54 protein-coding genes and 1 tRNA gene are annotated in these 49,888 nt (G+C 75.1%); 23 read left to right on the plus strand and 32 right to left on the minus strand.

Features of this window, described 5'->3' with window-relative positions; all coding sequences use genetic code 11:
• Window positions 1-153 precede the first annotated feature (153 nt).
• The 3 genes from fahA to ACI78Z_RS17860 all read left to right on the plus strand — a co-directional run bounded on the left by fahA (window position 154) and on the right by ACI78Z_RS17860 (window position 3,415).
• Window positions 154-1,071, plus strand: coding sequence for a fumarylacetoacetase (gene fahA, locus ACI78Z_RS17850; RefSeq protein WP_457037939.1), 918 nt, complete (start codon window positions 154-156; stop codon window positions 1,069-1,071).
• Between the two features lie 58 nt (window positions 1,072-1,129).
• Complete coding sequence (locus tag ACI78Z_RS17855) at window positions 1,130-2,578, plus strand: aldehyde dehydrogenase family protein (protein ID WP_457037887.1); 1,449 nt, start codon at window positions 1,130-1,132, stop codon at window positions 2,576-2,578.
• Between the two features lie 132 nt (window positions 2,579-2,710).
• On the plus strand, window positions 2,711-3,415 hold the full coding sequence (locus ACI78Z_RS17860) for an IclR family transcriptional regulator (RefSeq protein WP_457037888.1): 705 nt from the start codon (window positions 2,711-2,713) through the stop codon (window positions 3,413-3,415).
• A 121-nt stretch (window positions 3,416-3,536) separates the two neighbouring features.
• Here ACI78Z_RS17860 and hppD read toward each other — a convergent pair whose 3' ends face one another.
• Entirely contained in the window at window positions 3,537-4,742 is a 1,206-nt protein-coding gene (hppD, locus tag ACI78Z_RS17865) for a 4-hydroxyphenylpyruvate dioxygenase (protein WP_457037889.1), read from the minus strand.
• Between the two features lie 173 nt (window positions 4,743-4,915).
• Between hppD and ACI78Z_RS17870 the strand changes: the two genes are divergently transcribed.
• From ACI78Z_RS17870 to ACI78Z_RS17895, 6 genes are all read left to right on the plus strand, one after another.
• Window positions 4,916-5,452 (plus strand): Lrp/AsnC family transcriptional regulator, encoded by a 537-nt coding sequence (locus tag ACI78Z_RS17870; protein ID WP_457037890.1) that lies wholly within the window; start codon window positions 4,916-4,918, stop codon window positions 5,450-5,452.
• A 163-nt stretch (window positions 5,453-5,615) separates the two neighbouring features.
• Window positions 5,616-5,801 carry a hypothetical protein gene (locus tag ACI78Z_RS17875; protein WP_457037891.1) on the plus strand — a complete coding sequence of 62 codons (186 nt, stop codon included), beginning with the start codon at window positions 5,616-5,618 and terminating at the stop codon, window positions 5,799-5,801.
• 44 nt (window positions 5,802-5,845) lie between these two features.
• On the plus strand, window positions 5,846-7,183 hold the full coding sequence (locus ACI78Z_RS17880) for an MFS transporter (protein ID WP_457037892.1): 1,338 nt from the start codon (window positions 5,846-5,848) through the stop codon (window positions 7,181-7,183).
• Between the two features lie 74 nt (window positions 7,184-7,257).
• Window positions 7,258-7,830, plus strand: a complete 573-nt coding sequence (locus ACI78Z_RS17885) for a helix-turn-helix domain-containing protein (RefSeq protein ID WP_457037893.1) — start codon at window positions 7,258-7,260, stop codon at window positions 7,828-7,830.
• Window positions 7,827-9,116 carry an MFS transporter gene (locus ACI78Z_RS17890; RefSeq protein WP_457037894.1) on the plus strand — a complete coding sequence of 430 codons (1,290 nt, stop codon included), beginning with the start codon at window positions 7,827-7,829 and terminating at the stop codon, window positions 9,114-9,116. Before ACI78Z_RS17885 ends, ACI78Z_RS17890 begins: the two co-directional genes overlap by 4 nt.
• The gene (locus ACI78Z_RS17895) at window positions 9,109-10,221 is read left to right on the plus strand and encodes an NAD-dependent epimerase/dehydratase family protein (RefSeq protein ID WP_457037895.1); all 1,113 of its coding nucleotides are present in this window, start codon (window positions 9,109-9,111) and stop codon (window positions 10,219-10,221) included. The genes ACI78Z_RS17890 and ACI78Z_RS17895 overlap by 8 nt, the downstream gene beginning before the upstream one ends.
• A 43-nt stretch (window positions 10,222-10,264) precedes the next feature.
• On the opposite strand, the gene ACI78Z_RS17900 is transcribed toward ACI78Z_RS17895, so the two are convergent.
• On the minus strand, window positions 10,265-11,419 hold the full coding sequence (locus ACI78Z_RS17900; protein ID WP_457037896.1) for an acyl-CoA dehydrogenase family protein: 1,155 nt from the start codon (window positions 11,417-11,419) through the stop codon (window positions 10,265-10,267).
• Between the two features lie 172 nt (window positions 11,420-11,591).
• Between ACI78Z_RS17900 and ACI78Z_RS17905 the strand changes: the two genes are divergently transcribed.
• Complete coding sequence (locus ACI78Z_RS17905) at window positions 11,592-12,071, plus strand: STAS domain-containing protein (RefSeq protein ID WP_457037897.1); 480 nt, start codon at window positions 11,592-11,594, stop codon at window positions 12,069-12,071.
• 85 nt (window positions 12,072-12,156) lie between these two features.
• Here ACI78Z_RS17905 and ACI78Z_RS17910 read toward each other — a convergent pair whose 3' ends face one another.
• Window positions 12,157-13,011: an aldo/keto reductase gene (locus ACI78Z_RS17910; protein ID WP_457037898.1), complete on the minus strand. Its 855-nt coding sequence runs from the start codon at window positions 13,009-13,011 to the stop codon at window positions 12,157-12,159.
• 117 nt (window positions 13,012-13,128) lie between these two features.
• On the opposite strand from ACI78Z_RS17910, the gene ACI78Z_RS17915 reads away from it, so the two are divergent.
• Window positions 13,129-13,710 (plus strand): histidine phosphatase family protein, encoded by a 582-nt coding sequence (locus tag ACI78Z_RS17915; RefSeq protein ID WP_457037899.1) that lies wholly within the window; start codon window positions 13,129-13,131, stop codon window positions 13,708-13,710.
• Here ACI78Z_RS17915 and ACI78Z_RS17920 read toward each other — a convergent pair.
• Entirely contained in the window at window positions 13,688-14,767 is a 1,080-nt protein-coding gene (locus tag ACI78Z_RS17920; RefSeq protein WP_457037900.1) for an EAL domain-containing protein, read from the minus strand. The two genes, ACI78Z_RS17915 and ACI78Z_RS17920, sit on opposite strands and share 23 nt — an antisense overlap.
• Before the next feature lie 137 nt (window positions 14,768-14,904).
• Between ACI78Z_RS17920 and ACI78Z_RS17925 the strand changes: the two genes are divergently transcribed.
• Complete coding sequence (locus ACI78Z_RS17925; RefSeq protein ID WP_457037901.1) at window positions 14,905-15,531, plus strand: TetR/AcrR family transcriptional regulator; 627 nt, start codon at window positions 14,905-14,907, stop codon at window positions 15,529-15,531.
• Window position 15,532: 1 nt separating this feature from the next.
• On the opposite strand, the gene ACI78Z_RS17930 is transcribed toward ACI78Z_RS17925, so the two are convergent.
• Window positions 15,533-16,030 carry a DUF427 domain-containing protein gene (locus ACI78Z_RS17930; RefSeq protein WP_457037902.1) on the minus strand — a complete coding sequence of 166 codons (498 nt, stop codon included), beginning with the start codon at window positions 16,028-16,030 and terminating at the stop codon, window positions 15,533-15,535.
• Between the two features lies 1 nt (window position 16,031).
• Window positions 16,032-16,262, minus strand: coding sequence for a DUF3618 domain-containing protein (locus ACI78Z_RS17935; RefSeq protein ID WP_091383068.1), 231 nt, complete (start codon window positions 16,260-16,262; stop codon window positions 16,032-16,034).
• Window positions 16,263-16,351: 89 nt separating this feature from the next.
• Between ACI78Z_RS17935 and ACI78Z_RS17940 the strand changes: the two genes are divergently transcribed.
• Window positions 16,352-16,432 (plus strand) — tRNA-Leu (locus ACI78Z_RS17940).
• A 6-nt stretch (window positions 16,433-16,438) separates the two neighbouring features.
• On the opposite strand, the gene ACI78Z_RS17945 is transcribed toward ACI78Z_RS17940, so the two are convergent.
• Window positions 16,439-17,359: a DUF6910 family protein gene (locus ACI78Z_RS17945; RefSeq protein ID WP_457037903.1), complete on the minus strand. Its 921-nt coding sequence runs from the start codon at window positions 17,357-17,359 to the stop codon at window positions 16,439-16,441.
• Between the two features lie 240 nt (window positions 17,360-17,599).
• Here ACI78Z_RS17945 and ACI78Z_RS17950 point away from each other — a divergent pair, with 240 nt between their 5' ends.
• Both ACI78Z_RS17950 and ACI78Z_RS17955 read left to right on the plus strand, forming a co-directional pair.
• On the plus strand, window positions 17,600-18,475 hold the full coding sequence (locus tag ACI78Z_RS17950; RefSeq protein WP_457037904.1) for a DUF222 domain-containing protein: 876 nt from the start codon (window positions 17,600-17,602) through the stop codon (window positions 18,473-18,475).
• Window positions 18,476-18,789: 314 nt separating this feature from the next.
• A complete protein-coding gene (locus tag ACI78Z_RS17955) occupies window positions 18,790-19,644 on the plus strand; it encodes a hypothetical protein (protein WP_457037905.1) in 855 nt (284 codons plus the stop codon).
• A 64-nt stretch (window positions 19,645-19,708) separates the two neighbouring features.
• On the opposite strand, the gene ACI78Z_RS17960 is transcribed toward ACI78Z_RS17955, so the two are convergent.
• From ACI78Z_RS17960 to rph, 3 genes are all read right to left on the minus strand, one after another.
• A complete protein-coding gene (locus ACI78Z_RS17960; RefSeq protein ID WP_457037906.1) occupies window positions 19,709-21,706 on the minus strand; it encodes a putative bifunctional diguanylate cyclase/phosphodiesterase in 1,998 nt (665 codons plus the stop codon).
• Window positions 21,707-21,823: 117 nt separating this feature from the next.
• Complete coding sequence (gene rdgB / locus ACI78Z_RS17965) at window positions 21,824-22,435, minus strand: RdgB/HAM1 family non-canonical purine NTP pyrophosphatase (protein WP_457037907.1); 612 nt, start codon at window positions 22,433-22,435, stop codon at window positions 21,824-21,826.
• A complete protein-coding gene (rph, locus tag ACI78Z_RS17970) occupies window positions 22,432-23,181 on the minus strand; it encodes a ribonuclease PH (protein WP_457037908.1) in 750 nt (249 codons plus the stop codon). The genes rdgB and rph overlap by 4 nt, the downstream gene beginning before the upstream one ends.
• A 162-nt stretch (window positions 23,182-23,343) precedes the next feature.
• Here rph and ACI78Z_RS17975 point away from each other — a divergent pair, with 162 nt between their 5' ends.
• Together ACI78Z_RS17975 and bcp are read left to right on the plus strand one after the other, a co-directional pair.
• Entirely contained in the window at window positions 23,344-23,712 is a 369-nt protein-coding gene (locus ACI78Z_RS17975) for a YjbQ family protein (RefSeq protein ID WP_457037909.1), read from the plus strand.
• Window positions 23,713-23,752: 40 nt separating this feature from the next.
• Entirely contained in the window at window positions 23,753-24,250 is a 498-nt protein-coding gene (gene bcp, locus ACI78Z_RS17980; protein WP_457037910.1) for a thioredoxin-dependent thiol peroxidase, read from the plus strand.
• Window positions 24,251-24,345: 95 nt separating this feature from the next.
• On the opposite strand, the gene ACI78Z_RS17985 is transcribed toward bcp, so the two are convergent.
• From ACI78Z_RS17985 to ACI78Z_RS18010, 6 genes are all read right to left on the minus strand, one after another.
• Complete coding sequence (locus ACI78Z_RS17985; protein ID WP_457037911.1) at window positions 24,346-24,831, minus strand: DUF4262 domain-containing protein; 486 nt, start codon at window positions 24,829-24,831, stop codon at window positions 24,346-24,348.
• Between the two features lie 82 nt (window positions 24,832-24,913).
• Window positions 24,914-25,870, minus strand: coding sequence for a DNA polymerase domain-containing protein (locus tag ACI78Z_RS17990; RefSeq protein WP_457037912.1), 957 nt, complete (start codon window positions 25,868-25,870; stop codon window positions 24,914-24,916).
• Window positions 25,871-25,909: 39 nt separating this feature from the next.
• Window positions 25,910-26,650, minus strand: a complete 741-nt coding sequence (locus ACI78Z_RS17995; RefSeq protein ID WP_457037913.1) for an MBL fold metallo-hydrolase — start codon at window positions 26,648-26,650, stop codon at window positions 25,910-25,912.
• 112 nt (window positions 26,651-26,762) lie between these two features.
• Window positions 26,763-27,713, minus strand: coding sequence for a PLP-dependent cysteine synthase family protein (locus tag ACI78Z_RS18000; protein WP_457037914.1), 951 nt, complete (start codon window positions 27,711-27,713; stop codon window positions 26,763-26,765).
• A gap of 48 nt (window positions 27,714-27,761) precedes the next feature.
• On the minus strand, window positions 27,762-28,040 hold the full coding sequence (locus ACI78Z_RS18005) for a ubiquitin-like small modifier protein 1 (protein WP_457037915.1): 279 nt from the start codon (window positions 28,038-28,040) through the stop codon (window positions 27,762-27,764).
• Window positions 28,041-28,172: 132 nt separating this feature from the next.
• The gene (locus ACI78Z_RS18010) at window positions 28,173-28,646 is read right to left on the minus strand and encodes a Mov34/MPN/PAD-1 family protein (RefSeq protein ID WP_457037916.1); all 474 of its coding nucleotides are present in this window, start codon (window positions 28,644-28,646) and stop codon (window positions 28,173-28,175) included.
• A 103-nt stretch (window positions 28,647-28,749) separates the two neighbouring features.
• Between ACI78Z_RS18010 and ACI78Z_RS18015 the strand changes: the two genes are divergently transcribed.
• A complete protein-coding gene (locus ACI78Z_RS18015) occupies window positions 28,750-29,106 on the plus strand; it encodes a hypothetical protein (protein ID WP_457037917.1) in 357 nt (118 codons plus the stop codon).
• On the opposite strand, the gene ACI78Z_RS18020 is transcribed toward ACI78Z_RS18015, so the two are convergent.
• Both ACI78Z_RS18020 and clpS read right to left on the minus strand, forming a co-directional pair.
• Window positions 29,045-29,542, minus strand: a complete 498-nt coding sequence (locus ACI78Z_RS18020; RefSeq protein WP_457037918.1) for a DUF2017 family protein — start codon at window positions 29,540-29,542, stop codon at window positions 29,045-29,047. The genes ACI78Z_RS18015 and ACI78Z_RS18020 overlap by 62 nt on opposite strands.
• On the minus strand, window positions 29,539-29,835 hold the full coding sequence (gene clpS / locus ACI78Z_RS18025) for an ATP-dependent Clp protease adapter ClpS (protein WP_457037919.1): 297 nt from the start codon (window positions 29,833-29,835) through the stop codon (window positions 29,539-29,541). Before clpS ends, ACI78Z_RS18020 begins: the two co-directional genes overlap by 4 nt.
• A gap of 64 nt (window positions 29,836-29,899) precedes the next feature.
• On the opposite strand from clpS, the gene ACI78Z_RS18030 reads away from it, so the two are divergent.
• A complete protein-coding gene (locus ACI78Z_RS18030; protein ID WP_457037920.1) occupies window positions 29,900-31,183 on the plus strand; it encodes a nicotinate phosphoribosyltransferase in 1,284 nt (427 codons plus the stop codon).
• A 10-nt stretch (window positions 31,184-31,193) separates the two neighbouring features.
• A complete protein-coding gene (locus tag ACI78Z_RS18035; protein ID WP_457037921.1) occupies window positions 31,194-31,769 on the plus strand; it encodes an isochorismatase family protein in 576 nt (191 codons plus the stop codon).
• Between the two features lie 271 nt (window positions 31,770-32,040).
• Here the strand turns inward: ACI78Z_RS18035 and serB are convergent, their stop codons facing one another.
• The 8 genes from serB to ACI78Z_RS18075 form a co-directional block, all read right to left on the minus strand.
• Window positions 32,041-33,318 carry a phosphoserine phosphatase SerB gene (gene serB, locus ACI78Z_RS18040; protein WP_457037922.1) on the minus strand — a complete coding sequence of 426 codons (1,278 nt, stop codon included), beginning with the start codon at window positions 33,316-33,318 and terminating at the stop codon, window positions 32,041-32,043.
• A gap of 226 nt (window positions 33,319-33,544) precedes the next feature.
• On the minus strand, window positions 33,545-35,302 hold the full coding sequence (gene ctaD / locus ACI78Z_RS18045; protein WP_457037923.1) for an aa3-type cytochrome oxidase subunit I: 1,758 nt from the start codon (window positions 35,300-35,302) through the stop codon (window positions 33,545-33,547).
• A 116-nt stretch (window positions 35,303-35,418) separates the two neighbouring features.
• Window positions 35,419-36,285, minus strand: a complete 867-nt coding sequence (locus tag ACI78Z_RS18050; protein ID WP_457037924.1) for a putative RNA methyltransferase — start codon at window positions 36,283-36,285, stop codon at window positions 35,419-35,421.
• Entirely contained in the window at window positions 36,282-37,511 is a 1,230-nt protein-coding gene (locus tag ACI78Z_RS18055) for an MFS transporter (RefSeq protein ID WP_457037925.1), read from the minus strand. Before ACI78Z_RS18055 ends, ACI78Z_RS18050 begins: the two co-directional genes overlap by 4 nt.
• Window positions 37,508-38,026 (minus strand): metallophosphoesterase family protein, encoded by a 519-nt coding sequence (locus ACI78Z_RS18060; RefSeq protein WP_457037926.1) that lies wholly within the window; start codon window positions 38,024-38,026, stop codon window positions 37,508-37,510. The genes ACI78Z_RS18055 and ACI78Z_RS18060 overlap by 4 nt, the downstream gene beginning before the upstream one ends.
• Before the next feature lie 70 nt (window positions 38,027-38,096).
• Window positions 38,097-39,053, minus strand: a complete 957-nt coding sequence (locus tag ACI78Z_RS18065) for a cytochrome c oxidase assembly protein (RefSeq protein WP_457037927.1) — start codon at window positions 39,051-39,053, stop codon at window positions 38,097-38,099.
• Between the two features lie 146 nt (window positions 39,054-39,199).
• On the minus strand, window positions 39,200-40,123 hold the full coding sequence (locus tag ACI78Z_RS18070) for a cation diffusion facilitator family transporter (protein ID WP_457037928.1): 924 nt from the start codon (window positions 40,121-40,123) through the stop codon (window positions 39,200-39,202).
• 270 nt (window positions 40,124-40,393) lie between these two features.
• Window positions 40,394-41,377: a M23 family metallopeptidase gene (locus ACI78Z_RS18075; protein ID WP_457037929.1), complete on the minus strand. Its 984-nt coding sequence runs from the start codon at window positions 41,375-41,377 to the stop codon at window positions 40,394-40,396.
• A gap of 293 nt (window positions 41,378-41,670) precedes the next feature.
• Here ACI78Z_RS18075 and ACI78Z_RS18080 point away from each other — a divergent pair, with 293 nt between their 5' ends.
• A complete protein-coding gene (locus ACI78Z_RS18080; RefSeq protein WP_457037930.1) occupies window positions 41,671-42,852 on the plus strand; it encodes an alcohol dehydrogenase catalytic domain-containing protein in 1,182 nt (393 codons plus the stop codon).
• Window positions 42,853-43,001: 149 nt separating this feature from the next.
• Window positions 43,002-44,204, plus strand: coding sequence for an MFS transporter (locus tag ACI78Z_RS18085; protein WP_457037931.1), 1,203 nt, complete (start codon window positions 43,002-43,004; stop codon window positions 44,202-44,204).
• Window positions 44,205-44,307: 103 nt separating this feature from the next.
• Here the strand turns inward: ACI78Z_RS18085 and ACI78Z_RS18090 are convergent, their stop codons facing one another.
• The 3 genes from ACI78Z_RS18090 to ACI78Z_RS18100 all read right to left on the minus strand — a co-directional run bounded on the left by ACI78Z_RS18090 (window position 44,308) and on the right by ACI78Z_RS18100 (window position 46,655).
• Window positions 44,308-44,700: a hypothetical protein gene (locus ACI78Z_RS18090; RefSeq protein ID WP_457037932.1), complete on the minus strand. Its 393-nt coding sequence runs from the start codon at window positions 44,698-44,700 to the stop codon at window positions 44,308-44,310.
• 68 nt (window positions 44,701-44,768) lie between these two features.
• Window positions 44,769-46,388 (minus strand): ABC-F family ATP-binding cassette domain-containing protein, encoded by a 1,620-nt coding sequence (locus ACI78Z_RS18095; protein WP_457037933.1) that lies wholly within the window; start codon window positions 46,386-46,388, stop codon window positions 44,769-44,771.
• Between the two features lie 72 nt (window positions 46,389-46,460).
• Window positions 46,461-46,655, minus strand: coding sequence for a three-helix bundle dimerization domain-containing protein (locus tag ACI78Z_RS18100; RefSeq protein WP_457037934.1), 195 nt, complete (start codon window positions 46,653-46,655; stop codon window positions 46,461-46,463).
• A 178-nt stretch (window positions 46,656-46,833) separates the two neighbouring features.
• Here ACI78Z_RS18100 and ACI78Z_RS18105 point away from each other — a divergent pair, with 178 nt between their 5' ends.
• Complete coding sequence (locus ACI78Z_RS18105; RefSeq protein WP_457037935.1) at window positions 46,834-48,174, plus strand: phosphoribosyltransferase family protein; 1,341 nt, start codon at window positions 46,834-46,836, stop codon at window positions 48,172-48,174.
• On the opposite strand, the gene ACI78Z_RS18110 is transcribed toward ACI78Z_RS18105, so the two are convergent.
• The 3 genes from ACI78Z_RS18110 to ACI78Z_RS18120 are packed head-to-tail and all read right to left on the minus strand — an operon-like array spanning window position 48,159 to window position 49,322.
• Window positions 48,159-48,584, minus strand: a complete 426-nt coding sequence (locus ACI78Z_RS18110) for a DUF1801 domain-containing protein (RefSeq protein ID WP_457037936.1) — start codon at window positions 48,582-48,584, stop codon at window positions 48,159-48,161. The two genes, ACI78Z_RS18105 and ACI78Z_RS18110, sit on opposite strands and share 16 nt — an antisense overlap.
• An 11-nt stretch (window positions 48,585-48,595) precedes the next feature.
• Entirely contained in the window at window positions 48,596-48,721 is a 126-nt protein-coding gene (locus ACI78Z_RS18115) for a hypothetical protein (protein WP_457037937.1), read from the minus strand.
• Between the two features lie 10 nt (window positions 48,722-48,731).
• Complete coding sequence (locus tag ACI78Z_RS18120) at window positions 48,732-49,322, minus strand: class I SAM-dependent methyltransferase (protein WP_457037938.1); 591 nt, start codon at window positions 49,320-49,322, stop codon at window positions 48,732-48,734.
• Window positions 49,323-49,888: the final 566 nt, after the last annotated feature.

Here is a 49,888-nt window from a genome sequence, read left to right on the forward strand (position 1 = left end):
GTGGACGGGGCGGGGTTCTGGGGGCTCGAGCGGCACGCCCCCGGCAGTATCTTGGGGTAGGGGGCCGGGGGGCCGGGGGGGGGGGCGGCCCGCCCCCCCCCCCACACCGCCTGGTTCACCGAGGCGGCCCACCGGGGCGCCGTCGAGCCGCACCTGGTCCCGCGCTCGGAGGTGACGCTGCACCTGCCGGTCGAGGTCGCCGACTACGTGGACTTCTACAGCTCACGGCACCACGCGGAGAACCTCGGCCGGATGTTCCGCCCGGACTCCGAGCCGCTGACGCCGAACTGGAAGCACCTGCCGATCGGCTACCACGGCCGCGCGGGCACGGTGCAAGTCTCCGGGACGCCGGTGGTCCGCCCGAGCGGCCAGCGCAAGGCACCGACGGACGACGCCCCGACCTTCGGCCCCTCGCAGCGGCTGGACATCGAGGCCGAGGTCGGCTTCGTCGTCGGGGTGGGCTCCGACCTGGGCACCCGCGTGCCGCTCGCCGCGTTCCCGGAGCACGTCTTCGGCGTGTGCCTGGTCAACGACTGGTCCGCCCGGGACCTGCAGGCCTGGGAGTACGTGCCGCTGGGCCCCTTCCTCGGCAAGTCCTTCCTCACCTCGGTGTCGCCGTGGGTCGTGCCGCTGGCCGCGCTGGAGGCCGCCCGCGTCGCCCCGGAGCGCGACGTGCCGCTGCTGCCCTACCTGGACGACACCGGCCAGCCGTGGGGTCTCGACCTCGCCCTCGAGGTGCGCCTCAACGGCGAGCTCGTCAGCTGCCCGCCGTTCGGCCTCATGTACTGGACGCCGGCGCAGCAGCTGGCGCACATGACCGTCAACGGGGCCAGCCTCCGTACCGGCGACCTGTTCGCCTCCGGCACCGTCTCCGGCCCCGCCAAGGACCAGCGCGGCTCGTTCATCGAGCTCTCCTGGGGCGGCCAGGAGCCGCTGACGCTGCCGGACGGGTCGACGCGCACGTTCCTCGAGGACGGCGACGTCGTCACGATCACCGCGACCGCGCCGGGCGCGCACGGCGGCCGGATCGTCCTCGGCGAGGTCACCGGCCGGATCGAGCCGGCCCCGTGAGCGCGCCCTCCCGCACTGCAGTTCCGCACTCCCCCGTCCCCCTCACCGAAGGACCGCGATGACCACGCCCACCGTGACCGAGCCCGTGACCACCACGCCGGAGACGCCCACGTACGAGAGCCTGCTGGCGGGCGTCACCGCCCCCGACGGCCGCGAGGTGCTCGACCCGGCGACGGGCGAGGTCGTCGGCCGCGTCGCCTTCGGGACCCCCGAGGACCTGGACCGCGCCGTGGCGGCCGCCCGCGCCGCGCAGCCGGCCTGGGCCGCCCGCACCGACGCCGAGCGCATCGACCTGCTGCTGCGCGCCGCCGAGGCGGTCGAGGCGGCGGCCGAGCCGCTCGCCGAGCTGCTCTCCCGGGAGCAGGGCAAGCCGCTCAACGGCCCCAACGCCCGCTTCGAGGTCGGCGCCTGCGCCGCCTGGCTGCGCGCAACCGCCGCCACCGAGCTCCCGGGCGGCCCCGTGTTCGACGACGGCGACACCCGCGCCGAGCTGCACTACCGGCCCGTGGGCGTCGTGGGCGCCATCGGCCCGTGGAACTGGCCGATGATGATCACGATCTGGCAGGTCGCCCCGGCCCTGCGCATGGGCAACACCGTGGTGGTCAAGCCCTCGGAGTACACCCCGCTGAGCGTGCTGGCGCTGGTCGAGGTGCTCAACGGCGTGCTGCCCGCCGACGTGCTGACCGCCGTGGCCGGGGAGGGCGACGTGGGCGCGCGGCTGTCCGGCCACGCGGGCGTGGCCAAGCTGATGTTCACCGGCTCCACCGCGACGGGCCAGGCGATCATCCGCAGCTCCGCCGACACCGTGAAGCGGCTGACCCTCGAGCTCGGCGGCAACGACGCCGGGATCGTCCTGCCCGACGTCGACCCGCGGGCGATCGCGGAGGGCCTCTTCTGGGGCGCCTTCATCAACACCGGCCAGACCTGCGCGGCGCTCAAGCGCCTGTACGTGCACACCGACGTGTACGACGAGGTCTGCGCGGCCCTCGCCGACGTCGCGCGCGCCATGCCCATGGGCCGCGGCCTGGACGAGCAGAACGTGCTCGGCCCGCTGCAGAACCGCGCGCAGTACGAGATCGTCGCTCGGCTGGTCGACGCCGCGCGCGACGCCGGCGCGACGATCCTGGTCGGCGGCGACCCCGATGCCGACGCCCCGGGCTTCTTCTACCCGGCCACGCTCGTGGCCGACGTGGACGACGACAACCCGCTGGTGGCCGAGGAGCAGTTCGGCCCCGCCCTGCCGATCGTCCGCTACGACGACGTCGACCAGGCCGTGGCGATGGCCAACCGGCTCGACGTCGGCCTGGGCGCCTCGGTCTGGAGCAGCGACCGGGCGGCGGCGCGCGCCGTGGCCGCCCGGCTCGAGGCCGGCACCGTCTGGATCAACTCGCACGGCGGGGTGCACCCGATGATCCCGTTCGGCGGGGTCAAGAAGTCCGGGTACGGGCTGGAGTTCGGCGTCGAGGGACTGAAGGCCGTGGCCGTGCCCCAGGTGATCAACGGCTGACCACCCGGAGGGGCACCGTCCCGGCCCCGTCGAGGCGCCGGGGCGGTGCCGCCTGCACGTCGCCCACGCCGGCCGGGGCACCGGGGACGGCGACCGTACGCTGGCCGGCACGAGGCCACGGGAGGGACGGCGATGACCGAGGGCAACGACGGGGGGCAGGGCGGGAGCACGCCCCAGTCGCAGACGCTGGACCGGGGCCTGCGGATCCTCGAGCACCTGGCCGCCGTGGGCCGATCCCAGCCGATCGCGGAGATCGGCCAGGCACTGGGGCTCCACCGGTCGATCACCTACCGCCTGCTGCGCACCCTGGAGGACCACCAGCTCGTCGAGCGGGACACCGCCGGGCACTACCGGCTCGGCCTCGGCCTGCTCGGCCTCGCCCGCGGTGTGCGCACCGATCTCCAGTCGGCCGCGCTGCCCCGGCTCGACGCCCTGGTCGCGGAGCTGCGGATGACGGCGTTCCTGGTGGTCCGGGCCGGGGACGAGGCGGTGACCGTCTCCAGCGTGGAACCCCACGACTCCCCGGCGCACGTCGTGTACCGGCCGGGCATCCGGCACCCGGTGGGCCGGGGCGCACCCGGCCTCGCCCTCCTCATGCCCGAGGCGGCCTCGCCCGACGACCGCGCGGCGCTCCAGGAGGCCCGCCGGGTGGGGTGGGCCAGCTCGCACGGCGAGGTCATCCCCGGCGTCCGGTCGATCGCCGCTCCGGTGCTCGGCCCCGACGGGGGCGCCCGCGCCGCCCTGGCCGTGGTCTTCGTCGACGAGGGCGCGGACACCGACCGGATCGGCCGGGCCGTCGTCCGGTCGGCCCAGCAGGTGGGCGCCGCCCTCCGCTGAGGAGGGACCCCCCTGCCCCCGCCGCTCCCGGGCTCGGCGGTTTCCGCGGAAACCGCCGTCACGGCAGCCGCCCGACGAACTCCACCATGCGGCGGGACCCCGCAGGAGGCCCGCCTCAGGGTCAGGCGTTGCCGCGCCGGGCCTGCTCGCGCTCGATCGCCTCGAACAGCGCCTTGAAGTTGCCCTTCCCGAAGCCGAGCGAGCCGTGGCGTTCGATCAGCTCGAAGAACACCGTGGGCCGGTCGCCGATCGGCCGGGTGAAGATCTGCAGCAGGTAGCCGTCCTCGTCCCGGTCGACGAGGATGCCGCGGCGCTGGAGCTCCACGATCGGCACGCGGACGGTGCCGATGCGGGCCCGCAGTTCCGGGTCCTCGTAGTAGGAGTCCGGGGTGCCGAGGAACTCGATGCCCTCCGCGCGCAGCGCGTCGACCGTCGTGAGGATGTCGTTCGTGGCCAGCGCGACGTGCTGGGCACCCGGACCGCCGTAGAACTCCAGGTACTCGTCGATCTGCGACTTCTTCCTGCCGATCGCCGGCTCGTTCAGCGGGAACTTGACCCGGTGGTTGCCGTTGGCGACGACCTTGCTCATCAGGGCCGAGTAGTCGGTGGCGATGTCGTCGCCGATGAACTCGGCCATGTTGGTGAAGCCCATGACCCGGTTGTAGAAGTCCACCCACCGGTCCATGGCGCCGAGCTCGACGTTGCCGACGACGTGGTCGATGGCCTGGAACAGCCGCCTGGGCCGGCCGGGCCGTGGCTCGTGGGACGACGTCCGGGACACGTAGCCGGGCAGGTACGGCCCGGTGTACCGGGATCGGTCGACCAGGGTGTGGCGGGTGTCGCCGTAGGTGGCGATCGCGGCCAGCCGGACGGTGCCGTGCTCGTCGGCGAGGTCGTGCGGCTCCTCGAGGACCGTCGCGCCCTGCGCCCGCGCGTGCGCGATGCACCGGTCGACGTCCGGGACCGACAGCGCGATGTCGACGATGCCGTCGCCGTGCCGGCGGTGGTGGTCGGCCAGCGGGCTGGCCGGATCACAGGCGCCGGTGAGGACGAAGCGGGCCGCGCCCGACCGCAGCACGTAGGCCAGGTGGTCGCGGTTGCCGGTCTCCGGGCCGGAGTAGGCGATCAGCTCCATGCCGAAGGCCGACTGGTAGTGGTGCGCCGCCTGGGTGGCGTTCCCGACGATCCACACCAGCGCGTCCCAGCCGGAGACGGGGAACGGATCCCCCGAGGCGTCGTACTCCACCAGCCCGACGAGCTGCCGCAGCTGGTCGAGGTCCAGCTGCGCGAGGCGCTCGTCGTCGTTCAGGGTCTGCTCGAGGCTCATGTCCGACTCCTCCCGCGGTCGTCCGTCGCTGTCGCCTGCACCACACACCCACAGGCCCCGACTGCGCAACGGGCCCCGCAGCACGTGGTCCAGCTGCCCATCCGGTCCAGCCGATCGGGTCCTAGGCTGGGCGGACTGCACAGTCGACGACGCCGGAGCGGGAGGGCGTGCGGATGACCGGCGAGCGGGGCCTCGACGCCCTCGACGTGGCCCTGCTGGCCGCGCTGGAGGACCACCCGCGCGCGGGCGTCCTCGAGCTGTCCCGGGTCACCGGGGTGGCCCGGGGCACGGTGACGGCACGCCTGCAACGCCTGGAGGACGCCGGGGTCATCACCGGCTACGGGCCCGACGTCGACGTCCGCGCGGCCGGCTTCGGGGTGCAGGCCTTCGTGACCCTGGAGATCGCCCAGGGCGCGATCGACGAGATCCGGCACGACCTGGAGGCCATCCCCGGCGTCCTGGAGGCCCACGCCACGACCGGCAGCGGTGACGTGCTGTGCCGGGTGGCCGCCCGCTCCCACGAGGCCCTGCAGCAGGTCCTGGTCGACCTCAACCGGTCCCCGGCGGTGATGCGCTCGACGAGCGTGGTGGCGCTCTCCGAGCTGGTCCCCTGGCGCACCCGTCCCCTGCTCGAGTCCGCGGCCGCCCCGGGCGCGGGCCGGTCGGGCATGCGGCCGAAGGGGGACCGGAGCTCCCCGGCCGGCGCCTGACCCGACGGAGCACCAGGCCCGGGTGCGCCGGCCCCCTCGTGACGCCGTCGGTCACGAGGAACTGCGCGGTGACGACGGCGACCGTGGCCCGCCGTTCCGCATGGAGTGGGCCTCCCGCGGGCACACCCGGGACCCGACCGCAGACGACCCCCGGGAGCACCCCGTGACGACCACCCGCACCCGCCGCTGGCGCCTGGCCGCCGCCGGCATCGTGATCGCCGCGACCTCGTTCACCACTGCCGCGTGCGGCTCCGACACCGTGGACGACGGCGTCGAGCAGGAGGTCGAGGACGCCGGCAACGAGGTCGAGGAAGAGGTCGAGGGCGGCGACGACGACGGGGACGGCTGACCCCACCGCGTGACCCCCGTCGGGGCGGGGTACGGCGCCCGCCCGTGAGCACCGACGCGACCACCACCTCGGCGACCCGTGCGCAGCGGCTGGACCGGCTCCCGTTCACCCGCGAGCACGGCCGGCTCGTGGTGGGTTCCGGCCTGGGCTGGGCGCTGGACGCCATGGACGTCGGCCTCATCTCCTTCGTCATGGCCGCCCTGGCCGTCCAGTGGTCGCTGACCCCGACCGAGCTGTCCTGGATCGGCTCGATCGGCTTCGTCGGGATGGCCCTGGGCGCCACGCTCGGCGGGCTGCTGGCCGACCGCATCGGCCGGCGGCAGGTCTTCGCGCTCACCCTGCTGGTGTTCGGCGTGGCCACCGGAGCCGCCGCACTGGCCTGGTCGGTGGCCTCGCTGCTGGTGTTCCGGTTCCTCATCGGGCTGGGCCTGGGTGCCGAGCTGCCGGTCGCCTCCACGCTGGTGAGCGAGTTCGCGCCGGCCCGGGTGCGCGGCCGCGTGGTCGTGGCGCTGGAGGCGTTCTGGGCGGTCGGCTGGCTGCTGGCCGCGCTGATCGGCTACCTCGTCGTCCCGGGCAGCGACGACGGCTGGCGGTGGGCGCTGGCGCTGGGCGCCGTCCCCGCGCTGTACGCCGTGGTGGTGCGCCGCGGGCTGCCGGAGTCGGTGCGCTTCCTCGAGCTGCGGGGCCGGACCGACGAGGCCGAGGCGGCGGTGACCCGGTTCGAGTCGGCCGCCGGGGTCGTCCCGGTGCCGTCGGCCCCCGCCCGGCCGGTACCCGTGCCGGGGCCGGGCGCGCTGTGGGCCGCGGGCTCCCGCCGGCGGACGGCGGCCCTGTGGACGGTGTGGTTCGGCATCAACTTCGCCTACTACGGCGCCTTCATCTGGCTGCCCACGCTGCTGGTCGCCTCCGGGTTCTCACTGGTGCGCTCCTTCGGCTTCACGCTGCTGATCACGCTGGCCCAGCTGCCCGGCTACGCCGCCGCGGCGCTGCTCATCGAGTGGTGGGGCCGCCGTCCGACGCTGGTGGTGTTCCTGCTCGGCTCCGCGGCCGGCGCCGGGCTCTTCGCGCAGGCCGACGGCGACACCGCCGTGCTGGTCACCGGCATGGTGCTGTCGTTCTTCAACCTCGGCGCGTGGGGCGCGGTCTACGCCGTGACGCCGGAGGTCTACCCCACCGCGCTGCGCGCCACCGGCGCCGGTGCGGCCGCCGGGTTCGGCCGGATCGCCTCGATCGCCGCTCCGCTGTGCGTGCCGCCGCTGCTGGCCGCCGGCGGCAACGGCCTGGTCTTCGCCACCTTCGCCGCGTTCTTCGTGCTGGCCGCGCTCGCGGCCGTCCTGCTGCCCGAGCGCCGCGGCGAGTCCCTGGAGGCCCCCGTCCACTGACGCGGCCCGCCGCTGCACCCTCCCCGCCACCGTGCAGAGAAGTCTTTGCAAAGAGATCTCTGCACGGTGGCGGCGTGCCCGACCAGCCGACGATCGACGTCCACGACCCCCGGGTCCTGCGCGCGCTGGCCCATCCGCTGCGCAACGCCCTGCTCGGCCTGCTCCGCAGCGAGGGCCCGTCGACGGCCTCGAAGCTGGGCCAGCGGCTCGGCGAGAGCAGCGGCAGCACGAGCTACCACCTCCGCCGGCTGGCGGCGCTCGGCTTCGTCGAGGAGGTCCCCGGGGAGGGCACCGCCCGCGAGCGCTGGTGGCGGGCGCGGCACCGCAGCACCCGGTGGCAGACCGACGACGTCGTCGAACAGCCCGGCGGGCGCGAGGTGGTCGAGGAGTTCACCCACCTGTCGCTGTCCACCCAGCGCCGGCTGCTGGCCGCGCACGCCGAGCAGCGGGAGCACCTCGACCCGGAGTGGCGGGATGCGACGTCGCTCAACGACTGGGCGCTGCACCTGTCCCCCACCGCGGCCCGCGAGCTGACCGAGGAGCTCGACGCGGTGCTGCAGCGGTGGCGCGCCGACCGCGAGGACCCGGCGCAACCCCTGGTGAGCGTGCTCGTCGACGTCTTCCGGCTCCCCCGGCACCCGGCGTGACCCGCGCCCCGCTCACCCCCCGGCAGGCCCAGCGCCGGTACGTCGGCCTGACCGCGCTGCGCTGGCTGCCCATCGGCATCGCCGCTCCGGTCACCGTCCTGCTGGCCACCTCCCGCGGCCTCTCCCCCGCCGACATCGGCGTCACCGTGGCGGTCTACGGCGCGGTCACCCTGCTGCTCGAGCTGCCGACCGGTGGCCTGGCCGACGCCGTCGGGCACCGGCCGGTGCTGGTGCTGTCCGGGCTGCTCGGCACTGCCTCGCTGCTGCTGATGACCGTCGCCGACGGCGTCGGGCTGTTCGCGCTCGCCTGGGCCGTGCTGGGCGCCGGCCGGGCGCTCGACTCCGGGCCCCTGGAGTCCTGGTACGTCGACGCGGTGCACGCCCACGACCCGGACGCCGACGTCACCCCCGGGCTCGCCCGGGCCGGCGCGGCCGACGGGCTCGGCCTGGCCCTCGGCGCCGCGCTCGGCGGCCTGCTCCCGCTCGTGACCGACGGCTCGGGCAGCGCCGCGCTGGCGCTCCCGCTGCTGCTCGCCGCGGCGCTCACCGGCGTCTCGGTGGCCGCCGTCCTCTGGCTGGTCGTCCCGCTGCGGACCGCCACCGTGTCCGGCGGCCGGGCGCTGCTCACCGGCGTCCGGGAGGTGCCGGCCGTCGTCCGCGACACCCTCCGGCTGGTGGGACGTGACCGGGTGCTGCGCCTGCTGCTGACGATCTCCTTCCTCACCGGCGCCGTGCTGACGGCCCTGGAGCTGCTCGGCCCCCTGCACGTCGCCGACCTGGCCGGGGGCCTCGCCGAGGGCTCGGCGGTCTTCGGCGTCGTCATGGCCGCGTCCTTCGGGGCGGCGGCCGCGGGCTCCCTGCTCGCCCCTGCGGCGCGGCGGGCGGCACGCGGCTCGGTCGCCCGGGCCAGCGCGGTGTCCGGCGCGCTGTGCGCGGTCGCGGTCGCGGCGTTCGCCCTGGCGCCGGGCGTCGCGGTCGCTGCGGTGGCCTACGCGTCCTACCACCTCTGCAACGGCGCCGCCTGGCCGCTGCGCACGCAGGTGCTGCACGGGCAGACGACGTCGGCGCAACGCTCGACCACGGTCTCGGCGACGTCGCTGGCCCTGATGCTCGGCGGGCTGCTCGGCAGCCTGGCGTTGCCGCGACTGGCGGAGGCGGCCGGCACGCCCGCCGCCCTGCTCGCCGCCGCCGGCGCGGCCCTCCTGGTCGCCGTGGTCTCCTCCGGGCTGCGCCCGGGCCGGCCGGGTACACCGGCCCCACCGGGGGTAGCGGCCAGGCATGGCTGAACTGACCCGCGACCGCCTGCAGGGCCTGAAGGTCGCCGTCACCGGCGCCAGCGGCAACCTGGGGACGGCGCTGCTGCGCCGGCTCACCGCCCCGGGCAGCGGGGTGGCCGAGGTGCGGGGGCTGGCCCGGCGGCAGCCGCCGTCGATCGCCCCCTACGACGGGGTGCGGTGGCACCTGGCAGACCTCGGTGAGACCCGCAGCGACCACGAGCTCACCCGGTTCCTCGACGGGGTCGACGCCGTCGTCCACCTGACCTGGGCACTGCAGCCGGGACGCCAGCCCGAGCAGCTGCACCGGGTCAACGTCGACGGCACCCGCCGGCTCGCGCGGGCCGCGGCGGCGGCCGGGGTGGCGCACTTCGTGCACCTGTCCTCGCTCGGCGCCTACGCCGCCGGCGGGGGTGACCGGGAGGTGACCGAGGACTGGCCCACCACCGGCATCCCCAGCTCGCAGTACAGCCGGGACAAGTCGCAGGCCGAGCTGGTCGTCCGGGAGCTGCTGGGCTCCCGGGAGGGGACGACGCTCACCGTCGTGCGCCCCACGCTGGTGCTCCAGCCGGAGGCCAGCAGCGAGATCGGCCGCTACTTCCTCGGCCCGCTGCTGTTCGGCGCCGCCCGCCTGGTGCCCGGCTCCGTGGCCAGGCTGCTGCCGCTGCCCCTGCCGTCGCTGAGGGTGCAGGTCGTCCACGCCGACGACGTCGCCGACGCCCTCGTGGCGATGCTGGACCGCCGCGCACCCGGGCCGTTCAACCTCGCCGCCGGGCCGACGTTCGACGCCGACTCCCTCGCCCGCGCCCTGGGCACGGTGCGGGTGCCGGTCCCCGCCTTCGTGCTGCGGACGGCGCTGTCGGCCGCCTTCCACGCCCACCTGGTGCCGACCGAGCCCGGCTGGCTCGACCTCGGCCTGCAGGCGCCGGCGCTGGACAGCTCCCGCGCCCGCCGGCTGCTGGACTGGACGCCGGCCCACAGCGGCGACGACGTGCTGCGGGAGTTCGTCGCCGCCCTGGGCCGCGGCGAGGGCGCACCGGGCCCGCTGCTCCAGCCGGAGGGCGGCCCCGAGCGCGATCCCGCCGGCGACCCGGCCAACGTCCCGCGGACCGACTGAAGGAGGACCCCGTCCCGGGCCGCGGTCGGGGCGGGGGCCTCCCTCAGGTTCGTGGCATGCCGGCGTCGCGGAGCAGCCCGCCGCCGATGATCACCCGCTGCACCTCGCTGGTGCCCTCGTAGAGCCGGTACAGCCGGGCGTCACGGTAGAAGCGCTCGACCGGCGTCGTCCGCAGGTAACCGAGGCCGCCGTGCACCTGCACCGCACGGTCGACGGCCCGGCCGACCATCTCGGTGCAGAACAGCTTCGCCGACGACGGCCCGATGGAGGTGTCCTCGCCGGAGTCGTAGCGGGCGGCCAGGTCGCGCACCATCGCCCGGCCGGCCAGCAGTTCGGCGTGCGTGTCGGCGATCTGGGCCTGCACCAGCTGGAAGCGGCCGATCGGGGCGCCGCCCTGCTTGGCGGTCGCGGCGTAGGCCACCGACTCGTCGAGCACCCGCTGGGCCATCCCGACGCACAGCGCGGCGATGTGCAGCCGGCCGCGGGACAGCACGGTCAGCGCCGTCGAGTAGCCGCGCCCCTCCTCGCCGATCAGCGCCTCGGCGGGCACCCGGGCGTCGTCGAGGACGAGTTCCGCCGTCCAGGCGCCGGCCTGGCCCATCTTGCGGTCCTTCGGGCCGACGGTGACCCCGGGCGTCCGCGTGTCGACCACGAAGCTGGAGATGCCGCGGCCGCCCTTCTCCTGCGGGTCGCTGCGGGCGAAGACGACGAACAGGTCGGCGATCGGCGCGTTGGTGATGTAGCGCTTGACGCCGGCCAGCACCCAGCCGTCGCCGTCCCGGCGGGCGGAGGTGCGCAGCCCGGCCGGGTCCGAACCGGCCTCGGCCTCGGTCAGCGCGAACGAGCCGATCAGCTCGCCCGAGGCCAGCCGCGGCAGGTACGTCTTCTTCTGCTCCTCGCTCCCGAACCTCGCGATCACCTGGCCGGCGATGCCGTTGTTGGTGCCGAACAGCGACCGGAACGCCGGGGTGGTGTAGCCGAACTCGAAGGCCAGCTCGACGTCCTCGGCCATCGTGACGCCGAGGCCGCCGAACTCCTCGGGCAGCGCGTAGCCGAACAGCCCCATCGCGGCCGCGCGCTCGCGCAGGTCGTCGGGGATGCGGTCCTCGTCCTCGATCCGTTCCTCGAGCGGGACGACGATCTCCCGCACGAGCTGCCGGACGGCGTCCCTGACCTGGCGGAAGTCCTCGGCGTCCACGCCGCCATGGTGCCGCCCGCTCCCTCTCGCGGTCACCTCGGGTTCGCGGCGACAGGTCAGCGCGCTGCGCAGTCGCTCGGGCACCGTGGGTTGTCGGCACGGGGAGGCGGCACTACCGTCGGGAACGGCCGCCGAAACCGCCGGCGGTGCAGCACCACCTGCCGGAGTACCCGTGCCGCACCTGCAGACCGCCGTCGTCCCCGCTCCCGACCAGGTCGTCGTCCGGCTCACCGGCGACGTCGACGCCCCGGCCGTCCCGCGGCTCACCAGCGCCCTGGAGGAGGCCGCCGTCTCCGGGCGGGGCGCGGTCGTCGTGGACGTCGCCGGGGCCCGGTTCCGCGACGCCTCGGGCCTGCAGGTGCTGGCGGGGTTCACCGACGCGCTGGTCCCGGCCGGCCGGCACTGCCGCATCGTGGGCGCTCCCGCCGCCACCCGCCGCCTCGTCCGCTCGGTCGGGCTGGACGGGCGGCTGGAGCTCGACGGTCTGGTGGACGACGGCGACCCGCGTCCCGCCGTCCCCCTGCCCACGCCTCGGACGCCGTTCCCGACGCGCCGCGCGGGTCTGCCGCACCAGGGGCGGCCCGCGCGGCGCGCCGAGGAGCGTCCGGCCCGGCGCCGGCCGCGGCCGGGGTCGCTGCGCCGCTGGCGCTGAGAGGAGGACCGCCTCCTACCCACCCCTCACAGGCTCGGGGTGGGACCCGGGAGGCGGCCGGGAAGGGCACTCGAAGGGAGGCCTCTCAGGCCAGGGCGTCCAGGCGGGCCATGTCCTCGTCGGAGAGGCGGAGCCGGGCCGCGCCGAGGTTCTCGGTCAGGTGCTCGACGGACTTGGTGCCGGGGATGGGGAGCACCACGGGCGACGTCTGCAGGAGCCAGGCGAGGGCCACCTGGGACGGCGTGGCGTCCAGCTCCCGGGCGATGTCGGCGACCGGGCTGTCCGGCGCGGCCAGGTCCCCGGTCGCGATGGGGAACCACGGGATGAAGGCGATGCCGTGCTCGGTCGCGTGGTCGAGGACGTCCTGCGACTGCCGGTTGGTCAGGTTGTAGAGGTTCTGGACGCTGACGATCTCGACGATCTCGCGGGCCTGCTCGAGCTCGGCCACCGAGACCTCGGAGACGCCGATGTGGCGGACCTTGCCCTCCTCCTGCAGCTCCTCGAAGGCACCGAGCTGGTCGGCCAGCGGCACCTCGGCGTCGATGCGGTGCAGCTGGATGAGGTCGATGCGCTCCAGCTTCAGCGTGCGCAGCGAGAGCTCCACCTGCTGCTTCAGGTAGGCCGGGCGGCCGACCGGCGTCCAGATGCCGGGGCCCTGCCGGGTCAGACCGGCCTTGGTCGCGATGACCAGGCCCTCCGGGTAGGGGTGCAGCGCCTCGGCGATGATCCGCTCGCTGACCACCGGGCCGTAGGAGTCCGCGGTGTCGATGAAGTCCACGCCCTGCTCGACGGCGGCGCGGACGACGCGGCGGGCGTTCTCGGGGTCGGCCGGCTCCCCCCACACGCCGGGGCCGGGCAGCTGCATGGCGCCGTAGCCGAGGCGGTGGACGGGCAGGTCCCCGCCGATCGAGAAGGTGTCACTGGGCGCGACCGTGGTCATGGAGCCTCCGCAGGGGTCGGCCCGCGGCCGGGTGCCACGGGGTCGTCAGAGCGCGGCAGCACCCGCAGCGGGCGTTGCTCTTCCAGGATGTGACGGCCGACACACCGAGGAGGGCCCATGGGCGAGATCGTCGTGCTGCGGCACGGGCAGACCGAGTGGAGCCTGAGCGGCCAGCACACCAGCGTCACCGACCTGCCGCTGCTCCCGGAGGGCGAGGAGCAGGCCCGGCGGCTGCGGGGCGAGTTCGGGGACCGCTCCTTCGCGGCCGTGTGGGTCAGCCCCCGGCTGCGGGCGCGACGGACCGCGGAGCTGGCCGGGCTGACCCCCACCGCCACCGACGAGGACCTCGTGGAACTGGACTACGGCGGCTACGAGGGGCGGACGACGGCGGCGATCAGCGAGGAGATGGGCCGCACCTGGTCGATCTGGGTCGACGGCACCATCCCTGGGGAGACGCCCGGCGAGACGCTGCAGGACGTCGGCGTGCGGGTCGACCGGGTGCTCGACCGCGCCCGGCCGCTGCTGGCCGACGGCGACGTCATGCTCATCGCCCACGGGCACGTGCTGCGCATCCTCACCGCCCGCTGGCTGGGTCTGGACCCCGCGGCCGGCCGCCTGCTCGCGCTGCCGGCCGGCTCCTACGGCGTCCTCGGACACGAGCACGCCCGGCCGGTGCTCACCGGCTGGGGGCTGCACTGACGGGGGGCGGGGCGGCGGGACGGCCGAACAGCCAGCCCTGACCGAGGTCGGCGCCCAGCCGGGTGACCTCGTCGGCGATCCGCTCGGTCTCCACGCCCTCGGCCACGACCTGCGCGCCGAGGGTGTGCGCGAGCTCCACGACCGACCGGACCATGGTGCGCGCGCCGTCGTCGGGCAGCGCCTGCACGAGCGCCCGGCCGAGCTTGACCACGTCCGGGCGGACGGCGGTCATCAGCGCGCGGCTCGACCAGCCCGCCGCGACGCCGTCCAGCGCGACCCGCCAGCCCAGCGAGCGGTGGTGCTCGAGCACCGAGAACAGGTGCCCGCGGTCCCGGACGGCGGAGACCTCGCCGACCTCGACGACCAGCCGCGACGGGTCGATGCCGGAGTCGGCCAGCGCCTGCTCGGTGCTGGCCAGGCTCACCTCCGGCCGGTGCACCGACGCGGGGTCGGAGTTGACGAACAGGTCGGCGTCCCCGAGCCAGGGCGCCGCGCCGAGGATCGCCGACTCGCGCCCGATGCGGTCCAGCCGCGGCAGCCAGCCGGCGGACTCCGCCACGAAGAAGAGGTCTTCGCCGCCGACCTCCCGGCCGTCGACGGTGCCGCGCAGCAGCGCCTCCTGCGCGACGACGGCGCGGTCGTCGAGCCGGACGATCGGCTGGTACACCGACCACAGCTCCGCCTCTGCCAGCAGGCCGATCTCGGCGGTGACCCCGCGGCGGGCCAGCTCGACGGCCAGCGTGGGCGCGGTGAGCAGCCGCGCGGCCAGGGTCGGTCCGCCGTCCGGCGGGTCGGTGGCCACCCGCAGGTCCTCGGCCTCCGCCGTCGTCAGCGCGCGGGCCAGCCGGTGGAAGAGCCGGTCGATGCTGCGGCCGCCGTCCTCGTCGTCGAGGTCGAGCAGGTCCGGCGACGCCGACACCACCAGCCCCAGGGCCCGGGCGGTCCGCGTCACCTCGGCGAGCAGGTGCGCGTCCGACGTGGCCAGGAGGACCCGGGTGGCGCGTGCGGGGAGGTGCCAGTACTCCCGGCGCCGGAGTCGTCCGTCGGTGCTCGCCACCGCACGAGGATGACCGAGGCGCGACATGGGACCCGAGAGGCGCGCGGGTCGGTGATGCTAGTGCAACGGCACTAAATGCGGCGACATCTAGCCCCGGAACTGTCGTCGCCGCTGACTTGAATGTCTAAGGTCAGCACATGATCGTTGCGCAAGAGACCGAGCCGGTGCGCGCATCGCGCGGCGGACGCCCCCGGGACCCGAGCCGGGACGGCGTCATCCGGGCCGCCATTCTGCGGCTCCTGGCCGAGGTCGGATACGGCGCACTGACCATGGACGCGGTGGCCGCGGAGGCCGGCGTCGGCAAGGCGACCATCTACCGCCGCTGGCGCACCAAGCACGACCTCGTGGTCGACACCATCTCCGACATCAACCGGGCCGTCGCGAGCCCACCGGACACCGGCTCGCTCGAGGGCGACGTCCGGGCGTTCATGGACCTCGTCGTCCAGACCGTGCAGAGCCCGGCGGGCGCGGCCGTCCGGTCGCTGCTGCCCGCGATGCAGTACCAGCCCGCGCTGGTCGAGGCCTTCCACAACGGCCCACTCCGGGTGTGGCGCAACGCCTTCGCCCAGATGTGGGCGCGCGCCGAGGCGCGGGGTGAGCTCCGCCCCGGCCTGGACCGCTCGGCCACGGCGGAGGCCGTGACCGCGCTGATCGTCCAGCGCTGGCTGCTCACCGGTGCGCCCCTGGACTCCGCCTACGTCGACGAGGCCTTCGAGACCGTCGTCCGGCCGCTGCTGCGCGCGGTCCGGCCGGCCGCCGGCTGACTCACCAGCCGAGCGTCCCCGGCTCCCCCTTGAACGGGCCGACCACCTCGTCGGTGATCCAGCCCCCGTAGAAGTCACCGGCCTGCGCGCGCACGACCTCGCCGTCGACGAGCGCACGGTCCACCCGGCTCGGGTAGAAGGCGACCGCTCCGCGCAGGTGCGCGTAGCGGTCCACCGGGTCCTCGTACGACCAGGCCACGGCCGGGAAGCGCCGCCCGTCGACGACGGCGTCCCAGTACGTGGCCGCGCCCTTCCACTCGCACCACGAACTGCCCTGCGCGCGCTGCAGGACGCCGTCGGCGACGTCCTCGCGGGGCACGTAGTAGACCGGCGGGTGGCTGGTCTCGCACACGCGCACGGCGTGGCCGGTGCTCGCCACGACGCGGCCGCCGAGCTCGACGACGACCCCCCGCCCGGTCACCTCGGCCGAGGGCGGGCGGGGGTAGTCCCAGACCGACTCCTGCCCCGGACCGACCGGGTCGGGGCGCGGGCGGCGCACGTCAGTCGTTGCGGTGCCGGACCTTCTGGACCAGCACGAGGGTCATCAGCAGGCCGACCGCGCCGACCGCCGCCATCCCCGCCGGCGTCTGCAGGAACTGCTGGACGGCGGCCTGCCCCTTCGACTTCAGGCGCTGCGGGCTGCTCCGGTAGACCAGCTGGTCCAGGGTCGCCGCGAGCGACTCACGGGCGGCGTCGATCTCCAGCTGGATCTGTCGAGGGTCGCGAGGCACGGGCGACAGCCTGCCAGACCGCGCCCGGGGCGGCGCGTCCGTCGGCCGGACGCCACCCGCACGGGCGGCTCCCTATGCTCGGGGTCCACGCGGGAGTGGTGTAACGGCAGCCACGCCAGACTTAGGATCTGGTGCCTTCGGGCGTGGGGGTTCGACTCCCCCCTCCCGCACGGACCTCACCCCAGCTCGACGTGCAGCTCCAGCGCCGCGGACGGCCGGGCGGGGTCGTCGTCGTCCACCACAGCCAGCAGGTGCACCTCGTCGCCCTTGGCCGCGCGCAGGGCCAGCCCCTCGACCTTGGTCACGCGGCCGTCCAGCAGCGGGACCGCCGCGACGTCCAGCACGGTGTCGCCCTCGACCAGCACCAGCGCGGCCGCCACCACGGGACCGTCGTCGACGGCGTTGTGGGTGTCCTCGGCGGCGGCACTGAGCAGCAGCCGGCCGTCGGGCAGGGCGATCGCGTCGGTGACCGCCAGCCCCACGCCCGCCACCTCGCCCAGGTCGTAGACCCGCGGCCGCTCGACCGGCACCGAGGCGGGACCCGTCCGGCCGAGGACTGCGTCGACCAGGCCCGCCAGCGGGACGTCGACACTGCCCGGCCGGACCCCGGCGGCCAGGTTGCCGCGGTTGAACCAGCGCACCGTGCCGCCGTGCCGGCTGGCGCCCTCCAGGTTGAGCTGGTCGTCGCCGAGCCCGAGGCACCGGTCCACGTGGGTGTAGAGCGGGGCGAGCTCGCCGGCCTGCGCCACGGGGCGGCCGTCGTCCAGGCGCACCAGCACGCCCCGCGTGCGGCGGGCCGTCGACCCCGAGCCGAGCAGCAGGACCGCCGGTTCCCCGTCGACCTCTGCGGGGCAGGCCACCTCGAGGTCGGGCTTGAGACGCTTCGTACCCGCCGCCTCGCTGAACCGGTCGAGACCCTCGACCGGCGGCAGCACCCGGAGCGGGGACAGCGAGCCGTCCCGCCACCACCCAGCATGGGTCGCGTCGTCCTGGGCGACCAGCCAACCGTCGCCCAGCGGAGCGACCGCGGAGGCGGCGGTGACGGGGGTCCCGTCGTCGAAGCGCAGGGTCCGGACGCCGCCCACCGAGATCAGCACACCGCCACTGTGCCTCCGCCCACAGCCGCGCGCCCGGGTTGCCGCCCCTCCCCGGGTCCTTTGCGCCACGGACACGGGTGCGGTCGTGGCACCAGGCGCGACGCGTCCGGGCACGTCGCCGGCGATGCCCCGTGACCCTCGCGATGACGCACGTCTCCGCTGGTCAGTAGCCGAGAAGTGTCAGAGCCCCGCTCTAGCGTGGGGGCGTGTTCGGGAGCGGGTACGGCGTCGGCCTGGACGGTGGCCGACCTGGCGCCGTGGCCGCCGGAGTTCGGGCCGCCGGTGACGGGGTCCCCGCCGCTGGGTGAGCTGCTGCCGGTCTGGGCGCGCACGCCGGAGGAGAAGGCCGCCGAGCTGCAGCGGGTGCAGCGGGCCAGGGCCGAGCTAGCCGCCTACGAGCTGGAGCTGGTCGCCGCATTCGCCGCCGACCGGCCGGCGTCGGCCGACCGGCAGCCCGGTGAGCCCGGAGCGGCGGCGGATGCCGGGGATGACTCGGCGCGAGAGGGGGTGAGCGAGTTCTTCCCCGACGAACTCGCCTTGACGCTGCACGGCTCCCGGGCGTCGACGACCACACTGACCGAGCACGCGCTCACCCTCACCCGGGCGCTGCCCGCCACCCTGGCCGCGCTGGCGGCCGGGGCGCTGGACTGGCCGCGGGCCCGCACCCTCGCCGAGGAGCTCGGCTGGCAGGTGCGCGGCACCGACCCGGCGGTGCTCGCCGCGGTCGAGGCGGTGGTGCTGCCGCAGGCCGCGGACCTGTCGATCCGCCGGCTCAAGGCGCGGCTGCGGGCGGAGCTGACCGCCCGCGACGCCGCGGCCGCCGACCGGCGCCGGGACCGGGCGCACCGGGCGGTGACCGTGCGCCGCCGCCCGGTCGGCGACGGGGTCAGCGAGCTGGTCGCCGGCCTGCCCGACGAGCTGGCCGCGGCCTGCCAGGCGACCATCGACGAGCTCGCCCGGCGGGCCAGGAAGGCCGGGGACGACCGGCCGCTCGGCATGCTCCGCTCGGGCGTCCTGGCCGATCTGGTGCTGCGCCCGTGGCGGGTGCCCGATCCGGTGACCGCGCACCTCGAGGTGCCGGTGCCGCCGGGGGCGTGCGGGCACCCAGCGGGGTGACCCGCACCAGCCGGCCACCGGACCCGCAGCTGACCGGGCCCCGCGTCCGCACCCGACCACCCGACCGGCCACCACCGGCACCCGACCCCGCGACGACCCACCACCCTTCGAGGACCGAGCCGAGGGGCACGTGACCAATGTCACGAGGGCGGAGTCACAGGGCCGCATCTGTGCAGTTCAACGGCTCGCTGAGCGTGATGAAGCCCGGACGCCGAGCGATGGGAGCCCGTAGCCTGGCAGGTAAGGCCCGTCGCGCAGTGCTGCCCGACCACGGCCGCCCCTTCCCCTGCACGTCATCGACCCCGTCGGAGCTCATGACCTCCCCGCGCCCCGAGACGACCGACCGAACCGAACTGATCGAGGACAAGGACAAGGACAAGGACAAGCCACAGGGCGTCCAACTGAGCGCCACACAGGTGGCCGCCGGTGCCCTGGCCGCGGTGTCCTCGGCCGTGGTGGCCTCCTTCTTCGGCCTTGCCGGCACGCTGATCGGAGCCGCGCTGGCCAGCGTGATCAGCACCGTCAGCGCCGCCCTCTACAGCAGCTCGCTGCAGAAGACGAACGACAAGCTGCGGCGGGCCCGCGGACAGCTCACCGGACGCCAGTCGGCGGTCGATGACACCCGGGTGGCACCCGCGGCCCCGGCTGCCGCGGCGACCCAGGTGCTGCCCGCGCACCTGGACCCCCGCCGTGCACCGGCCCGACGCGCCAAGCCGCGCTGGACGAGGGTGGCCGTCTACGCCGCCGCCGTCTTCGCGGTGGCCATGGGCATCGTGACCGGGATCGAGCTGATCGGGCAGCGCCCGGTGTCGGCCCTCGTCGGCGACACGGAGACCTCCACCACGACGACGATCGGCGCGATCACCAACGCCTCGTCGTCCTCCTCCACCGAGGAGCAGGAGGACGACCCCTCGTCCCCGTCGTCCCCCACCTCGACTGCGCCGGCCACCGAGACCAGCGCCCCGGCCACCGGGACCGGCTCCGACGAGGACGAGTCGACGTCGGACGAGGAGGAAGGGTCGGACAGCGAGGAGCCGGCGACGCCGACGCGGACCTCCGAGGCAGAGCCGACCACCGAGAGCGACCCGACGGAGTCCTCGGACGAGTCCTCCGAGGACTCCGCGCAGGACGACACGTCGCCCGCGGCCGAGGCCGAACCCACCCCCTGACCTCTCGCACCTGCAGAGCGCCCGCGGCCCCGGTGACCCACCGGGGCCGCGGGCGTTCTGGGCGTCAGGCCCGGACGGCGACCCTCGCGTCGAACCAGGTCTCCAACTGCCCGGCCGCCATCGGGTGGCACACGTAGAAGCCCTGAGCCACGTCACAGCCCATCGCGTTCAGGCTGTCGTGTGTCGCCTCGTCCTCGACGCCCTCCGCCACGGTGGTCAGCCCGAGGTTGTGCCCGAGCTCGACCACCGACCGCACGATGAGCGCGTTGCTCGGGTCGGTCGCCATCGGGGCGACGAAGGAGCGGTCGATCTTCAGCTGGTGGACCGGCAGGTCCTTGAGCTGGGCGAGCGAGGTGTAGCCCGCGCCGAAGTCGTCGATGGAGAGCGTGACCCCGCACCGGGCCAGCCGGGAGAGGATCCGCCGCGCCCGGTCCGGATCGGCCATGATCCCGCTCTCGGTGACCTCCAGCTCCAGACAGGACGCCGGTACCCGCCACCGCGCCAGCAGCTCCTGGACCTCCTCGACGGAGTGCTCGTCGAGGAGGTTGCGGGCCGAGACGTTGACCGCGACGGCGACGTCCCGGCCGGCCTCCCGCCAGCGGGCGCACTGCTCCAGGGCCGCGTCGACGACGTAGCGGGTCAGCGGCCGGATCAGCGGGGTGCGCTCGGCGAGGGGGATGAACTCCCCGGGCAGGATCAGGCCCCGCTGCGGGTGCTCCCAGCGCACCAGCGCCTCGACGCCGCACACGCGCCCGCCGGGCAGCGCGATCTTCGGCTGGTAGTGCAGCACCAGCTCGCCGTTGTCGATCGCCCGGCGCAGCTGACCGAGCAGGCCCAGCCGCTCGGGGCTGAGGTCGTTGAGCGAGGCGTCGTACACGCAGACGCCCAGGCCGCGCTCCTTGGCGGAGTACATCGCGATGTCGGCGTTCTGCAGCAACGCCTCGATGCCGTCCCCGTGCGCGCCGGACAGCGCGATGCCGATGCTCGCGTCCACGTCCAGGGAGACGCCCTCGACCTCGATGGGCGCCTCCATCGCGGCCAGCGCCCGGACCGCCAGCAGCTGGGCGGCCTCCTCGTCGGCGACGCTGGGCAGCAGGACGGCGAACTCGTCGCCACCGAGCCGGGCCACCGTGTCGCTGCTCCGGACCGCGGCACGCAGCCGGTCGGCGACCGCCTGCAGGACGCCGTCGCCGTAGGCGTGGCCGAGGGTGTCGTTGATCTCCTTGAACCGGTCCAGGTCGATGAGCACCAACCCCACCGTGCCGGCGTCGGCACCGGCCAGGGCCTCCTCCGCGCGCTGGCGCAGCAGGGTGCGGTTGGGCAGCCCGGTCAGCGCGTCGTGCAGCGCCTGCTGCCGGTTGCGCTCGGCCTGGGCGACGGTCTCCCGCCGGCTGCAGGTGAGGACCAGGGTGAACCAGCCGACCAGCGCCAGACCGACACCGAACAGCACCGGCGTGGTCACCAGCAGCAGCTGCTGGACGTCCCGCATGGACTCCAGCGACTCGTCCGCCGCGGTCCAGTGCAGCTCCGCCTCCGCCTGGATCCGGTTCCGGAGCAGGTCGAAGTGGGGGTCGAGGTAGACGTCCTCGAACTCCTCGGCGAAGCCGCGGTTCCCCACGGTGGTGGCCAGGAGCATGCCGACCGCGTACTCGTACCGGGCGTGCAGCCGCAGCCACTCCTCGACCGGGTCGTCGTGGCCGTCGGCGGCGACGGAGCCCATCGCCTCGATGGCCCTGCGGGTGGCCGCGCTGGTCTGGTCGTAGTGGGCGCGCAGCTCGGCGTCCGGCGTGACCGCGAGCCGGTCGACCAGCTCCTCCTGCATCCTCAGCGAGCGCTCGGCCGTCTGTGACCACTCCGAGACCGCGACGCTCTCCTCGACGTGCGCCGAGGCCCGGGCGTTGGCCACCGCAGCGGTCACCGAGAAGGCGGTGAGCACCAGCAGGACGGCGACCAGCCCGGCGGTCGCGGCGTGGCTGGACAGCCGGAGGGGAGCGGCCCGCCGCGGGCGGGCCGTCGGCCCGGGGAGTGAGCTGGGCTCGAGGAGCCAGCGGCTGTGGTGCATCGTCCCTCGTCCTCGCCGCACCCGCCTCGTGCGGGTGACAGGGACGCATCGGACGTTTCGCCCGTCCGGTTCACCCGGGGGCCGCTCACTCCTCCCAAGGGGGGAGCCCGGCCGGGGTCAGGATCGGCCGAGCAGCTCCGCGACCAGCGGGACGAGGGCGGCGAAGGCCTGGCCGCGGTGGCTGCGGGCGTCCTTCTCGGCCGCGGTGAGCTCGGCCGCGGTGCGGTCCACCCCGTCGGGCAGGAACACCGGGTCGTAGCCGAAACCGTTGGAGCCCCGGGCCTCCTGGACGACCCGGCCCCGCCACGACCGCTCGAGCACCCGCTCGGCGCCGTCCGGCGTGACGACCGCGGCCGCGCAGACGAACGCCGCCCCGCGCCGCTCGTCCGGCACGTCGGCCAGTTGCCCGAGCAGCAGGGCGGTGTTGGCCGCGTCGTCCCCGTGGCGCCCGGACCAGCGCGCGGACAGGACGCCCGGCATGCCGTTGAGCGCGTCGACGGTCAGGCCGGAGTCGTCGGCGACCGCCGGCAGGCCGGTGTACCGGACCGCCTCACGGGCCTTGAGCAGCGCGTTCTCCGCGAACGTCGCGCCGGTCTCCGGGGCCTCCGGGTACTCGGGGACGTCGCGCAGGCCGACCACGGCGACACCGGGGACGGCGCTCTCCAGCAGCCGCTGCAGCTCGGCGAGCTTGCCGGGGTTGCGGGTGGCCAGCAGCAGCCGGTCGCTCATCGGGGCGCCCGCTGCAGGGCCTCGGCCTGGAGGCGGGTGAGCTCGGCACAGCCGGCGACCGCGAGGTCGAGCAGGGCGTCGAGCGTGCCGCGGTCGAAGACACCGTTCTCCGCGGTGCCCTGGACCTCGACGAAGCTGCCCTCGCCGGTGCAGACGACGTTCATGTCGGTGCCGGCGCGGACGTCCTCCTCGTAGGCCAGGTCCAGCCGCGGCTGCCCGTCGACGACGCCGACGCTCACCGCGGCCACCGACTGCAGGAGTGCCTTCGGGCGGGCCAGCTTGCGCCGCTCTCCCAGCCACGAGACGGCGTCGGCCAGCGCGACGTAGGAGCCGGTGATCGCCGCGGTCCGGGTGCCGCCGTCGGCCTGCAGGACGTCGCAGTCGATGGCGATGCTGTTCTCCCCCAGCGCGCCGAGGTCGATCGCGGCGCGCAGCGAGCGGCCGATGAGCCGGCTGATCTCGTGGGTGCGCCCGCCGATGCGACCCTTCACCGACTCCCGGTCGCCGCGGGTGTGCGTCGCGCGCGGCAGCATCGCGTACTCGGCGGTGACCCAGCCCAGGCCCGAGCCCTTCCGCCAGCGCGGCACCCCCTCGGTGACGCTGGCCGCGCAGAGGACCCGCGTGCGGCCGAACTCGACCAGCACCGAGCCCTCGGCGTGGTCCAGCCAGTTGCGGGTGATCGTCACGGGACGGAGCTGGTCGGCCGCCCGGCCGTCGGGACGGGGCTTCGCCGCGGTCGTGGTCACGTCCGCCGACAGTAGTGCCGTCGAGGAGTGGGGCCCGGAGGGTCCCGCGACGAGACGGCGGGCGGGCTCGACGCAGGCCGGGACGGCTCGTGGACACCGTGTCGTCCGGTAGGACGACAATGTCGTGTGCGATCTGAGCTGCGGACGGTCCGGACCGGAGGCGTGCCCACGGTGGTCGACCTCACCGACGAGTGCGCCGAGTTCGTCCGCGGGGAGGCCGACGGGCTGCTGCACGTCTTCGTGCCGCACGCGACGGCGGGCGTGGCCATCATCGAGACCGGTGCGGGCAGTGACGACGACCTGCTCGCCCACCTCGACGTGCTCCTCCCCCGCGACGAGCGCTGGCGGCACCGGCACGGCAGCAAGGGCCACGGCCGCGACCACGTGCTCCCGGCGTTCGTCCCGCCGCACGCGAGCGTCCCGGTGCTGGAGGGCCGGATGCAACTGGGCACCTGGCAGCGGATCTGCCTGGTGGACACCAACACCGACAACCCGCAGCGGCACGTGCGGCTCTCCTTCCTCACCGGCTGAGGGACGACCCCCTGCACCGTGGTCGGCCGGGCGCGGCAGGATGACGGGCGTGACCGATACCGACGTCGCCCCCGTCCGCCTGGCCCCCGGTGACCCCGCACCGGAGTTCACGCTGCCCGACGCCGACGGCAACGCGGTGTCGCTCGCGAGCTACCGCGGCCGCCGGGTGATCGTCTACTGCTACCCCGCGGCCATGACCCCGGGCTGCACCACGCAGGCCGTCGACTTCACCGCCGCCGCCGGCGACCTGGCCGAGGCCGGCCTGGACATCATCGGCATCTCCCCCGACCCGCCGGAGAAGCTGCTGCGCTTCCGCGAGAAGGAGGGGCTGCGGATCACCCTGCTCTCCGACCCGGAGAAGCAGGTGCTCGCCGCCTACGGCGCGTTCGGACCCAAGAAGCTGTACGGCAAGGAGGTCGTCGGCGTCATCCGGTCGACCTTCGTCGTCGACGCCGGGGGGCGCATCGAGAAGGCCGCCTACAACGTCAAGGCCACCGGGCACGTGGCCAAGCTGCGCCGGGAGCTCGGCATCGGCTGAGCGGCCCGCTCCCAGGGCCCGCCGCGAGCTCGCGAGCGGTGGGGAAAGGAGAGGGTCCTTCCACCGGCAGGGCGGCCGCTCCAGTGCGTCACCGCTCAGGCCCGCCAGGTGCCCGGACGCGGCTGGCACTCCGGCCCGCACGGGTACCCGTCCTCCCACGGGAAGTGCCCGTTGGCGTGGCTCCAGGCCAGCTGGAACGCCGGCACCGAGTACTCGGCTGGTCGCCGGTAGAAGCGGTTGGCCCCCAGCACCACCTCACCGGGGTTGGGCGAGGCCTCGACGTACAGCCGGCCGGCCCAGTCGTCCCAGGTGATCAGCTCACCGGGCACCAGGTCGCGACCGGCGGCGACCTCCTCGGCCGCCCGCTGCAGCAGGCCGTGGGTGGTGTCGACGCACAGGCCCACCAGGACCAGTTCCGCGTGACCGAGCCCGAACAGGCCGATCGTGTAGCCGCAGGACGGCTCGTCGTCCGCCGCGCCGGAGCCGACGTACTGCACCGCCCACCGGTGCTGCCGGATGGTGCGGGCGAGGTGCGCGTCCTCCTGGTCCAGCCAGGTCGAGGTCTGCGGGTCGAGGGGCATGGGCGGAGCCTGCCCGGGAGGGACGTCCCCCTGCCGGTGGGCTGTGGACGCGGTCCCCGCCTGTGGAGGGAGCCGCGGACCGTCAGTCCCCCGCCTCCGCACGCCGGGCCCGGGCACGGCGGCGGCCCTCGTGCATGGCCTGCACGCGGGCGACCGGGATGGTGTGCCCCTCGGCGACCAGGTCGGCGGGGACCTCCTGGCGGTCCGGCAGCAGCGCCGTCCACGGGTCGCCGTCCCCCAGCCGGTCCGGTGCCGTCCGCACGGTGACGTCGCCGGGCCGCACCGACGGCAGGTCCGCCCACGCCACCGGCGCGGACACCGGCAGACCCGGGCGGATGCGGGGGCTGTAGGCGGCGACGATGGTCGAGGAACCGGATCGGGTGGAGTCGAGGAACACCCGGCCGTGCCGGTCCTCGCGGATGTAGGCGGTCGTCGCCAGGGCGGGGTCGAGCGCGGCGGCGCGGGCGGCCAGCGCCCGGGTCGCGGCGGCAGCGTCCTCGGGCCCGACACCCCGAACCGGGACGACGACGTGCACGCCCTTGGACCCGCTGGTCTTCACCGCGCCGGCCAGCCCGGCACCGGTCAGCGCCCGCCGCACCAGCTCCGCGGCCTGCACGACCACGGCGAAGTCGGCGCCCTCCGGCGGGTCGAGGTCGAGCACGATGCCGGTCGGCTCGGTCTCCTCGCCGGCGCGGAGGAAGGGGACGTGGAACTCCACGGCCCGCTGGTTGGCCAGCCACAGCAGCGTGCGGCGGTCGTCGCAGAGGACCTGGTGCACCTCGCGGTGGGCGCCGAAGGACCACACCGGCACGGTCCGGACCCAGTCCGGCGCACCCTTCGCGACGTTGCGCTGCATGAACGGCTCCTGGCCCGGCCGCACCCGCTTGACCGACAACGGCCGGCCGGCCAGCTGCGGCACCAGCCGGTCGGCGAACGCGTCGAGGTGGTCGACCAGCTCGCCCTTGGTGACCCCGAGCCCGTCGCCCAGCGGCGCGTCGAGGCTGGTCAGCCGGACGCCGTCCCGTTCGTCGTCGACCACCGGCCCACCGTGCCCGGCCCCGCGCGCCCGGGCAACCGCTCACACGTCGTAGCTGGCGCCCGGGGCGACGAGTTCGGCCGAGGGGAAGGCGGTCCGCGCGTCGGCGAGCTGCCCGGCGGCGTCCACCCAGGCCGGGACGTGCGTGAGCAGCAGCCGCCCGACGCCGGCCGCGGCGGCGTGCTCGCCGGCCTCCCGGCCGGTGAGGTGCAGGTCCGGCGGCAGACCGGGGACGTCGGGGTGCGCGGCCTCGGCCAGCAGGACGTCGGCGCCGCGGGCCAGCTCGACGACGGCGGCGCTGGCCCCCGTGTCGCCGGTGTAGACCAGCGAGCGGCCGCCGGCGGTGAGCCGGATCGCGTAGCACTCGACCGGGTGCGCGGTGCGGACCAGCTCGGCGGTGAACGGGCCGAGCTCGAGGTGCCCGGCACCCACCGGGACGAAGTCGAACACGTCGCTGAGCCCGTCGCCGTCCGCATCGTAGGCCAGCGCCAGCCGGCGCTCGGCGCCGACCGGGGCGAACAGCGGCACCGACGGCTTGGTGGCGCGGCCGGAGTAGCGGTGCCAGACGACGAACGGCGCGACGTGCAGGCAGTGGTCGGCGTGCAGGTGGGAGAGGTAGACCGCGTCGACGGTGTCGGGGTCGGCCACGGCCTGCAGGGCGCCGAAGGAGCCGTTGCCCAGGTCAAGCAGCACGCGGAAGCCGTCGTGCTCGACCAGGTAGCACGACGCAGGGGACACCGGGCCCGGGCCGCTGCCCGAGCACCCGACCACCGTCAGCTTCACGCTGTGCTCCCCCGCTCCATCGCCATCGGCGGGTCAGGCTAGCCGGGTGGGCCGGGAGACCACCGTCACGCCCGGAGCAGGACCCGGCTCGAGCAACACAGCAGGACCCGGCTCAGGCCCACAGCTGGCCCTCCAGTGCGGAGGTCGCCTCCTCAAGCGTGCCCGCGTAGGCCCCGGTGGAGAGGTACTTCCAGCCACCGTCGCAGACGATAAAGACGATGTCGGCCTTGCGGCCGGCGGCGACCTCCTTGTCGGCGATGCCGAGGGCCGCGTGCAGGATGGCGCCGGTCGAGATGCCGGCGAAGATGCCCTCCTGCTCGACCAGCTGCCGGGTGCGGCGGACGGCGTCCTGCGGTCCGACGCTGAACCGGGAGTCCAGCAGCGCCGGGTCGTAGAGCTCGGGGACGAACCCCTCGTCGATGTTGCGCAGCCCGTAGACCAGCTCGCCGTAGCGCGGCTCGGCCGCGATGACCCGCACCTCGGGCTTCTTCTCCCGCAGGAACCGCGAGACGCCCATGAGCGTGCCGGTGGTGCCGAGCCCGGCGACGAAGTGGGTGATCGAGGGCAGGTCGGCCAGGATCTCCGGGCCGGTGCCGGTGTAGTGGGCCTCGGCGTTGGCCGGGTTGCCGTACTGGTAGAGCATCACCCAGTCGTCGTGCTCGGCGGCCAGCCCCTTGGCGACGGCGACGGCCTGGTTGGAGCCGCCGGCCGCCGGGGAGCTGATGATCTGCGCGCCGTACATCTCCAGCAGCTGGCGCCGCTCGATCGAGGTGTTCTCCGGCATCACGCAGATCAGCCGGTAGCCCCGCTGCCTGGCCACCATCGCCAGCGAGATCCCGGTGTTCCCGCTGGTCGGCTCGAGGATGGTGTCGCCGGGCTTGAGCTTCCCCTCCTTCTCCGCCGCCTCGATCATCGAGATGGCGGCCCGGTCCTTGATCGACCCGGTGGGGTTGTGGTCCTCGAGCTTGGCCCACAGCCGGACGTCAGGGGTCGGCGACAGGCTCGGCAGCCCCACGAGCGGGGTGTTGCCGAGCGAGTCGACGAGGGAGGCGAATCGGGCCATGGGGGAGCTCTTCCGGGAGGCGGCGGGGTGGTGCGGAGCGGCGGACGCTCAGCAGCCGCCCGCGACCGCCGGGAGGATCGTGACGGAGTCGCCGTCCTTGACCTGGGTGTCCAGCGCACCGGTGAAGCGCACGTCCTCGTCGTTGACGTAGACGTTGACGAAGCGGTGCAGCTTGCCCTCCTCGGTGACGAGGCGGTTCTTCAGGCCCGGGTGCTTGGCGTCGAGGTCGTCGACGAGCGCGGCGAGGGTGTCCCCGGTGCCCTCGACGGTCTTGTTGCCGCCGGTGTGGGTGCGCAGGATGGTCGGGATCCGGACCTCGATGGCCATGGCGTGTGCGTTCTCCTCAGGACTCAGGGGTGTGCTGCCGCGCTGCCGCGCAGCGGACGTGCGTCTCGACGGGCCAACGCCCGCTCGTCGCGGGGCATTCCTGTGGCGGCCCCAGCGGGACCAGGTCCTTCGTCAGTCGTAGACGACGGTGGTCGGCGAGTGGCCGAACAGGTAGGACTCGACGACCTCGACGTCCTCCTCGGTGACGACGCCGTCGACGATGCGGAAGCTGCGGAACTCGACCTCGTCACCGGCCAGGCCGGTCTGCGCGCCGTGGTGCCGGGTGGAGACGAGGACGTAGTGCGCGTTCGGCTCCGACGCGTAGCTGATGTCGGTCCGCGAGGGGTACGCCTCGGTGGCGGTGTGCGAGTGGTAGATGACCACCGGCTCCTCGTCCCGGTCGTCCATCTCCCGGTACAGCTTCAGCAGGTCACCGGAGTCGAACTCGTAGAACGTGGGCGACCGCGCGGCGTTCAGCATCGGGATGAAGCGTTCCGGCCGGTCACTGCCCTCGGGCCCGGCGACGACGCCACAGGCCTCGTCCGGGTGGTCCTCCCGGGCGTGGGCCACGATGGCGTCGTAGGTCGCGCGGTCGATGCGCAGCACGGCACCAGTCTAGGCGGCCCGCCGACGGCCCCCAGCAGGGTCCCGCCCCGAGCTGGCGAGGGGCGGAGGGCAGGGGGTCCTTGCTCCGATACGGTGCCCGTTCGTGGTCCTCGAGCTGCTCATGGTCGCCGGCGTGCTGGTCCTGGCGGCGCCGGCGCTGGTGCTCGGCGCGCGGGGGCTCCTCCGCCGCACCGGGCACTACAGCAGCGACGTCACCGCCGACCGGGTCTCGCTGGTGCTGCTGGTCACCGGCCGGCTGGTGGTGCTGCTCCTCGTCGCCCTGCTCTCGCTCGTCGTCCTGGTCAGCGCCGTCGGGGCGATCGTGCGGGGCCTGGAGATGCCCGGCCTGGTCTCGGTGTTCTTCGTGCTGGACCTGCTGCTCGCCGCGCTGGTCGTGCTCACCTTCGGCCGGCGCGACCGGCGGCGAGTGCGTCGACGAGCGACCCCTGCAGGCCGGTGAGCCAGTAGTAGACGGCGAGCTGCTGCCCCTGCTCGCTGGTGAGGTCCTCCGGCGGCTCGGTGTCCTCCTGGATGTCCAGCCGGGTGCCCAGGGCCAGGCGCAGGTCGTTGCTGGTGCGCAGCCAGGCGGCCGCCTGCTCGGGGTCCAGCCGGACCGTCCCGCCGTCCGGCGGCAGGCCGGCGCGGACCGTGGCCAGGTCGTCGGTCTTGCCCGCGCGCAGCGCCGACTCGGTCAGCTCGCGGTAGTCGGCGGCCAGCTCGGGGTCGGTGCGGTGGCCGGCGGGCAGCAGCCGGTCGATCACCGGGTCACCGGCGACGTCCTCGGCGTCGGCAGTGAGCAGCTGGTCGAGCTGGTCGAGCAGGAGCGCGACGATGCGGGCCTCGGCCGGTTCCAGCTCGGCGACCAGCACGTCCCCCCTGCGGCGGAACGGCCTCATGCGTCCCGCTGGTAGCTGGCCCACAGCCCGTAGGCGTGCAGCCGGCTGGTGTCGTGCTCCATCCGCTCCCGCGGCCCGGAGCTCACGATGGCCTTGCCCTCCTCGTGCACCTGGAGCATCAGCGTGGTCGCCGTCGGCTCGTCGTAGCCGAACAGCTCCTGCAGCACGTAGGTCACGTAGGTCATGAGGTTGACCGGGTCGTTCCAGACGATGGTGACCCAGGGGCGGTCGAGGTCGCCGTGCTCCTCGACGGTCTCCTCCGGCGTCGGTGTCGGCGCGAGTGGTCCGGCCACGGCTCCACTCTAGGAGACCGTCCCGGGCGGTGGCCCTCCCCCGCCCCACCTAGGCTCCGGTGGCATGCCGACGGGTCCCGCCCTGTTCACCGACCGGTACGAGCTGACCATGGTCGCCGCGGCCCTGGCCGACGGCACCGCCGACCGCGACTGCGTGTTCGAGGTGTTCGCCCGGCGGTTGCCGCACGGCCGCCGCTACGGAGTGCTCGCCGGCACCGGCCGGCTGCTGGAGGCGCTGCCCGCGTTCCGCTTCACCGACGAGGACCTCGCCGCCCTGCGCGACCAGGGGCTCACCGACCCCCGGCTGCTGGACTGGCTGGCCGGGTTCCGCTTCAGCGGGGACGTCGACGGCTACGCCGAGGGTGAGCTGTTCTTCCCCGGCTCCCCCGTGCTGACCGTCCGCGCCCCGTTCGCCCAGGGGGTGCTGCTGGAGACGCTGGTGCTCTCGGTGCTCAACCACGACAGCGCGATCGCCTCCGCCGCGGCCCGGATGGTCACCGCGGCCTGCGAGCGGCCGTGCATCGAGATGGGCTCGCGACGCACGCACGAGGAGGCCGCGGTCGCCGCCGCCCGCGCCGCCCACCTGGTGGGCTTCGCCGCCACGTCGAACCTGGAGGCCGGCCGCCGGTACGGGGTGCCCACGACCGGCACCAGCGCGCACGCCTTCACCCTGCTGCACGACGACGAGGAGTCGGCCTTCCGCGCCCAGGTCGCCACGCTCGGCGTCGGCACGACGCTGCTGGTGGACACCTTCGACGTCGACCAGGGCATCCGCACCGCGGTGGAGGTCGCCGGGCCGGAGCTCGGCGCCATCCGGCTGGACTCCGGCGACCTGCCCACGCTCGCCGCCCACGCCCGCGAGCTGCTGGACTCGCTCGGCGCCACGCGCACGCGGATCATCGTCACCAGCGACCTCGACGAGTACGCGATCGCCGGGCTGATGGCCGCGCCGGTCGACGGCTACGGCGTCGGGACGGCTCTGGTCACCGGCTCCGGCGCACCGACGATGGGCATGGTCTACAAGCTGGTGGAGCGGGACGGCGTCCCGGTGGCCAAGCGGTCCCTGGGCAAGCCCTCGGTGGGCGGGCGCAAGTCCGCCGTCCGCCGGCACGACGCCTCCGGGACGGCGACCGCCGAGGTGGTGACCAGCGAGGCGGTCCTGCCCCGGGACGGCGACCGGCCGCTCATCGTGGAACTGGTCCGGGGTGGGCAGCTGTGCGCGCCGGCCACGCCGCGGGAGGCGCTGGCCGCTGCCCGCACGCACCACCGGCAGGCGCGCGAGGCGATGCCACCCGAGGCGTTCGCGCTGTCCCGCGGGGACTGCGCGATCGAGACCCTGACGGCCTGAGGAGGACGAGATGACCCGCGCGCTGCTGGTCGTGGACGTGCAGAACGACTTCTGCGAGGGCGGCAGCCTCGCCGTCGCCGGCGGTGCGGACGTCGCCGGTGCGATCAGCGCGCACGTCCGGGCGCACGCCGCCGACTACGCCCACGTGGTGGCCACCCGCGACCACCACGTCGACCCCGGGGACCACTTCGCCGACCAGCCGGACTTCCTGGACACCTGGCCGCCGCACTGCGTGGCCGGCACGGACGGCGCCGAGCTGCACCCCCGCCTGGAACGCGGGCCGATCGAGGCGGTGTTCGACAAGGGCAAGCACGCCGCTGCCTACTCCGGCTTCGAGGGGCGCGCCGCCGGCGTCGCCCTGGCCGACTGGCTGCGCGCCCGAGGGGTGGACGCGGTCGACGTCGTCGGCATCGCCACCGACCACTGCGTGCGCGCCACCGCGCTGGACGCGGTCGGCGAGGGCTTCTCGACGCGGGTGCTGCTGCCGCTGACCGCGGGTGTCAGCGAGTCCACCACGGACGCCGCGCTCGACCAGCTCCGCACCGCGGGCGTGGAACTCGAGGGCTCGGTCCACCGCGCCGGCTGAGGTCGGCGAGATCACCACCGCTCCACCGGGCCCTCTGACCCACGGAAGGCCCGCTGGACCGGTGCTGATCGAGGTCCAGAGGCGCTGGACAGCGGTTCGGCACGCATTCGCGGCGTCCCGGCGGGTCTCCCGGTCAGGACACGGGTGGCTCAGCGCCAGCCGGGAACGGCACCTCGCGGCGGTGTCGGTCCCTGCGAGTGGGGGCCGGAGGCCTCCGCGAGGAGGGACGGGTGGGGCTCAGCGCCGCCGGAGACGGCTCATGGCCGCGGTGTCATCCGGAGGATGACACCGGCAGAGCGTCGAGGACCTCGTCGCGGGTGAAGCCGAGCACCTGCAGGACGGCGTCGAGGTAGGGCTGGTTGAGCGCCGTGTGGGCCTGCTCCCGCACGTAGGGCTTGGCGTTGAAGGCGATGCCCAGCCCGGCGATGCCCAGCATGTCCAGGTCGTTGGCGCCGTCGCCGACGGCCACGGTCTGGTCGAGCGGGATGCCGTACTCGTCGGCGAAGCGGGCGAGCGCGCGGGCCTTGCCGGCGCGGTCGACGATCTCCCCCACCAGCCCCCCGGTCAGCCGCCCCTCGGCGACCTCCAGGGTGTTGGCGGCGGCGAAGTCCAGCCCGAGCTGTTCGGCCAGCGGGTCGGTGATCTGGGTGAAGCCGCCGCTGACGATGCCGCACCGGAAGCCGAGCCGCTTGAGGGTCCGGATGAGCGTGCGCGCGCCGGGGGTGAGCACCAGCGCCTCACGGACCTCGTCGAGCACCTCGACCGGCAACCCCTCGAGCGCGGCCACGCGGGCGCGCAGCGACTGGGCGAAGTCGAGCTCGCCGTTCATGGCGGCGGCGGTGATGCGGGCGACCTCGGCGGCCCGCCCGGCGCGGGCGGCCAGCTCGTCGATCACCTCACCGCGGACGAGCGTGGAGTCGACGTCGAGCACGATGAGCCGCTTGCTGCGGCGGGCCAGGCCCACCTGCTCCACGGCGATGTCCGCGCCGGACGCCGAGGCCACCGAGGCCAGCGCGGTGCGCAGCTCGGTGGCCTCCGCCCCGGAGACGGTCAGCTCGAAGCTGGTCACCGGGTAGTCCGACAGCCGCCGGATGGCCTCGATGTTGCCGCCGATGCCGGCGATGGCCGCCGCTGCACCGGCGACGGCCTCCGGCGGCACCGGCCGGCCGAGCAGGATGACGTGGTGCGGGCGGCCCTCGGGCGCAGCGTCCAGGCCGGCGTCGGCGGCCGACTCCACCTCGACCCGCACGCCCGTCGCCTCCGCCACCTCGGTGGCCAGCCGGCCGAGTGCGGCGAGGAAGTCCTCCTCCGCCACCCACCGGCCCTCCGTCGGCAGCGCCCCGACGACGACGCCGAGCACCAGCTGCCCGTGGACGACGACCTGCTCGATGTCGACCACCTCGACCGGCGGGAAGCCTCCGCCGGGCGCGGCCAGGGCGGCGAACAACCTCGCGGTGACCCCTCGCCGGTCGCCCCCGGAGACGGTCAGCAGCGCCCGCGGGGTGGAGACGGCGGTCGGTGACGTGCGGGGGGCGGGGTCGTGCAGCACGGCCGCCATCGTGCCGCACCGCCGTCCGGCCCCCTGCCCCCGGCCCGGACCGTCCCCGGGACGCGGCGACGCCCCGCCGGCCGGAGCCGACGGGGCGTCGCAGGTGAGGAACTGGACCGGCCACCCTTCAGGGTCCCGCCGGCCCCGTCCAGGGCACCGCGGCGAGCGTGCGAGGGGCGGGGAGGACGGGGTCCTCCTCCGGGGCGTGGGGGAGGGTGGTCCTTCCTCAGGTGGGGTCGGGGTCGTTCGGCCCCTGCCGTGGGCCGGCGGTGCCGCCCAGCTCGCTCACCCCGGCGTAGGGCTCGTGCCGCTTGCCCGCGTGCGCCTCGCGCTGCAGGCGCTCGATGAGGTGCGGGTAGTGCGCCTCGAACGCCGGCCGCTCGGAGCGGATCTTCGGGATCTCCACGAAGTTGTGCCGCGGCGGCGGGGACGACGTCGCCCACTCCAGCGAGTTCCCGTGACCCCAGGGGTCGTCCCGCAGCGCGAGGCGACCGTACTTCCACGACCGGAACACGTTGTAGAAGAACGGGATCGTCGAGGCGCCGAGGATGAACGAGAAGATCGTCGACACGGTGTTCAGCGTGGTGAACCCGTCGCTGGCCAGGTAGTTGGCGTAGCGCCGGGGGAAGCCCTCACCGCCGAGCCAGTGCTGCACCAGGAACGTGCCGTGGAAGCCGATGAAGGTCAGCCAGAAGTGCAGCTTGCCCAGGCGCTCGTCCATCATCCGGCCGCACAGCTTGGGGAACCAGTAGTAGACGCCGGCGTAGGCGGCGAACACGACGGTCCCGAAGACCACGTAGTGGAAGTGCGCCACGACGAAGTAGCTGTCGTTGACGTGCCAGTCCAGCGGCGGGCTGGCCAGCAGGACGCCGGTCAGGCCGCCGAGGAGGAAGGTGACCATGAAGCCGATCGAGAACAGCATCGGCGTCTCGAAGGTCAGCTGACCCCGCCACATCGTGCCGATCCAGTTGAAGAACTTGATGCCGGTCGGCACGGCGATCAGGTAGGTCAGGAACGCGAAGAACGGCAGCAGCACCGCACCGGTCGCGTACATGTGGTGCGCCCACACCGTCAGCGACAGACCGCCGATGGCGAGGGTCGCGAAGACCATGCCCTTGTAGCCGAACAGCGGCTTGCGGCTGAACACCGGGATGATCTCGGTGACGATGCCGAAGAACGGCAGCGCGATGATGTAGACCTCGGGGTGCCCGAAGAACCAGAACAGGTGCTGCCACAGCATCGGCCCCCCGTTCTCCTCCGAGTACACGAGGGCACCGAGCTGCCGGTCGGCCAGGAGGCCGAACAGCGCGGCGGTGAGGATCGGGAACGCGAAGAGCACCAGCAGGCTGGTGACCAGCGTGTTCCAGGTGAAGATCGGCATCCGGAACAGGGTCATGCCCGGCGCTCGGAGGCAGGCGATCGTGGTGATGAAGTTGACCGCACCGAGGATCGTGCCCAGACCCGAGACCGCCAGGCCGGCGATCCACAGGTCGGCGCCGGCGCCGGGGCTGTTCGTCGCGTCGGACAGCGGCGTGTAGGCGTACCAGCCGAAGTCCGCGGCACCGCCGGGCGTGAGGAAGCCCGACACGGCCAGCGTGGAGCCGAAGAGGAACAGCCAGTAGGAGAAGGAGTTCAGCCGCGGGAAGGCGACGTCGGGCGCGCCGATCTGCAGCGGCATGATCAGGTTCGAGAACGCGAAGAACAGCGGCGTCGCGAAGAACAGCAGCATCACCGTGCCGTGCATGGTGACCAGCTGGTTGTACTGCTCCGGCGACAGGAACTGCAGCCCCGGACGGGCCAGCTCGCCGCGCATCAGCAACGCCATGAGGCCGCCGATGACGAACCAGGCGAAGGATGTCACCAGGTACATCAGGCCGATGGTCTTGTGGTCGGTGGTCCGCAGCAGGTTCGAGAGCCGCGAGCCCTTCTCCGCCTGGTGAACCGGGCTCGGCCGGCTCACGATCGGCGCCGGTGCGATCGTCACGGCCGCAGCTTAGACGGTTCCCGGGACAGGCTTCCTGCCGACGCCGGAGGCACGCCGGTCCGCGCCGCTCAGCCGCCGTCCCCCCGTTGCCGGACCGTGACCTGGAAGGTCCCCGGTCAGCCGGTCCGGGTCCACGTCGTGACGTCGACCGACACGGTGACCGCCGTCCGCTCGGCCAGCCCGGCCACCACGGCGGCCAGCCGTTCGGGGCTGAGGTGGCGGGCGTGCGGGCCCATGCCGACCAGCGTCGTGACCGCCGCCCGGTCCAACTCCAGCCGCTCGCGGTGCCCCGCCGCGCTGACCGGGCGCAGGTGCGGCTCGAGCGTCGCCGCGAGCCGGGCGGCCTTGTCCGGGTCGACGCGCAGCAGCCCCAGCGGGCCGACCAGCTCGGTGAGGTGGTCGGCGGCCGGGGTGACGACCACCAGTCGCCCACCCGGCCGCAGCACCCGCGCCACCTCGGGGCCGTTGCGGGGTGCGAAGACCACCAGGACCCGGTCGACGGCGGCGTCGCGCACCGGGAGCCGGGCCCAGGCGTCGCCCACCACCGCCAGGGCCCGCGGGTGCGCACCGGCCGCGCGGCGGGCGGCGTAGCGGGAGGAGTCGAGGACCACCCCGACCGCGCCGGGCAGCCGCTCGAGGACCCCGGCCAGGTGCTGCCCGGTGCCGCCGCCCAGGTCGAGCAGGCTGCCCGGCGGGCCGTCGTCCCCCGCGACGACGGCGTCCCCGAGTGCGCGGGTCACGCCGGCGTAGTGGCCGGAGGCGAGGAAGGCGACCCGGTCGGCCACCATCGCCGCCGAGTCGCCGGACGGCGGGACGTGCCCGGGCGGCAGCAGGGTCACGTGTCCCTGCCGGGCCCGGTCGAAGGAGTGGCCGGCGGGACAGCGCAGCCCCGCGTCGTCCGGCCGCGCGGCCAGAGGCGCCGCGCACACCGGGCAGGCCAGCAGCCCGACCGCCCGGGCGGGCCAGGGCCGGCGGGGGCTCACCGGCTCGGGGCGGGGTGGACTGCCCGCGGGGCGCCGTGGGAGGACGCCTCGACGGCCCGTCCCGGGACGACGCCGACGGCGAGCGCCGCGGCCACCGCGCCGGCCGCGAACGCCGCCGGGTAGCCGGGGCCGCCCTCCACGAGCAGCGCGGCCAGCGGCACGGTGCCGGCCGCGGCGAGGTTCTGCACGGTGTTGTGGGTGCCGAGCGCCCGCCCGGCCCAGGCGCTGCCCGCCTGCTCGGCCACCGAGGTGAAGGCGATCCCGTTCGGGCTCACGGTGACGACCGCGGCCAGGACGACCGCGGCGGCGACGGCGGCCGGGCCCAGGACGTCCGGGGTCAGGACGGCGACGACGGCCAGCGTCCCGACGACCGCGGACACCGCGACGGCGGCCAGCCGCAGCGGCCCCACCCGGCTGCCCGCGCGGTCCGACCAGGCCCCCGCCCCGAGCCGCGCGGCGGCGCCGCCGAGCTGGGTGAGCGCCAGCAGCGTGCTGGCCGCCCCCACGGACCAGCCGGCCGCCCGCACCAGGAAGTCGAAGCTGAAGGCCGCGACCACGAACTGGGGGACGACGAGCAGCGTGCTCGCCGCGTGCACCCGCCACAGCACCGGCGAGCGGTACGGCGAGGCGGGCCGGGGCGCCCCCGCGGACCGCGCCAGCCGCGCCGGGTCGCGCACGAGCACCCCGACGAGGACGGCGGTGACCGCGCAGCCGGCGGCGAGCGCGGCGAACGCCGTCCCCGGACCCTCGGCGGCCAGCCGCGGCAGGGCGAACGCGGCCAGCCCGACGCCGATCGGCTGCCCCGCCTGGCGGATCCCCATGGCCAGGCCCCGCTGGGAGGCGGGGAACCAGCCGAGCACCAGCCGCCCGCTGGCCGCGTGCACCGAGGCACTGCCGGCCCCGGCGAGCAGCAGCCACAGCCCGGTGGTCACCGGTCCGTCCGCCAGCGCGGCGCCGGTCATCGCGGCCGCGGCGACGCCGAGGCCGGTGCTAAGCACCAGCCGCTCGCCGTACCGGTCGGCCGCGGCGCCCCACGCCAGCAGGCTGAGGACCAGGCCGGCCGTGGGCGCGCTCACCAGCAGGCCGATCGCCGCCAGCGAGAGCCCCTCCGCGCGCAGGGCGACGGTGAGGAAGGGCAGCCCGTTCTGGACCGCGCACGCGGCGACCAGCCCGACCAGGCTGACCCCGAGCTGCCGCCAGCGGGCCGAACCGTCGTCCGCCGTCACCTGGTGACCGGGTGGAAGGTCACGTCGCGCAGCACGCCGTCGTCGGCCACCGCCGTGACGAACGTGCCGTGCGGCTGCCGGCGCCGGTCGGTGGGCGAGCCGGGGTTCACCAGCCGCAGGCCGGATGGCGTGCCCGCGCTCGGTGTCACCGTGTCCCAGGGGATGTGGCTGTGGCCGAACACCAGCAGGTCGGTGCCGGGGAAGCGGGCGGCGCAGCGGGCCCCGCGGCCCTTCTTGTCCCCCGTCTCGTGGACGACGGCCATCCGGAGGCCGCCGACCTCCGCGCGGGCCACCTCGGGCAGCCGCTCGCGCAGCGCGCCGTGGTCGTTGTTGCCGTGGACGGCGACCAGCCGGCGGGCGCGCTCCTCGAAGCGGTCCAGCAGGGCGACGTCCACCCAGTCGCCGGCGTGCACGACGACGTCCGCGGCGTCGATGGCCGCCCACAGCGCGCCGGGGAGGTCACGCGCCCGCTTCGGGACGTGCGTGTCCGCCGTGAACACGAGGGAGACCGGCACGACGACATCGTCGCCCTCGGGCCGACGCCGCGCCCACCCGCGGTCCCCCACCACCGGGAGACCCGGGAGCTCAACCCCGCTCGGCCATCGCGCGCAGTCGCTCGTTGTAGGCGGCGAGCTCGGCGTCCGCGGTGCGGTCGGCGACCCGGTCCAGCCGGCGGGCCTTCCGCTGCTCGGAGCCCATCCAGGCGAACAACACCAGCGCCATGACGAACACCGTCGGGATCTCGCCGAAGGACCAGGCGATGCTCCCGGCGGTCTTCTGGTCCGCCAGCGGGTCGATGCCCCAGCCGGCGGGCGGGTCCGCGAACGTCTCGACCACCAGGGAGCCGGCCATCAGGATCGCGACGCCGAAGAAGGCGTGGAAGGGCATCGGGAGCAGCAGCTCGACCATCCGGCCGCCGTGGCCCGTCGTCCGGGGCCACGGGTCCTGGGCCAGGATCGGGCCGAAGAACAGCAGTCCGGTCACCGTGAAGTGGGCGAGCATGAACTGGTGCCCGAGCGGGTTGCCCATCAGCGCGTCGAAGACCGGTGTGAAGTAGACGGCGTAGAGGCTGGCCAGGAACAGCGGCAGGGTGAACGCCGGGTGGGACAGCACGCGGGCGACCCGGCTGTGCAGCGCGTCGAGCAGCAGCGCCCGCGGGACGCCGGCCAGCCGCTTGCCGCGCGGGAGCGTCCGCAGCGCGAGGGTGACCGGGGCGCCGAGCAGCAGCAGGATCGGCGCGATCATCGACAGCACCATGTGCTGGGCCATGTGCAGGCTGAACAGCACCATGCTGTAGCCGTTGAGCCAGGTTCCGGTCACCGCGAACAGCGAGAGGCAGCCGGCGACCCAGGCCGCCGTCCGCCACCACGGCCAGCGCACGCCCGAGCGGCGCAGCACGGCGACCGCGACGGGGTAGCCGACCAGGCCGACCAGGCTCAGGACCGCCAGCCACGACCAGCCGTCGAGGTGGGGCAGGAACACCCGCCCCCAGGTCGGCGGCTCCGCGGGCACCCACATGCCCGAGTGGTGACCGTGGTCCACCGCGTCCTCCTGCCCCGCCGCGCCGTCTGCGGTCCCACTGTCCCACCACAGGACCCGACCGGGTGGCCCCGTCCAGCGCCCGCCGCGGCCCCCTGCAGGGTCCCGCCGCGAGCCTGCGAGTGACGGGGGCAGGTGGTCCTTCAGCCTCAGTCGTGGACCGGTGACTCGTGGCCGGCGTGCGCCTCGCCCTCCAGCTGGAAGGTGCAGTGCGCGACGTCGAAGTGGTCGCCCAGGCAGGCGCAGAGCGCGTCGAGCACCCGCCCGCCGTGGCCGTCGGCCAGCGCCTCGTCGCTGACGACGACGTGCGCGGACAGCACCGGCAGCCCGGAGGTGATCGTCCAGGCGTGCAGGTCGTGGACGCCGACGACCCCCTCCACCCCCAGGACGTGCGCGCGCACCCGGTCGAGGTCGACCCCGCGCGGCGCCGCCTCCAGCAGCACGTCGACCGCCTCGCGCAGCAGCGACCACGCCCGGGGCAGCACCAGGGCGGCGATGAGCAGGGAGGCCACGGTGTCGGCCGGCGTCCAGCCGGTGGCCGCGACGACCACGCCGGCGACCAGGACGGCCACCGAGCCGAGCGCGTCGCCGAGCACCTCGAGGTGGGCGCCGCGGACGGCCAGCGACTCCCGCCGGCCGGAGTGCAGCAGCGCCAGGCCGGCGAGGTTGACCGCCAGGCCGACCGCCGCGACGGCGAGCACCACGCCGGCGTCGATCTGCGGCGGGTCCCCGATCCGGCGGACGGCCTCCACGACGACGTAGCCGGCCACGCCGACGAGCAGCAGGCCGTTGGCGACGGCGGCGAGGATCTCCGCCCGCTGCCAGCCGAAGGTCCGCCGTCCGCGGGCGGGCCGCTGGGCCAGGGACACCGCGCCGAGCGCGAGGCCGATGCCGAGCGCGTCGGTGGCCATGTGCCCGGCGTCGGCCAGCAGGGCGAGGGACCCGGAGACCAGCGCACCGGCGACCTCGGCCGCGACCACCGCCACGGTGAGCCCGAGGACGACGGCCAGCCGGCGGCGGTACCCGGCGGACGCGGTCGACGGCGGGTGCCCGTGGGCGTGCCCGTGCCCCATCAGCGCAGCCCAGCCGTCGCGTTCCGCACGGTCCGAGTGTCCCGCACCCGACGGCCACCCTCCGGGGGTCCGCGCCGAGCCCTGACGGCCCCCGTGCAGGCGAGAGGACCCCGTCGTCCTCACCGTGGAAGGACCTCGTCCTCCCCACCCTTCGCAGGCTCAGGGTGGGACCCGGGACGAGGCCTGCGGCGGGCTCTGGACGGGACCTGGCGCGAGCCTGCGATTGGCGGGGGCACGGGGGTCCTCCGAGGGGCGAAGGGTGGTCCTTCGTCAGATCGCGACGCCGCGCTCCCGCAGGTAGGGCACCGGGTCGACCTTCTGACCGTTCAGGCCGCCCAGGCGCACCTCGAAGTGCAGGTGAGGACCGGTGGACTGGCCGCGGTTGCCCAGCAGCGCGATGGTGTCGCCGGCCCGGACGACCTGGCCCGGCGTCACCAGGATCTCCTCCATGTGCCCGTAGACGGTGACGTCGCCGTTGTCGTGCTGGAGGTACACGACCAGGCCGTAGCCGCTGGCCGGCCCGGCCTCGAGCACGATGCCGTCCATCGCGGCCTTCTCGGGCGTGCGCATCGGCGCGGCGAGGTCGATGCCGGCGTGCGTGGTGCCCCAGCGCGAACCGAAGCCGCTGGTCAGCCGGGCACCGTCGACGGGCAGCACCGCGTCGGGACGGGCCGCCTCGGCGATGGCCACGGCGGCGAGCCGGTCGGCCTCGGCCTGTGCCTGCGCGGCGGCGGCCTGCTCGGCCTCCCGCGCGGTGCGGCTGGCGGTCAGCTCGCCCAGCCGGGCGGCGGCGTCGGCCTCGGGGACGGCGGCCGGGGAGCCGGCGTCCAGGCCCAGCTCCGCAGCGACGCTGACCGAGGAGCTCTCGGTGACGTCGGTCTCCTGGGCCTGGGTCAGCTGGCTGCCGGCGGCGACCAGGCCCAGCCCGCCGGCGCCGACCAGCGCGGCGGCGAGGTAGACGGCCGGACGGCGGCCCGGCAGCGGGATCCCGCGACCGCGGAGGCGAGCGCGCCACCCCTCGCGTGCGACCGGGACGACGGAGAGCGGACCGGACTCCTCGGCGAGCCCTTCGATGCCGGCCCGGGCGGCGGCCTCGGCCTGCCCGGTGAGGTCGGCGAGGTCGGTGACCTCGGTGAGCCGCGGCTCCTCGGTGGCGGTGCCCGACGGGAGCGCATCCCCCATGCGCTGCGTCCGGACGGTGTGCGGGGCCGTCTCGTGCTCGTCGACGGGACGGTCGTGGTGGAGCTGGCTCATGCACCTGACTTCCGGAGGGGGACAAGGTCGTCGTGCGGGTGTCCGGGGGAAGCGGACGGGAGCCATGTAAACACGTCGTGACCAAATCGTGATCTGACGACGGGGGTATCGGTAACCGAATGAGTGACCTCGGTCACCGAACTCCATCGCTGTCCTTCGACGCCGGGTCCATCCGGGGTGACGAAGGGTGATCGGCACGCCGTTCGCCGCCAAGTTGGGGGGCGATTGAGCTCACGTCGGGGCAGAAGTCCCTTGTCGGAGCCCGTCGACGTCGATCCGAGGAGTGCACCCCCATGCGCGCAGTCACCTGGCACGGCCGAGCAGACGTCCGGGTGGACACCGTCCCGGACCCCACGATCCAGGAGCCCACCGACGTCGTCATCGAGGTCACCTCAAGCGGCATCTGCGGGTCGGATCTGCACCTGATCGAGGTCATGGCGCCGTTCATGACGGTGGGCGACGTGATGGGTCACGAGCCGATGGGCGTCGTCCGCGAGGTCGGCGCGGAGGTGACCGCCGTCCGCCCCGGCGACCGGGTCGTCGTCCCCTTCAACATCTCCTGCGGCACCTGCTGGATGTGCTCGCAGGGCCTGCAGTCGCAGTGCGAGACGACGCAGAACCGCGAGCAGGGCTACGGCGCCTCGCTGTTCGGCTACACCAAACTCTACGGCCAGGTCCCGGGCGGCCAGGCGGAGTACCTGCGGGTGCCCTTCGGCAACACGCTGCCCATCAAGGTCCCCGACGGCCTGCCCGACGACCGCTTCGTCTACCTCTCCGACGTGCTGCCCACCGCGTGGCAGGCGGTGCAGTACGCGGCCACCCCGCCCGGCGGCACGCTGCTGGTGCTGGGCCTCGGCCCGATCGGTGACATGTGCACCCGCATCGCCCACCACCTGGGCATCGAGAACGTGTACGCCTCCGACGTCGTCCCGGAGCGGCTGGCCCGGGCCACCGCTCGCGGCACGCACGTCATCCGCTCGACGAAGAAGGACGACGTCGTGCAGGCGATCCAGGAGGCGACCGCCGGCCGCGGCGCCGACGCGGTGATCGACGCCGTCGGCATGGAGGCGCACGGCTCGCCGCTGGCCAGCATCGCGCAGAAGGCCACCGCGGTCGTGCCCGACGCGATCATGGAGAAGGTCATGCAGGTCGCCGGCGTCGACCGGCTGGCCGCGCTGAACACCGCCATCGACGCGGTGCGCCGCGGCGGGACGATCTCGTTGTCCGGCGTCTACGGCGGCGCGACCGACCCGCTGCCGCTCATGCGGATGTTCGACAAGCAGATCCAGCTGCGCATGGGCCAGGCCAACGTGTGGCGCTGGGTGCCCGACATCCTGCCGATCCTCACCGAGGGCGACCCCCTGGGCGTCGACGACTTCGCCACCCACCACGTGCCGCTCGAGCAGGCGCCGCAGGCCTACGCGGACTTCCGCGAGAAGAAGGACGGCGCGGTCAAGGTGCTGCTCAAGCCCTAATCCGCACCGTGTGAGCAGACCCACGCGGCGTGCCGGGCATGTCGGCCCGGAACGCCGCCTTGCCCCCAGGGAGGGTCTCCCCGGGGGACCCAGCCGGACGTCGCAGTCCGCCCCACCTCGTCCGCGCCCACGTCCCCTGGAGCCCCTCCGTGCCTCGCGCCCTGCTCGCCCTCGCCATCGGCGCCTTCGGCATCGGCACCACCGAGTTCGTGGTGATGGGCATGCTGCCCGAGATCGCCGACGGCCTCGGGGTCTCGGTCCCCTCGGTCGGCCTGCTCATCTCCGCCTACGCCGTCGGCGTCGTCGCGGGCGCGCCGACCCTGACCGCGCTCGGCGTGCGCCACCCGCCGCGGCAGACGCTCGTGGCGCTCATGGCGCTGTTCGTCGTCGGCAACGCGCTGTCGGCCGTGGCGCCCACCTACGAGACGCTGGCCGCCGCCCGGGTGCTCACCGCGCTGGCGCACGGCTCCTTCTTCGGCGTGGGCGCGGTGGCCGCCCGCCGGCTGGTCGCGCCCGAGCGCGGCAGCAGCGCGATCTCGCTGATGATCGCCGGGCTGACGGTGGCCAACGTCATCGGCGTCCCGCTCGGCACGTTCGTCGCCCAGCAGACCAGCTGGCGGCTCGTGCTCGGCGCGGTCGCCGTCATCGGCCTGGTGACGATCGCCGGGCTCCTGGCCTGGATGCCGCGCGAGCTGGGCGAGCCCGGCGACCTGCGCACCGAGCTGGCCGCCTTCCGCCGCGGGCGGGTGTGGCTGGTGCTCGGCCTGACGATGATCGGCTTCTCCGCGCTGTTCGCCGTCTACAGCTACGTCAGCCCGATCCTCACCGAGCTGGGCGGCATCCCGGTCGGGTGGGTGACTCCGGTGCTCGCGCTCTTCGGCATCGGCACCACCGCCGGCACGCTCGCCGGCGGCCGGCTCGGCGACCGCTACGGGTTCTCCTTCGTCAGCGTCGGCCTGCTCGCCACCGCCGTCGTCCTGGCCGCGTTCGCCGCCCTCGGCCGCAGCCCGCTCGCCGCGGTCGTGCTGCTGGTGCTGTTCGGCACGCTGGCCTTCGCCCTGGGTCCGGTGGTGCAGAACGCCGTCATCGAGGCGGCGCGGGTCCCCGGCGGCAGTTTGGTGTCGGCGGCCAACCAGGGCGCGTTCAACGTGGCCAACGCCCTGGGCGCCGCCCTCGGCGCAGCGGTGCTGTCGGCGGGCCTGGGCTACACCGCGCCGATCTGGGTGGGTGCGGTGCTCGCGCTGGTCGGCGCCGCCATCGCCGTCGTCGCCCGCGCTGCCGACCGGCGGGACCGGGTGCCGGCTCCCGCCGCCGCGGACGCAGTCCCCGCGGAGTGCCGCACCGCTGCCTGACCGGGGTCTGCGCCCGCGTCGGTCGGACAACGGCCGAGCGGGCAGTCGCGGTCGTCCCGCACGGCGCGGCGACCGGTGTCGGCGACCGCAACTGCGCAGTCGGCTACGGATCGCCCGCCAGTGCACGGGCGGCCGCCGCGTCGTCGGCGTCGAACCCGATGGAGCCGACGGTGCCGTGCTGGGCGACCTGGTCGTCGATCCAGCGGCGGTGCGCCTCCCACGCCGACTGACGGGACATCCCGAGGGACCGGCCGATGTCGGCCCACGAGGCGCCGGCCGCTCGCGCCGTCCGGACCGTCAGCTGCCGGCCCTGAGCCGCCTTGCGGGCGATGACCTCGCCGAGGGCGAGCAGCTCGAGCGCCTCGGCCCGACCCAGCGGGCGCGGCCCGTCCGGGCCGTCGGGGTCGGCCAGCGAGTCACGGGTCCGCAGCTCGTCGTACCGCCGGACTGCGGTCACGAGGGTGTGCTCCCGATCGAGGGCGTCGATGGCGGCCATGCCCCAGCGTCCGTCAGGGCGGCCTTACAGTCAAGAGGGCCTGACAGTCAAGAGGGCCTGACAGCAGCTCAGCGCGCGCGCTGCACCCGTGTCTCGTCGAACACCGGCTCGGCGGACTCGTACACCCGGCCGTCCGCGCCGAAGACGAGGAAGCGGTCGAAGGACCGGGCGAACCAGCGGTCGTGGGTCACGGCGAGCACCGTGCCGTCGAACGCGGCCAGCGCCTCCTCCAGCGATTCCGCCGACAGCACGTCGAGGTTGTCGGTGGGCTCGTCGAGCAGCAGCAGCGTGGCCCCGGACAGCTCCAGCAACAGCACCTGGACACGGGCCTGCTGCCCGCCCGACAGCGTGCCGAACAGCTGGTCGCCGGACTCGGCCAGGCCGTAGCGGCGCAGCGCGGCCATGGCGCGGCCACGGTCGACGCCCGGCCGGCCGGGCTCGCCGTGCCACAGCAGGTCGACCAGCGTGCGGTCGAGCCACTCCGGGTGCGCGTGCGTCTGCGCGAAGAACCCCGGGACGACACGGGCGCCGAGCCGCCAGGCGCCGGTGTGCGCGACGTCCTGCCCGGCCAGCAGCCGCAGGAAGTGCGACTTGCCCGCGCCGTTGGCCCCCAGGACGCCGACCCGGTCGCCGTACCAGACCTCCAGGTCGAACGGCCGCATCAGGCCGGTGAGCTCCAGCTGCTGGGCCATCACCGCGCGCACCCCGGTGCGGCCGCCGCGCAGCCGCATGGCCACCTTCTGCTCCGGGGGCCGGTCCGGCGGCGGCCCCTCGGCCTCGAACCGGGCCAGCCGGGTCTGCATGGCCCGGTAGCGGGAGGCCATGTCGGGTGAGTTGGCCGCCTGCTGCTGGAGCGTGCGCACCAGCTCGACCAGCCGCGCGTGCTCCTCGTCCCAGCGCCGGCGCAGCTCGGCCATCCGCTCGTGCCGTGCGGCCCGCGCCTCCGCGTAGCCGGCGAACCCGCCGCCGTGCACCCACGCCGTCCCGCCCTCGACGGTGACCACCCGGTCGGCGACGCGGGCCAGCAGCTCCCGGTCGTGGCTGACGAACAGCACGGTCTTGCGGGTGTCGCGCAGCCGCTGCTCGAGCCAGCGCTTGCCGGGGACGTCGAGGTAGTTGTCCGGCTCGTCGAGCAGCAGCACCTGGTCCGGGCCGCGGAGCAGCGCCTCCAGCGCCAGCCGCTTCTGCTCCCCGCCCGAGAGCGTGGACAGCTCGCGGTACTTGCAGCGGTCGTAGGGGAGGCCGAGCGCCGCCACCGTCACCGCGTCCCAGGTGACCTCGGCCTCGTAGCCCCCGGCGTCGCCCCACTGCGCCAGCGCGTCGGCGTAGGCCAGTTGCGCGCCGTCGTCGTCGGTCCCCATGAGGGTGAGCTCGGCGGCCTCGACCGCCTCCCACGCCGCCCGCACCCCCGGCGGCGCGAGGTCGACGAGGAAGCGCTGCACGGTCGTGTCGTCGCGCACCGAGCCGATGAACTGCCGCATCACCCCGAGGCCACCGCTGCGGGCGACGGCGCCGTCCTCGGGCACGAGGTCACCGGCGACGATCCGCAGCAGCGTCGTCTTGCCGGCCCCGTTCTCCCCCACCAGCGCGGCGCGGGCGCCCTCACCGACCCGGAAGGAGACGCCGTCCAGCAGCACCCTGCCGTCGGGGAGGGTGTGCCGCACCCCGGTCACGTCGACGAAGCCCACCCCGACATGATCCGGGAGACGGCAACCGGTTTCGCCGGTCCCGTCCTGAGCCCGCGGAGGGTGGGTCGCCTCTCAGGCGACGGACTGCAGCCGTTCCCGGGCCAGCCGCTCGACCAGCTCCGGCAGCGCCGTGGCCGGTACCCCGCTGAGGTCCTGCCGGCAGGTGCGGACCACGGTGCCGATGACCTGCGGGCGCAGCCGCGCCCGGAACTCGTCGGCGAGGCGGGCCACGGCCTGCTCGACGGCGGGGTCCTCGGTCAGCGTCATGCGGGGGCGCCTCCGTGCGCGTGGGGGTGTGGGCCGGCGCACTGGGCGCCGAGGTCCAACGGTGGCTGCTGGAGACCGGTCGCACCAGGGACCTTGGTCCATCGCGCAACCCACGGTTGCGGATCGCGTCGGTGCAGGACGAGGGTGAGCATGGGTTTCCGACGCGAGGAGGCGCGGGGTGCCGTTCCAGGACCGCAGGGACGCGGGCCGGCAGCTGGGGCGCCGCATGGCGCCCTCCGCCGGCCGGGACGTCGTGGTCCTGGGGCTGCCCCGCGGCGGGGTGCCGGTGGCCGCGGAGGTGGCCCGCGCGATGGGCGCTCCGCTGGACGTGATCCTGGTCCGCAAGCTCGGCCTGCCGCGGCGCCCGGAGCTGGCGATGGGCGCGGTCGGGGAGGACGGCGTGGTCGTCGTCAACGACGACGTGGTGCAGGTCGCCGGGGTCGACCAGGCGACGTTCACCGACGTCCAGCGGCGCGAGCGCGAGGAGCTGGACCGCCGGGCCCGGCAGCTGCGCGGCGACCGGGCCCGGCTGCCCCTCGAGGGCCGGACGGCGGTGGTGGTGGACGACGGCGTCGCGACCGGCGCCACCGCACGGGCCGCCTGCGCGGTGGCCCGTGCGCACGGTGCGGAGCGGGTGGTGCTGGCCGTCCCGGTCGGCTCGCCGCACGCGCTGCGCGAGATCGCCCCGGTCGTCGACGAGGTGGTGTGCCTGGAGAGCCCGCAGCGCTTCGCCGCGGTCGGGCAGGCCTACGAGGACTTCCGGCCGACCGAGGACGAGGAGGTCCTGGAGCTGCTGCGCCGTCCGGCCCCGGCACCCCCGGGCGAGGGCGCCACCCCGCGGGACGACGACGTGCTGGCCGACGTGGGTCCGGCCGGTCTCCCGGGGCACCTGACCGTCCCCGGGCACGCCGGTGGGCTCGTCGTCTTCGCCCACGGCAGCGGCAGCGGCCGGCACAGCCCCCGCAACCGCGCGGTCGCCGAGGTGCTGCGCTGCGCGGGGATGGCGACGCTGCTGGTCGACCTGCTCACCCCGGAGGAGGAGGCCGCCCGCGGCCCGGTGTTCGACATCGAACTGCTGGCCGGCCGGCTGGCCGCGGTGGCCCGCTGGGCGACGGCCGAGCCGTCCTGCGCCGGCCTGCCGCTGGGGTTCTTCGGCGCCAGCACCGGGGCCGCGGCGGCCCTGGTGGCGGCGGCGCGGGACGAGGCCGTGCGGGCGGTGGTGAGCCGCGGCGGCCGGCCCGACCTGGCCGGCGCGGCGCTGGCCGACGTCCGGGCGCCGACGCTGCTCGTCGTGGGTGGCCGCGACCAGCAGGTGCTCGAGCTGAACCGGGAGGCGCAGGCCCGGCTGCGGTGCCCGAACCGGCTGGCCGTCGTCCCGGGCGCCTCGCACCTGTTCGAGGAGCCGGGCACGCTGCGCGCGGCCGCCGAGCTGGCCCGCGACTGGTTCGCCACCCACCTCGTCGCGACGGCCCCCGCCGGCCCCCCGGCCCGGTGGCTGGCGGATCAGCCCGCGGAGTAGCCGTTGGTGCCCGCCCGCGTCGCGGCGACGGCGTCCTGCAGCAGCGCGGTGAGCTCGGCGCGGTCGACCCGGTCGAGCGAGGTGAACCGGATGCAGCTCTTCCCGCAGGAGACCCGGCCGAGCCGCCCGGCGCGGGCCTCCGCCAAGTAGGTGCCGTCGACGACCGCGCAGACGTAGAGCGACAGGTGCCGCTGCTGCGCCGCGAGGGCGATCAGCGGCCACGTCGTCGTCTCCCGGGCCGAGCGCGGCCGGTACGGCATCAGCCCGTAGCCGAGCATGCGTCCGGCCCCCACCGGGACCAGTTGCCGGTCGATGCCCGGCGCGGCGGCCGTGACCAGCGCGTCCGCGGCCCGCAGCTCGGCCTCGCGCGGGCCGGCCGCGGCGAACCACTCCGCGATCCCGGCGTCCACGGACGGCTGCCTCAGCTCAGCGCGATCGACAGCACCGTGGCCGCCGCGGTCAGCAGCAGCGCGAGCACCACGAGGGCGGCGACCAGCCGCCGGCGCCGCTCCGCCTCGGGGCCGCCGGCCCCACCCATCCCCATCACGGGCCGCACGCTACCGGCGGGGGCCGACGGGACGGCGTCCGCACAGCAGGGTGTCCAGCGCGGTGCCCGCCGGTGTCTCCCGGCGCACCTGCTCCAGCCGGTCGACGTCGAGCAGCTCGGCCACCGGGGCCAGCCGCGCGACGCTGGACAGGATCGCCGGGTCCTGCGGACCGCCCACCCCGCGCGCGAGGTTGTCGGCGTCGTGGCCGAGGACGAGCAGCCGGCCGCCCGGACGCAGCCACCCGACCGCGCGACGCAGCACCGCGGTGGTGTCGGCCTCCGGCAGGTGCAGGTAGGCGACGAGCACAAGGTCCAGCGACCCCGGCGGAGCCTCCCAGGCCAGGACGTCGGCGGTCACCCAGGTGACGCGGTCGGCGCCCGGGCGACTGCGGCCCCGGTCCAGCCCGGTGGCGGAGAAGTCGACCGCCGTAACCCGCCAGCCGCGTCCAGCCAGCCACAGCGCGTGCCGCCCCTCCCCCGCCGCCAGGTCGACGGCGGTGCCGGGCGGCAGGCCGGCGAGCAGATCCGCCACGAGCGCGTTGGGCTCGACCGACCACTGCTGCTGCGCGGCGTAGCGCGCGTCCCAGTCCGCTGCCTGCACGGGAGCATCCTCCCAGCGTGGCCGGCGGGGGCGCTGACCTGCGGCCCTTCCGCTGAGTCACGGGCAGCAGGCGGGATCCACCCGGTCGGATGACCCGTTCCGGCGCGCGGCCGCGGCCTCCCCGTTCCTAGCCTCAACGTATTCGGAAGGCCACGGAGAGTGGGGGTGAGCAGGTGGACGGCATCGCCCTGCTGCTCGCGGCCCGCCGGGGGCTGGTCCGTGCGGCGTTGCTCGCGGTCGCCGCGACCGCGCTCTGGCTCGCCGGCGCCTCCACCGCCTCCGCCGAGGAACCGCCCCCACCCGCCGCTCCCCTCGCGGCGGCCCTGGTGTCGGCCCCCGTTCCGGTGGCCGACCTGGCCCCGCCCCTGACCGACGCCGTCCGCGCGGTCGCCGAACCGGTGGTGGCCGAGGTCGCGACCGGGGTCGTCGAGCCCGTCCGCACGTCCGCCGTCCGGCCGGTCCTGGAGGCCGTGGTCGAACCGGGGGGGGGGGGCGGGGGGGGCGCCCGGGGGGGGGGCCCCGGCTGGCCCCCCCCCCCCGGGGCCCCCCCCCCCCCCCCCGCGCCG

The sequence above is a fragment of the Geodermatophilus sp. SYSU D01176 genome (assembly GCF_054050015.1).

Coding starts and splice junctions, on each gene's coding strand:
- ACI78Z_RS18075 (WP_457037929.1), bottom strand. CDS start 41,377: ATGAGCCAGCTCCACCACGACCGTCCCGTCGACGAGCACGAGACGGCC.
- ACI78Z_RS17855 (WP_457037887.1), top strand. CDS start 1,130: ATGACCACGCCCACCGTGACCGAGCCCGTGACCACCACGCCGGAGACG.
- ACI78Z_RS17910 (WP_457037898.1), bottom strand. CDS start 13,011: ATGACCACGGTCGCGCCCAGTGACACCTTCTCGATCGGCGGGGACCTG.
- ACI78Z_RS18035 (WP_457037921.1), top strand. CDS start 31,194: ATGACCCGCGCGCTGCTGGTCGTGGACGTGCAGAACGACTTCTGCGAG.
- ACI78Z_RS17860 (WP_457037888.1), top strand. CDS start 2,711: ATGACCGAGGGCAACGACGGGGGGCAGGGCGGGAGCACGCCCCAGTCG.
- ACI78Z_RS18070 (WP_457037928.1), bottom strand. CDS start 40,123: ATGGGGCACGGGCACGCCCACGGGCACCCGCCGTCGACCGCGTCCGCC.
- ACI78Z_RS18000 (WP_457037914.1), bottom strand. CDS start 27,713: ATGGCCCGATTCGCCTCCCTCGTCGACTCGCTCGGCAACACCCCGCTC.
- bcp (WP_457037910.1), top strand. CDS start 23,753: ATGACGGGCGTGACCGATACCGACGTCGCCCCCGTCCGCCTGGCCCCC.
- ACI78Z_RS17870 (WP_457037890.1), top strand. CDS start 4,916: ATGACCGGCGAGCGGGGCCTCGACGCCCTCGACGTGGCCCTGCTGGCC.
- ACI78Z_RS18005 (WP_457037915.1), bottom strand. CDS start 28,040: ATGGCCATCGAGGTCCGGATCCCGACCATCCTGCGCACCCACACCGGC.
- ACI78Z_RS17895 (WP_457037895.1), top strand. CDS start 9,109: ATGGCTGAACTGACCCGCGACCGCCTGCAGGGCCTGAAGGTCGCCGTC.
- ACI78Z_RS17915 (WP_457037899.1), top strand. CDS start 13,129: ATGGGCGAGATCGTCGTGCTGCGGCACGGGCAGACCGAGTGGAGCCTG.
- ACI78Z_RS17960 (WP_457037906.1), bottom strand. CDS start 21,706: ATGCACCACAGCCGCTGGCTCCTCGAGCCCAGCTCACTCCCCGGGCCG.
- hppD (WP_457037889.1), bottom strand. CDS start 4,742: ATGAGCCTCGAGCAGACCCTGAACGACGACGAGCGCCTCGCGCAGCTG.
- ACI78Z_RS18030 (WP_457037920.1), top strand. CDS start 29,900: ATGCCGACGGGTCCCGCCCTGTTCACCGACCGGTACGAGCTGACCATG.
- ACI78Z_RS17925 (WP_457037901.1), top strand. CDS start 14,905: ATGATCGTTGCGCAAGAGACCGAGCCGGTGCGCGCATCGCGCGGCGGA.
- ACI78Z_RS17955 (WP_457037905.1), top strand. CDS start 18,790: ATGACCTCCCCGCGCCCCGAGACGACCGACCGAACCGAACTGATCGAG.
- ACI78Z_RS18090 (WP_457037932.1), bottom strand. CDS start 44,700: ATGGCCGCCATCGACGCCCTCGATCGGGAGCACACCCTCGTGACCGCA.
- ACI78Z_RS18020 (WP_457037918.1), bottom strand. CDS start 29,542: ATGAGGCCGTTCCGCCGCAGGGGGGACGTGCTGGTCGCCGAGCTGGAA.
- ACI78Z_RS17985 (WP_457037911.1), bottom strand. CDS start 24,831: ATGCCCCTCGACCCGCAGACCTCGACCTGGCTGGACCAGGAGGACGCG.
- rdgB (WP_457037907.1), bottom strand. CDS start 22,435: ATGAGCGACCGGCTGCTGCTGGCCACCCGCAACCCCGGCAAGCTCGCC.
- ACI78Z_RS18100 (WP_457037934.1), bottom strand. CDS start 46,655: ATGACGCTGACCGAGGACCCCGCCGTCGAGCAGGCCGTGGCCCGCCTC.
- ACI78Z_RS18080 (WP_457037930.1), top strand. CDS start 41,671: ATGCGCGCAGTCACCTGGCACGGCCGAGCAGACGTCCGGGTGGACACC.